We start from the raw sequence: 49,409 nt of genomic DNA on the forward strand, positions 1-49,409 counted from the left end.
CGTATCGCACGTGTCGCCGCCGTGTTCCTCGCTTCCGGGCATGAGCACGTCGATGCCTCCGCGCACGCGATACGCGCTATCGCGAAGGGCCGGGAAGTGGGGATCGTCGGCCATGCGCATCCACCAGTCGGTCACCACGAGGCCGTCGAAACCGAACTCGCCGCGCAGGATCGTCTCAACAAGGTCGTAGCTGTAGTGCCCCCACACCCCGTTGATCTTGTTATACGAGGTCATGATGGTGCGCGGCTTCGATTCCTCGATCATGATCTGGAAGCCCCGCACATAGATTTCGCGCAGGGCGCGCTCGCTCACGCGCGAATCGGAGTAGATGCGGTTGTGCTCCTGATTGTTCGCGGCGTAGTGCTTGGGGCACGCGGCAACGCCCTTGGACTGCACGCCATTTACGACGGCCGCGCCCATGAGGCCCGTGAGCAGCGGATCCTCCGAGAAATACTCGAAGTTGCGGCCACACAGCGGGTCGCGCTGGATGTTCATGCCGGGGCTTAGCAGAATGTCGGAGCCCTTCGCGAGCATTTCCTCGGCGTGGAGCGCGGCGAGTTCGCACACGCCCTCGGGATTCCACGTTGAGGCGAGCGCGGTGCCGCACGGCAGAAGCGACGCGAACGCGGAAATGCGCAGGCCAGAAGGGCCGTCTGTCGTGATCGCGGGCGCCACGCCACGCGCGCGCAGCGACTCGGTCACGCCGCCGAGCGCCCCGGCGTTGCCGCGCACACCGAGCGGGCTATCCATGGTGGTATCGCCGTAGGCGAGGGTAATGAGATCTTCCGTTCCGACGGTTGCCACGAACTCCTCGAGGCTCACCTTTCCGGCGCGCACGTCGTCAAACGAGGGTGCGCTGCCTGCTTCCGGCTCGGGGAACACCTCGGGGAGCCGCTCGAGAATGCGGCGCGCAAGATCCCGCTGCTCCTCTGGGGCCTTCTCATATCCGACGGTTGCCCGGCCATCATCGCCGCGCGTGAGGATCATGCGGTCGAACCCGCAGCCCTTCTGGATCGAGGAGGCCTCTTCAACCTCGCGCACGACAAGGAGTTCGCCGACCTCGATGTCGCCCGCGACCTCGGTGTCTTTCACGCTTTGCCCCACGTGAAGGCGATAGGTTCCGGGCTCGAGCACGTAGGCGCTGCGGTGGCCGGTCACACCGGAGTCGTCGTAGGAGGCGAAGTCGCGAAGGTCCACCTCGAGGCTCACCGCGGCACTTTCACCTGCCGCAACGCGGCCCGTGCGGGAGAAGGCCGCGAGGCGGCGCGAGGGCTGGGAAAGCTTCCCGTCTGGCGTTTCGAGGTAGGCCTGCACGACCGTATCGCCGTCGCGCTCGCCAGTGTTCTTTGCCGTGACCTCGATGCGGGCGCGGGTGGCGTCGGAACCGAACTCCCCGAGGCCGAGCGTGAACGACGTGTAGCCGAGGCCCTCGCCGAAGTGGAATTGGGCGGCCTCGGGCGCGAAGGTTTCGTAGTAGCGGTAGCCCACGAAGACGTCCTCGACGTAATTCGTGACATCGGGGTCGCCGAAGTGCTCGGCGGTCGGAGCGTCCTCGTAGCGGCGCGCAATCGAGGCGGTGAGGCGGCCGCCCGGCTCGCGCGCGCCCGTGAGAACCTCCGCGAGGGCGCTACCGGATTCCATGCCGCCCGCCCACGCGATGAGGAGCGCCGAAATGTCGTAGCGCTCGGCCCACGAGAGGTCCATGACATTGCCTGCGTCGACCACGACGACCGTGCGATCAAACGCCTTCGTGACGCACGCGAGGAGAGATTCCTCTTGCTCGGTGAGGTAGTACGAGCCGGCCGCGAGCTCAGCATCGCGGTCTTCGCCCGCGGCGCGACCAATCACGAGGATGGCCAGGTCGTTGCGGTCGGCGGCGGAGCTAATCTGCTCGTCAGTGAGCTCGAGCTCGGGATAATGCGTGGGCCACTTGCCCCACACCGTGCCCGGATCCGCGGGCTGCTCCTCGCTGAAGCGGTCGTACGCCGAGGCGAGCTCCTCGTCGACATCCACGGCATCCGATTCGCGCAGCGCGTCCGTGAGGTTCGTGATGTAGGGCGGGTTCACGTCGCCCCCCGAGCCATAGCCAACGGCGAGCCAGTTCTTCGCCGTTCGACCAAAGACTGCGACGCGACTGTGCGGGGCAAGAGGCAGCACGCCGTCATTGCGCAAGAGAACCGTGCCCTGCGCGGCAAGCTCACGGGCCTTCGCGGCGAGCCGCGGATCGAGGCGGCGATCCGCCGAATCATCGGCGGCGGTCGAATGCTGGGACATCGTTTCGTGACTCATAGTGCTCCTCATTGATGCTCTCATCGAGGCGCCGGCGCCCCGCGGTACCTCCAGCTTACTGGCCGCCCATGCCCGTCGTCGCGAAGCCGCGCACGATGTGGCGCTGGAAGAGCACGAACACGATGAGCAGTGGCAACGCACCGATCACGGCACTCGCCATGCCCTGCGCGTACTGCACGCCATAGGCGTTCTTCACGGTGCCGAGACCCACGGGGATCGTCATGAGCTCAGGCGAGTTCGTGATGATGAACGGCCACAGGAAGTTGTTCCACGAGCCGATGAACACAAAGATTCCCACGGCAACGATGATCGAACGTGAGAGCGGGAGGATCACCGAGGTGAGGGTACGCAGCATCGATGCGCCGTCGAGCTTCGCGGCTTCTTCGAGTTCGATTGGGAGCTGGTCGAAGAAGTTCTTGAGCACGATCACCATGAGCGGGGCAACGACCTGCGGGAGCACGACGCCGGCGAGGGTGTCGGAAAGCTGCAAGAATTTCATCTGCTCAAACAGCGGAACGATGAGGATCTGCGGCGGCACCATGATCGCGGCGATTGTGAGAGCGAAGCACAGCTTCTTGAAACGGAAGTTGTAGCGCGAGAACACGTACGCGGCGGGTACGGAGGTCACGAGGGTGATGATCGTGACGATCGCGGAGACGAGGATCGAGTTCCAGATCCACAGGGGGATGTCGCCCGCGGCGATCACGTTTGCGTAGTTCTCGAAAGTCCACCCCTCGGATGGCCAGAACGTGAGTGGCGCGGCGGAGGCATCGCTCTCGGTTTTGAGCGACAGCTGAAGGGCGAACAGAATCGGAATTGCCCAGCAGAGCGCGAGGATCGCGAGCGCGGCAAACGCCACTACGCGAGAGACTTTCGAGGAGCCGAGCGTGAGGGAGCGCTGGCGGGCGTTCTCCTCGCGCTTGTGGCTCGCGCGGCCCTTGAGGCCCGCGCGCTTGGGTCCTGCGGCGGTATCGAGGTCGGTCACTGCAGTGCTCATGTTTAACGCTCCTTTGCGTTACGGTTCGTGATCGCTACCTGGATGAGAGAGACGACAACGATCATCGCGAAGAAGATGTAGGAGACGGCCGAGGCGTAGCCAACTCGGTAGCCGGAGAAGCCCTGGTCGTAGATGTATTGAATGATCGAACGGGTCGCGCCATCGGGGCCGCCCGCCGTCATAAGGAAGATCTGGTCAAAGACCTTGAGCGAGGCCAGGATCTGCAGCAAAACGATCAGCACTGTCGTGGGGCGCATCATCGGGAGCGTGACCGACCTAAGCCTGCGCCACGCACCAGCGCCATCAACCTGAGCGGCCTCGTACACGGTGTCCGGAATGTTCTGGAGAGCCGAGAGGTACAGAAGGAAGTTGAAACCGATCGTCCACCACACGGTCGTGAGCGCAATCGACCACATGGCGATCTGCTTGTCACTCAGCCACCCGATCTGGTCAATCCCGAGGTGCGCAAGGATGCCGTTGAGGAACCCAAAATCGTTCGCAAACATCACGCCCCACATCGCGGTCACGACCGAAACGGGAAGCAGGTAAGGCCCGAAGAACGTGAGGCGCCACAACCACTGGCCGGGGAGACCCGTGACGACGAGGTAGGCAAGCACGAACGAGAGGATCACAAGTGGGATCGACGAGATGAGCGTGAAGAACAGAGTGTTGAGCAGGCTCGAGTACATGTCGGCGCTCGTGAAAGCCTCGAGGTAGTTATCGATTCCCACAAAGCCACTGTTCGTGGAGGCGAGCGACTGATCCGTAAAGCTCATCCACAGGCCCCACACGATGGGGACGATGAGGAAGAGGATGAAAAGGATCATGTAGGGAAGGGCGAACCATCCCGCACCGCGGGAGGTGAAGCGTGCGCGTTCATTCATGGCGTGACCTCCTTATTCGATGGGGTTGGGTTGCATGGCGATGCCGCTGATGACGTCGAGCATTCCCTCGATCGCCCGCTGCGGTTCGACGCTTCCGCGAAAGCCCTCGATAAGCCGCTGGCACACGCGGTTTTGGAAATCGGAACCAGCACCCGCGAACCACACCTTCGGGTCCACAACCACGGTTTCGGCGGCATCTTTGTACTGGTTTTGGACCTCGAGCTCTCGGTACGCGGGCTCATCCTGCGAGGGGAGATAGCCGGGGATGTGCCCTGCGGCGCCCCACTGATCGCCCTTTTTGAGCATGGACGACACAAACAGATACGTGTTGCGGCGGAGCTCATCGGTCATACGGCGGTTGTTCGGGAGCACGTACGTGTGGGAGTCGGCGTAGTTCGCGGGCGTTCCGAACATCGTGGGCATCGGCGCCCCTGCGAGCGCCTCGACGTTTTCTTTGAATCCGTTGAGCTCCCACACGCCCGAGAAGATCATGCCGTTGCGGCCACCGTTGAAGGCGGAAAGGGCGCCCGGGTAGTCCTGCGAAGAGGCCATACATTTGTCGTCCATCCACGAGTTCACCGCGGCGACGACGCGCGCGGCGGCATCGATGTCCATGTCGGCCTTCTCGCCTGGTTCAAAGCTGTACTCGCCGCCGGTCTGGTGGAAGAGGCCCCAAAAGAGTCGCCACGCTTGCGCGGTGTCGAGCTGATACCCGAAGGCAATTCCGGGTCCGCCGGTCACCTCACCAAGTTTTGTGCCGACTTCCTGAAGTGCTTCGGGCGAGTCGATTGCGAGGGTGCCATCGGATTCGAGAACCCCAGCCTTTTCCGCAACGACCCTGTCGAAGAAACTGATGAAGGGGTGGGTGTCGAGCGGGATCGCGTACTGCTTGCCGTCATATTGGCAGGCTTCAAGGAGCGCGTCGGTGAACGTATCGTTCGTGACGCCGAATTCTTCGAAGAGGCTCATGTCCCACGGTTCGATGAGGCCGCCCGGGGCGAAGCCGGCGACGCGGCTCACGTGCATGATCGCGGTGCTCGGCGGCGCACTCGACGCGGCGGCCATGGCGAGCTTGGTGTAGTAAGGGTTGCCCCAGCTAAGGGTCGTGGGCTCAACCTCGAGGCCGGAGTTCTCCTTGACGACCTCGGCAATCATGCCGCGGGTCTTTTCACCGTCAGCGCCGGAGAAGAGATCCCAGACGGCGACCTTGGAGGGATCCGCTTGCGCGGCTCCGCATCCGGCTAACCCTAGTCCGAGAGCCCCTGCACCAAAGCCCGCGAGGAGCGTCCGGCGACTGAGCCTCGACGGGGTGCGACTATTGTGCGCGCTCGGCATGGCGCTTCACCTTCCTCGTCATCGTTGACAGGTGTGCGGTGTCACTCACCTTTGATTCTCACGTGAGAGTTTTGCACTTTTCCTCTGGTTTCGTCAAGCGCACGCGCCCTTCACGCCCGCGGTTGGACGGAAAGGCGCGGGGGTCCGGCGGCTGCGCCCCCTACACTGAAACCACTTCTCACGTGATGAAAGGGGCAGCATGAACGGGCCTAGTCCACGCAAACGCGCAAGCATCAAGGACGTTGCGGCGCGGGCCGGCGTTTCGTGGAAAACCGTGTCGAACGTCGTCAACGATCGGCCGGTCGTGAAGCCCGCTACCCGCGACAAGGTTCTCGCTGCAATCGCAGATCTCGGCTACGTGCCAAACGAAGCAGCCCGCGAAATTCGCGGCAACGCCACGCGCACCGTTGCCCTCGTGATTCCGCACCTGCTCAACCCGTATTTTGCGCGGCTCGCGGAAACGTTCCACAACATCGCGGCGCGCGCCGGCCACAGCGTGAGTATCGAGCTCACTGGCGAGCATGCCGATATCGAGCGCCGCTACGCCCGCGGGCTCGCCAAGCGTTCGTTCGGGGCACTCATCATGGCGCCGCTCCTTCCCGAGACGGTGCGCGAGCTCGCCGAGCACTCGCCCGTTCCCACCGTCGTTCTCGGTGAAGCCGTTGCCGATCACGGAAGCATTCACCACGTGAGCATCGACAACACTGCGAGCGCGGTCGACGTCGTGCGCCACGTGATTGATCGCGGCGTTTCGCGCCCGCTGTTTCTCGGCGCCCAGGAAGGCGTGGCCTCAACCGGTACGGAACGCCTCACGGGCTTTCGCGCGGCGTGTCGCTTCGCGGGGATTCCCCCTGCCGATCAACTCCTGATTCACACGACGGAATGGACGCGATACGAGGGATATGCACAGGTGAGAGACCTTATTGGAGAAGCAGCAAACGCGAAGAGTTCCACGAGCACCAGTGGCACCAAGGCACTCCCGTTTGATGCGGTCGTCGCTGGCAACGACCTCCTCGCGCTCGGCGCATGCGAGGCGCTTCGCGACGCGGGCTACACGATCGGCACCGACGTGCTCGTGTGCGGCTGGGACGACATCCCCGAATCTGCGCATTGCACTCCCCCGCTCACCTCGGTCGCGCCCGATCTCGAGTGCCTCGTATCGGCGGCGCTGTTCGCCGCGCTTGGCGACGACTCCTTTGCACGAGGTGCACAAACCGCCGAGGTGACGTCGCTTGGCTCAGCATCGACGTTCCTCGTGCCGCACACGCTCGTGACGCGCACCTCGACACTTGGTCACTAAGCCACCCTTTATTCCCACGTTGCAATTTTGCTCGACGGCGTGATTGACTGGCCCCAACCAGTACACACAACGACGTGAGGACATCACCATGCCACTCGTTCCCGAATTCGCCGCAGTTCCCGAGCTGAAGGATCTCGCCGAGAAAGCTGAGCATCTCGCGGGCCTCCTCGACGCTCCCCTCTCGGCCGCAACCGACGTACCAAAGCCCGAACATCCGCGCCCCCAGTGCCATCGCGCCACGTGGCTCAACCTCAACGGCCAGTGGGAATTCGAGATCGACGCTGGAGACTCGGGCCGCGAACGCAGACTCCTCGAGCGCCCCCTTGAGGGCTCGATCCTCGTGCCGTTTGCTCCAGAATCCAAGGCCTCGGGCGTCGAGCACACCGACTTTATGGAAGCCGTGTGGTATCGCCGCGAGGTGGAGGTTCCCGCGGAGTGGAGCGAGGGCCCCGGCGGGCAGCCCCTCGTCCCGATCCTTCACTTCGGCGCCGTCGACCACGACACGACCGTGTGGGTCAACGGTGTGGAAGTCGCTCGCCACCGCGGCGGCTTCACTCCCTTCCAGGCAAACCTCAACGGCATCGTAAGCCCGGGCGAGACGACCACGATCGTCGTGCGCGCCCGCGATTCCCGCTGGGAACCTCAGGCACGCGGCAAGCAAGCCACGTGGCACGATTCCACGCACTGCCAATACACTCGCACCACCGGCATTTGGCAAACGGTGTGGCTCGAAGGCGTTCCCGCGCACGCCATTTGCGCCGTGCACACCACCCCATCGCTCGCCGACAACTCCTTCGACATCACGTTGCCTCTCACCCACAACACCAAGGACACGCGGGTCGAGGTCACCGTCGGAACCCCCGACGGCACCACCCTCGCCACCGCAAGCGCCCGCGCCGACCTTGACCTCGCACCCCGCGTGCGCGTCACTGTGCCGGACGAGCACGTGCGCGTGTGGGCGGCAGGTGAGCCCGAGCTGTACCGCCTCACCGCACGACTTCTCGATTCTGACGGCGGCCTGATCGACGAAGTGCATTCCTACGCAGGGCTTCGCTCGACCGCCCTCGAAGGCACGGAGTTCCGAATCAACGGTGAACGCGTATTCCAAAGACTCGTACTTGACCAGGGATATTGGGCCGAGACGCTCATGACCGCGCCCTCCGACGACGCGATGCTCACCGACATCCAGATTGCCCTCGCCGCGGGTTTCAATGGCGCTCGGCTGCACCAAAAGGTGTTCGAGGAGCGCATGCTGTTCTGGGCCGATCTGTTCGGCTATCTCGTGTGGGGCGAGTTCGGCGACTGGGGAGTTTCGGGGCGCGGCGGCCTTGGCTACAACCAAGAGCCGACGGCGAGCTTCATCTCGCAATGGATTGAGGCGCTCGAACGTGACTTTTCGCATCCGAGCATCGTGGGATGGTGCCCGCTCAACGAGACGCATCAGGTGCTTCACGACCGCATCACGGTGCTCGACGATGTGACTCACGGGATGTACAACGCGACGAAGCTTGCGGATCCGTCGCGCCCGGTGATCGATGCCTCGGGATACAGCCACCGCGTGCGCGGAGCTGACATCTACGACTCGCACTCCTACGAGCAGGATCCCGAGGCGTTTGCACGCGAACAAGCGCCACTTGCCGAAGGAAAACCTCAGGTCAACAGGCGTGAACTCGCTCCAAATGAGATGCCATTTGCGAACGGCGACTTCTCGATCCCCTACGCCGGCCAACCATTCTTTGTTTCCGAATACGGCGGCATCTGGTGGAACGAGGAAGAAGCGCGTGCTGCCGAATTCACGGGCCAGGACCAGGCCGAGTCCTGGGGCTATGGCAATCGCGTGCGCAGCGAAGAGGAACTGTACGAGCGCTTCGAGGCACTCACGAATGTCCTGCTGAATAATCCGCTCATGTTTGGCTATTGCTACACGCAGCTCACCGACGTGTTCCAGGAAAAGAACGGGGTTGTTGATTTCGAGCGCGGCATGAAGCTCGACCTTGCACGCTTGCGTGCGGTGCAAACAAAAAAGGCTGCCTACGAGGAGTAGTCCCGGCGTTTTGCCGGTCCGCATCATGAAGAAAGTGCGGCGTCCGAGGCCCCCAAACCTTCCAGGGCCGCACTTTCTTCATGATCTGAGCCAAGAGCAAGAGCAAGAAGGGCTCGGCCGCACCCCTCATTGATGCCGCGCTACTTTATGAAGAAAATCCCCCGGTAGCGGCGCCGCGACCCCGCCCCAGACCAATTTCTTCATAGTTTGTGCCGCCTCAGGGAGAGGATGGCACCGGGGAAAGGAAGGCACCGCGCTTCGGCGAAAGAAGGGCAGCGCGCCCAGGGACCGAAGAAGGCGCTGCACCGGCACTACCAACCCCGACATGAAAATCGCCCGCCCCAACATGGGGGCGGGCGACCGCGCTAGGCGCGCACTCTTATTGATGCGTCGCGATCAGTTGTCGGACTTCGTGAGCAGCCCGTACACGAACATGACCACGAGCGCACCGATCACCGACAGGAGGATCGTCCACAGCGACCACGGGTTATCGAGGAGCGAGCTCCAGCCGCCGTCGCCGAAGAGACCACCGATGAGACCACCGACGATTGCGCCGATGACACCGAGGATGATGGTCATCCCCATCCCCATCGACTGCTTGCCCGGCATGACTGCACGAGCGATGAGTCCGATGAGGCCGCCGATGATGATCCACGAAATGATTGCCCAAATAAGAGACATGGCGTGACTACTTTCTGTGTAAGTGAACCAGGTTCACAGCTGTCCCGGGCGGTGTTGGCGAACCTGGGTTTGCTAACGGTGCCCGGGAGGTTGAAAGATCGTCAACCACTCCCCATCCTACCCGGCGTCAAGTAGTGCGAAATTGCACGTCACTCGGATTTTCTGGCTCCTTTACCGAACGCACATCACACCTTTGCCTGAGCGCCACACGTTCGCCTCGCGTCAACGCCCCATCACATAAGGAGGGCGGCACGCCCCACGACGCGCCGCCCTCAGTCAACGATGAGGAGATCAGAAATCCCAGTCGTCGTCTTCCGTTTCAACGGCCTTGCCCATGACGTAGCTCGAGCCGGAGCCCGAGAAGAAGTCGTGGTTCTCGTCGGCGTTCGGCGAGAGCGATGCGAGGATCGCGGGATTCACCTCGGTTGCTTCCTGCGGGAACAGTGCCTCGTAGCCGAGGTTCATGAGTGCCTTGTTGGCGTTGTAGCGAAGGAACATCTTGACGTCTTCGGTCCAGCCGACCGGGTCGTAGAGGTCTTCGGTGTATTCCTCTTCGTTGTCGTAAAGGTCCATGAGCAGGCTCATCGTGTAGTCCTTGAGCTCTGCCTGGCGCTCGGGCGACTGCTTCTCCACGGCCTTCTGGTACTTGTAGCCGATGTAGTAGCCGTGCACGGCTTCATCGCGGATGATGAGGCGAATGATGTCGGCCGTGTTCGTGAGCTCGCCGCGGCTCGAGTAGTACATGGGCAGGTAGAAGCCCGAGTAGAACAGGAAGCTCTCGAGGAGGGTCGAGGCGACCTTGCGCTTTTCGGGGTCGTCGCCGGTGTAGTACTCGAGAACGATCTTGGCCTTCTTCTGGAGCGCATCGTTGTGCTCGCTCCAGCGGAACGCTTCATCGATTTGCTTCGTGTTGGAGAGCGTGGAGAAGATCTGCGAGTAGCTCTTCGCGTGCACGGATTCCATGAACGCGATGTTCGTGTACACGGCTTCCTCGTGGGGGGTCACGGCGTCGGGAATGAGGGAGATTGCGCCGACGGTTCCCTGCACCGTATCGAGCAGGGTCAGGCCCGTGAAGACGCGCATCACGAGCTCTTGCTCCTGTTCGTTGAGCTTGGACCAGCTCTGAATGTCGTTCGAGAGCGGCACCTTTTCGGGCAGCCAGAAGTTACCGGTGAGGCGGTCCCACACTTCCTGGTCTTTGGGGTCTTGGATGCGGTTCCAGTTGATGGCCTGCACGCTGTGTTTGATGTGATCGGTGTTCACGCTCGTCCTTTCGCAACGGTGGATCCCGGGTGGCGTCGGACTCTCGCGGCCTGCCGACCGCCCCTCCGTGCCAGCGTAAGCTCGGGGTTCCGACGCCTCCACGCGGCATACGGTGCCCATCCTAGCGAGCCGAGCCGGCGATTCGATGGGTTCGCGTGACTTGCTCTCAGCGAGGCGTTTTAGGGTGAGCCGTAGATCACTCCCGCAGTAGTCAGGAGCCCTGATGCCGTTCATGTCGCTCGTGTTTATCCTGCTCATCGTCTACGGAGCGGCGATGGCTGTCTTCCCCTTCCAGACGTGGGAAATCACCATGGGGTGGGCATATAAGGATCGTGAAGCAAAAACGAACCAAGCTCGGCGCGTCTCGCGCTCATGAGGGTGGGCGGCGCCATCATCGTCATGGGGGCGATCGCAATGTTTGGCTATTACCTTCAGGCCGCGGGGTAGGGGTAGAGCACGTGTCACTGCCGTCCATGATCCTCGCGTCTGTTTTCTTCTTTGCCTACATCGGCGTGTGCCTCTGGGCGGTGATTGCCCCGCGCGGCTTGTGGCGCACACTCAACGGTCGGTTCTATCGGCGCCAGCGAGATGCTGAGCCGAGCAGCGCCGTCTTTATGCGGATGCGGATCGTGGGAATCGTCGCGGCACTCGTGGGCGTGGTGGGTATCCCGCTCGCGGTCGTGTGGGCGATGGTCACGAACGCGATCGTGAACGGTTAGCAGCCAAGGGCCCGACCCGCCTTTACTCGCAGGTGAGGGCGTCCCATGACCGCGCGATCTCGGGTACGTTTGCCGCGCGAGTGGCTCAATTTGACATCCTTCTGGTGGCGCACGCTACAGTGACTGGGAGCGCTCCCACCGGGTGTGCGTCGCGTGGCTTTTCGGCCGCGAGGCGCGCGAGACTCTCGATCACGAGGGGCGCACTACTCAGCGAAGAGGAGGGCACGCGTGGCCACGATCAACGATGTCGCACGCGCCGCGGGCGTGTCCCGCAGCACGGTCTCGCGCGTGCTCAACGGTCAGATCTCCTCCCCAGAAGCCCGCGCGAAAGTGGAAACGGCCATCGCCGAAACCGGCTACAGCGCCAACGCTCACGCGCGCTCCCTCGCCTCGGGCAAGAGCAACGTCTACGCAGCAATCCTCACCGAGCCCTACGGCGAACTTTTCGACGACCCCACCTTCGGGCGGATGCTCCAGGGCATCAACTCCGCGCTCGTGGGCGGCGACATCGCGCTCAATCTTCTTTTTGCCACAACCGATGAGGAGCGAGAGCGAACGCTGCGCCAGCTCGCCCCGAACCGGGTCGACGGCGCGCTCGTGCTCTCGCCCCACATCGAAGATCCGCTGCTCGAAGCAATGAGCACCGAGATCCCCACGATCGTTCTCGGCCCCCTCATTGAAGGCCGAGAAAACACGTGGACCGTGACGATCGATGACCACCAGGGAGGCGAGCTCGGCGCGCGCCACCTGGTTGAGCGCGGTGCCCATCGCATCGCGATCATTGCGGGCCCGGAAACGGCGCAGGGCGCTCACGACCGCGTCGAGGGCCAACTCTCGGCACTCGAAACCGCCCCGCTCGAGGTCATCCACGCACCTTATTCAACAGGCGGAGGCGCCTCGGCCACGCGCGAGCTGCTCTCGCGCCACACCGACATCGATGGGATCCTGTGCGGCTCGGATCGCCAGGCCCTCGGCGTTCTCGCCACGCTCCGCGAAGCAAGCCGAAACATCCCGGGCGACGTCAAGGTCGTGGGATTTGACGACCACGCCTTCGCCGCCGAAACGACCCCGGCACTCACGACCATCGCGCAGCCCATCTTCGACGTCGGTGCAAGCGGGGCGCGCTTGCTCAACGCCCTCGGCGAGGGCCAACCACTCCAGTCGCTCACGCTTCCCACGACCCTCGTGGTGCGCAAAACGACCTGAAACTTCCACGCACGAAAGATTCAAAGGAGAACCTCATGAACGACAGTTGGATCCACGAGATCCCCGCGTCGGTCCGCGCGATCCGCGAGGCCACCGCGAGCCGTCGCGCCGTGCTCGGCGCAGGAGCCGGCGTGAGTGCGCTCGCCCTGCTCGCAGGCTGCGGCGCCAACAACGACCCGAACACGGTCACCGTCGGATCCCACCAGAGCGACGCAATCCCGAAACAAGCCGTGTTGGACATGCTCGAGTCGTGGAAGGGCGGAAAGGTCGAGATCAACACGGTCGACCACGAGACCTTCAAGGAAAGCATCAACAACTACCTCCAGGGCAACCCCGACGACGTGTTCACGTGGTTCGCTGGCTACCGCGCTCGCTTCTTTGCCGAACGCGGCCTCGTGAGCGACCTGAGCGACGTGTGGGAGAACATCGACGGGATGCCCGAGTCGATGAAGGTCGCTTCTTCCGCCGACGATGGGCGCCTCGTGTTCATCCCGTGGAACTACTACCCGTGGGCCGTGTTCTACAAGCCGAGCGTGTTCGAGAAGCACGGCTGGAGCGAACCGGCGACGTTCGACGAGTGGCTCGCTCTTAACGAGGACATCAAAGCCGCGGGAATGACCCCGATCGCGTTCAGCGACAAGGACGGCTGGGAAGCGATGGGCACGTTCGACATGCTCGACCTGCGCGTCAACGGCTACGACTTCCACGTCTCGCTCATGGCCGGCAAAGAATCGTGGGAAAGCGAAGAGGTCAAAAACATCTTCGCCGCCTGGCGCGAGCTCCTCCCCTATCAGCAGGCCGATCCGCTAGGGCGCACGTGGCAGGAAGCCGCGCAGTCGATGCTCAAGGAGCAAACGGCGATGTACACGATGGGCATGTTCATCGACCAGCAGTGGGCTGAGAGCAAAGACCCTGACGACCTCGACTTCTTCACGTTCCCCGAGTTCGACCCGTCAATCGGCGCGGACGTCGTCGAAGCTCCGATCGACGGCTGGATGATGGCGGCAAAACCCCACAACGAGAAGAAGGCGAAGGAGCTGCTCACCTACCTCGCAACGGCCGACGCCATCCAGTACAAGCTCGACGCCGACCCGTCAGTGATTTCGCCACGCACGGATCAGGATCAGAGCAACTATTCGAAGCTCCAGAAGAAGGCCGTTGAGCTCATTACCAACGCGAGCGCGATTTCGCAGTTCCTCGACCGCGACACGCGGCCCGACTTCGCCTCGACGGTCATCAGCCCGTCGCTGCAGAACTTCCTGAAGAACCCCGACTCGATCGACTCGATCCTGCGCGATATCGAGAAGCAGAAGAAGTCCATCTTCCCTGCCGAGTCCTGACCCCTATTTTCGACCTCTATCCAAGGAGCGAGTCGTGTCCAAAAAGATCGGACCGCTAGCCAAGCTGCACGGTAAAGATAAATTCACCGTGATCGCCATGAGCGCCATCCCGCTCGCGATCGTCGGCGTTTTCGTGTGGATTCCCGCCCTGTGCACCGTGATCCTGTCCTTCAGCAATTGGGACGGCATCGGCGGCCTCAGCGACATTCATTTCGTTGGCATCCAGAACTACATCGACATGTTCACTATTTACCCGCCGTTCTGGCCCGCGCTGTGGCACAACGTCATATGGCTTCTCGTGCTGTTCTTCATCTTCACTCCGCTCGGGATGTTCCTTGCGGTGCTGCTCGATAAGGAACTCAAGCTCACGAAGTTCTACCAGACCTCCCTTTATCTGCCGGTCGTGCTTTCGGCCGCGCTCATCGGCTTCATCTGGCAGCTCATGTACAGCCGCGACCAGGGTTTCATCAACGCCATTCTTGGCACCCAGATTGATTGGTACGGCGACCCAAACATCAACCTGTACGCGGCGATCATCGCGAACGGTTGGCGTCACGTTGGCTACATCATGCTGCTCTATTTAGCGGGCCTCAAGGGCGTGGACCCGGCCCTCAAGGAAGCGGCCGCTCTCGACGGCGCAAGCCCCACCCGCACGTTCTTCCAGATCATCTTCCCGGTGCTACGGCCCGTGAATATCCTCTTGCTCGTCATCACGTTCATCGAGGGGCTTCGCGCGTTCGACATCGTGTGGATCATCAACAAGGGCCGCAACGGCCTCGAGCTCATCTCGACCCTCGTGACCTCGAACGTCGTGGGCGAGGCAAGCCGCATCGGCTTCGGTAGTGCGCTCGCCACGATCATGCTCATCATGAGCTCAATCTTCATCGTGATTCAGCTGCGCATCATGCTCAAGGGAGAGAACTGACATGACCCCGAAGAAAAAGAACCTCACCGTCTCACGGGCGTTCCTCAACGTCTTCCTTATGATCGTCGCGCTCGCGTGGCTGTTCCCCCTCCTGTGGGCGCTGTTCAACTCGTTCCGTGACTACAGCTACACGAGCCAGCACGGCTATTTCAGCTTCGGCGGCTTCACGCTCGACAACTTCGTGAACGCGTGGGAGCAGGGCGGCTTCACCCAGTCGTTCCTCAACTCCCTCATCATTACCTTCTTCGCGGTGCTCTTCACGCTCGCGTTGAGCTCGTGCATGGCGTTCGTTCTCGCGCGCTTCTCGTTCAAGTTCAACCTCGCGATGCTCGCCTTCTTCGTGGCCGCGAACCTACTCCCGCCGCAGTCGCTTCTCGTGCCGATCTACCGCATGTTCATGTGGATCCCGATCCCCGAGTTCCTCTCGGCCTCCGGTTCGCTTCTCGACACGCATCTCGGCGTCATCATCGTCAACACGGCGTTCCAGACGGGCTTTTGCACGTTCGTTCTCGCGAACTACATGAAGGCGATCCCGGCAGAAATCTACGAAGCTGCCGACGTGGACGGCGCCTCGGTGTGGTCGCAGTTCTGGACACTCACGATCCCGCTGTGCCGAACCCCGCTCGCTGCACTCGCGACGCTGCAAACGGCCTGGATTTACAACGAATTCTTCTGGGCTACGGTGTTGTTGCAAAAGGGCGACAAGTTCCCCGTGACGAGCTCCCTGAATAACCTCAAGGGCTCGTTCTTCACCGACTACAACCTGCTCTCGGCGGGCTCGATCCTCGCAGCCCTGCCCATCCTGATTCTGTTCTTCGTTCTGCAGCGTCAATTCGTTTCGGGACTCACGATGGGCTCGACCAAGGGCTAGGACCACCCACTCAACCGGACAAGGATGACCCCATGAGTACACTTCACGAAATCACCTCCTTCTCCCCCGGCTCGGGCACTCGGATCGCGCCCCGCAGCCACCTCTCGACGAACGCTGAAGCGGTGAGCCTCGCGGGCACCTGGAAGTTCGCGTACTCGCGCAACGCCGAGGGTGCGGGCGAATCAGCTCCGACGGTGGACTTCGACGACTCGAGCTGGGACGACATCACCGTTCCCTCGCACTGGGTTCTTACCGGTGGCGGCGAGTACGGCGACTTCGGGAAGTATGGCGCTCCCGCCTACCAGAACGTCCAGTTCCCCTTCCCCGTGGATGCCCCGAACGTTCCCGACGACAACCCGACTGGCGACTACCGCACGCGCTTCACGCTGAGCGCTGAGAAGATCGCGGAGCTCGAGAGTGGCGCGCGCGTGTACCTGCGCACCCTCGGCATCGAGTCCCTCGCGATCATCAACCTGAACGGTGAACAGGCGGGCGTCGTGCGCGGCTCGCGCCTCACGCAGGAGCTTGACGTCACGGACCTTGTCGTCGAGGGCGAGAACGTGCTGCACGTACGCGTGCACCAGTGGTCCTCGAATACCTACCTCGAGGACCAGGACCAGTGGTGGCTGCCCGGTATCTACCGCGACGTCGAGCTGCTGTTCCGACCCGCCGCGGGCATCGAAGACGCGTGGCTACGCGCCGATTTCAACCCGAAGAACGGCCCCGCCGCTCCCGGCCCCGGCACGCTCATCCCGGAAATCCGCGCGGAGGAAGCAGCCTTCCCCATCACGGTCGCGATCGACGAGCTTGGAATCTCAGCAACGTTCGAGAGCCCGGCAACCGTCGGACCTATCCCCGTTCCCGAAGTGGAGCCGTGGAGCGCGGACTGCCCGCGCCTGTACACCGCGACCGTATCGAACGAGGCCGAGACTCTGACGATCCGCACGGGCTTTAGGCGCGTCGAGATCGTGGGCCACGAGTGGCGCGTGAACGGCAAGAAACTGCGCATTCGCGGCGTGAATCGTCACGAGTACGATCCGAAACTCGGCCGCGTATGGGACCGCGAGAAAGCACGCGAGGGGCTGCTACTCATGAAGCGCCACAACGTGAACGCCATCCGCACCGCACACTACCCGCCGCACCCCGAACTCTTCGACCTCGCCGATGAACTGGGCTTTTGGGTCATGGACGAGTGCGACTACGAGGCGCACGGCTTCCTCGGTGAGAACTGGCGCGACGTTCCCGCGAACGATCCGCGCTGGCGCGCGGCGCTTGTTGATCGCGTCGAGCGCTTCTTCGAGCGCGACAAGAACCACCCGTCGATCATCTCGTGGTCACTCGGCAACGAGGGCCACACGGGCGCGAACATGGCGCAGATGGCGAACTGGCTTCGCCGCCGCGACCCGGAGCGCCCCGTGCACTACGAGCAGGATTACGACGGCCAATACACCGACCTAGTTTCGCGCATGTACCCGCCTCTCGAGGCGATGAAGGAGATGTCGCTCGGTCGAGGTGGGTTCGCAAGCACCATGCCCGGCCGTAACGCCGAGCTCGCGAAGCGCCCCATGATCCTGTGCGAGTACGTGCACGCGATGGGCAACGGCGCGGGTGGCGTGAGCGATTACGAGGAAATCTTCGAAAACTACCCGCAATGGCACGGCGGCTTCGTGTGGGAGTGGCGCGATCACGGCATCGCCGCCCGCACGGAAGACGGCACCGAGTTCTACGGCTACGGTGGCGACTTCGGCGAGCAGGTTCACGACTCGTCGTTTGTGTGCGATGGTCTCGTGCTCTCCTCGGGTGAAGCGACTCCCGCTCTCGCCGAGTTTGGCGCGGTCGTGAGCCCCATCAGGATCGACTTTGAGATCGCGGTGGAAGGCGACGCAGAGACGGCATTCGATCGCGACTTTGGCGACGTCAACATCACCGCGGCATACATCCAGGACTATCGCCACGCCGGTTCGTTGAGCGACTTCATCTTCGAGGTCATCGACGAGGTCGACGGCCACGAGGTTCTGCGTCAGGAGTGCACGGTCGAGAAAGCCTCGGCCCACGGTTGGAGCAGCGACGCCGGGGAGATCACGCTTCCCCCGTTTGCGGAGGGCCACGAGGGCGAGAAGTTCCGCACGGTCCGCGCGGTTCTGCGCGAGGGCACCGAGTGGGCCGACGCCGGCCACGAAGTCGCGTTTATTCAGGCCCAGGTCGTGGACTCGAGCCAGACCGTCTCCCCCTCCTTCCCCGCTCCGCTTCCCTTGACGGCAGGAGATGCCGGGGAGACTGAGGGTCAGGTTGCAGAGCAGGCCGGTCAGGTTCCGGATTCCGACGGTTCCTTCGCCCTCGGCGAGGCCCAGTTCGATCCGCGCACGGGCGACCTCGTGAAGCTCGGAAGCCTCGATCTCGAGGGCCCGCAGCTTCGCCTGTTCCGCGCCCCCACCGAGAACGATTCGCTCGGCGACTTCGGCTCATACATCCTCGCCGACCCCGCCGAAACGACCGGCTCGGGCACACAAGCTCCGCCCACGGCGGCCCTGTGGCGCGAGATCGGCATCGACAAGCTCGAGCGCCGCGTGATCGGCGTGTGGCTCGACGAGCACGAGGTGCGCGCCCTTCACCGTTACAGCACTCCCGCGGGCCGCGCCTACGTTGACCTCGAAATCACGTGGCGCCTCGAGGATGCTGCGGGTGACGCAAAGGGTGGCGCTTCGCGCGCGCTGCGTTTGTATGCCGATGCCGCGCCTTCGGCGAACTGGGAGCACGTGTGGGGTCGCCTCGGCCTTGAATTCACGGCGCCGCTCGGCGCGAAGGAGGCCTCGTGGTTTGGCTCGGGGCCGCTCGAGAACTACGTCGATTCGTGCCGAGCAGCGCGCATTGGCCGCTTCTCGATGCCGGTCTCGGATCTGAACGTCGAGTACGCGGTTCCGCAGGAATCGGGCCATCGTCCGGGATTGCGCGAGCTGCAGCTTTCGGGACTTGGCCTCACGGTGCGCGCAGATGCCGTCGGATCCAACCGCGAACGCCCTGGTTTCCAGGTGCGTGAGCACTCAATTGAGCAGATCACGAAGGCCCGCCACCCGCACGAACTGGGTGAACCGGAGCGCACGCACCTCATTTTCGATGTGGCGCAGCACGGCCTTGGGTCACGCTCGTGCGGCCCGGACGTGAGGCCTGAGTACCAGTTGCGCCCGCGCTCAGGCTCGTGGTCGCTCGCGTTCGAGGTGTAGACGCCCACTAACCGAGGGCCCCTGAGGGCGCACCCCAATGAGGGTGTAGAAAAACGACATTACGGGCCAATTTTCGGCGTCCCTGGTCACTTTTCTACACCCGCGCTCCATGCCCGCCTTGCTCATCCCCGCCGTCCGCTCGCTCCCCCATCTGGTTCCCCCGTCTGGTTCCCCTGCCTCGCTGGTGTCCCCTCCCTTCCCTTTCCTTCCCCACTCCTTTCTGCCTATTCGCCACAAAGTGGTGAAAAATCGCCACCTCGCGTCGAGAATCGGCCCCCTGACGCGGGTTTTCACCACTTTCGTGAGATGCCGAAGGGAAAAGAGAAGGTGAGGGAAAAAAGGGAAGGTAGAGAGGGAGGAAAGAAGGGGGGAGGTAGAGAGGGAGGAAAGAAGGGGAAGAGAAGAAGGTGGGGGCCAGAAAAGTCTGCTGCAACTGGATTCCGACGGTAGCTCGGCCTCAACTGCACCCCTGCTCGCACATAGCAAAGCGCCCCGCCCACCTCAGTGGTGAACGGGACGCCGTGCTTAGGTGTAGAAAACGGACCGGGCAAACCCGCGACGGGGTCACAACGTCGTTTTTCTACACCCTGGAATGAGTAGTGGGGCGGGCTGCGAAGAGCTCCGCACGCAGCCCTTCGCTTAGAGCATGCAGCTCACGCAGCCCTCGACCTCGGTTCCGGTGAGCGCCATCTGACGCAGGCGGATGTAGTAGAGGGTCTTGATGCCCTTACGCCACGCGTAGATCTGCGCCTTGTTGACGTCGCGGGTCGTCGCCGTGTCGGGGAAGAACAGCGTGAGCGAGAGGCCCTGGTCGACATGCTGGGTAGCCTCGGCGTACGTGTCGATGATCTTCTCGTAGCCGATCTCGTAGGCATCCTGGTAGTACTCCAGGTTGTCGTTCGTCATGTACGGCGCCGGGTAGTAGACGCGGCCGATCTTGCCTTCCTTGCGGATCTCGATCTTGGAGACGATCGGGTGGATCGAGCTCGTCGAGTGGTTGATGTAGGAAATCGAACCGGTGGGCGGAACGGCCTGCAGGTACGCGTTGTACATGCCGTGTTCCTTCACCTCCGCCGCGAGAGCCTTCCAGTCCTCCTGCGTGGGCAGGTGAATGCTCGAGTTCTCGAAGATCTCACGCACGCGCGCTGTCTTCGGTTCCCACACGCCGTTGATGTACTTCTCGAAGTACTCGCCGCTCGCGTACTTTGAATCTTCAAAGCCAAGGAAGGTTTCGCCGCGTTCCTGGGCGATCTTCGTGGAGGCCTTGATGCACTGGTACACGACCGAGTAGAAGTACATGTTCGTGAAGTCGAGGCCTTCCTCGCTTCCGTAGTGAATCGACTCGCGCGCGAGGAACCCGTGGAGGTTCATCTGGCCGAGGCCGATCGCGTGGGAAGCCTTGTTGCCGTTGGCGATGGTCGGCACCGAGGAGATGTCGGAAGAATCCGAGACCGCCGTGAGGGCGCGGATCGCCGTCTCAATGGTCTTTTCGAAGTCGGGCGAATCCACGGCCTTCGCAATGTTGAGCGAGCCGAGGTTGCACGAAATGTCCCGGCCGAGCGTTTCGTAGGAAAGATCCGCGTTCATGGTCGACGGGGTCGAGATCTGGAGGATCTCCGAACACAGGTTCGAGTGGGTCACCTTCGCACCGCCGATGGGGTTCGCGCGGTTCACCGTGTCCTCGAACATAATGTACGGGTAGCCCGATTCGAACTGGATCTCGGCGAGAACCTGGAAGAAGTCGCGGGCGCGGATCTTCTTCTTCGCGATGCGGTGATCGTCCACCATTTCGCGGTACTTCTCGCTCACGTTCACGTCAGCGAACGGCTTGCCGTACACACGCTCGACGTCATACGGCGAGAACAGGTACATCGGCTCGTTGTTCTTCGCGAGCTCGAACGTGATGTCCGGGATCACGACGCCGAGGGAGAGGGTCTTGATGCGGATCTTTTCGTCGGCGTTCTCGCGCTTCGTGTCGAGGAAGCGGAGGATATCGGGGTGGTGCGCGTGGAGGTACACGGCGCCGGCACCCTGACGTGCGCCTAACTGGTTCGCGTAGCTGAAGGAATCCTCGAGGAGCTTCATGACGGGGATGACGCCCGAGGACTGGTTCTCGATCTGCTTGATGGGCGCGCCGTGCTCACGGAGATTCGAAAGCAGAAGGGCCACGCCGCCGCCGCGCTTGGAAAGCTGAAGCGCGGAGTTGATCGAGCGGCCGATCGACTCCATGTTGTCTTCGATGCGCAGAAGGAAGCACGAAACGAGCTCGCCGCGCTGCGCCTTGCCCGCGTTGAGGAAGGTCGGGGTCGCGGGCTGGAAGCGACCATCGAGAGCCTCGTCAACAATGTGCTCGGCAAGCTCCTGATCGCCAGCGGCGAGGGTCAGGGCAACCATGCACACGCGATCTTCGAAACGTTCGAGGTAGCGCTTGCCGTCGAACGTCTTGAGCGTGTACGAGGTGTAGTACTTGAACGCGCCAAGGAAGGTCGGGAAGCGGAACTTCTTCGCGTACGCGCGCTTGTAGAGCGACTTGATGAACTCGAAGGTGTACTGATCGAGAACGTGCTTCTCGTAGTACTCCTTCTCCACGAGGTAGTCGAGCTTCTCCTGCAGCGTGTGGAAGAAAACCGTGTTCTGGTTGACGTGCTGGAGGAAGTACTCGCGGGCCGCCTCGCGGTCCTTGTCGAACTGGATCTTGCCGTCCGCGTCGTAGAGGTTCAACATGGCGTTGAGCGCGTGGTAATCCATCGCCTTGTTGTGCTCGTAGCCCGGCATCTCGGTTAGCTCTGCCAAAACCGTTCCAACCCTTCTTTGACTTTGGTGACATCCCTCGATGTCCCAAGGAGCTCAAACTTGTAGAGGTGCGGCACGTTGCATTTGCGAGCGATGATGTCGCCAGCGATGCAGTATGCCTCGCCAAAGTTCGTGTTCCCTCCCGAGATCACGCCTTTGATGTGTGCGCGGTTGCGCTTGTCGTTGAGGAAGTGAATGACCTGCTTGGGGACTGCTCCCCCGGTGTTGCCGCCGCCGTAGGTGGGCACCATGAGCACGAAGTCTTCGTCCATGACGAGCGGCTCGTCGTTCCGCCTGAGCGGGATCCGTTCGACCGTGTTTTCGGGCAGCTCAAGCTTCTCGATGAAGCGTTTCGTGTTCTCCGAAACGGACGAAAAATAGACGAGCTTACTCATGGCGGGCTTTAACGACGCTTATATGCTCAGAAGCTTGCGGCCTGGCGCAGCTCGCTCGCCTGGGCGGTGAGGGCCTTGATCTTGTCGGGACGGAAGCCCGACCACGAGTCGTTCGCGGTGGTCACGACGGGCGCCTGCATGAAGCCGAGCGACTTGATGTGCGAGAGGGCGGCGGAATCCTCGGTGATGTCCACGAGGGTGTACTCGAGGCCAGCCTTGTTGAGGGCGCGCTTGGTGGCATCGCACTGGACGCACATGGGCTTGGTGTAGACGGTGATCTCCATGAGGGGCCTTTCAAAGTTCGCGGTGTTCTTCGTGTTCGCGGGGACGTGAAACCCCACTGCGGGGGCTGCGCGAACCAACGGACTCAACACTACACCTAGTGGCAGATCGATGGGAGCACCACAAGATGTACTGAATTACACGACTGTCATGTGGATGGTGTGTGGACACCCTGTGGCCTCATGTGAACGCACGGTGAACGGCGATCGTGTTATCCACGAACGGTGCACGTCGTAGGCGCGGGAGGTGGTGGACAGCATTGTGGACAGGGTGTGATCGATGGTGAATTTTCGGTGTTATCCACGAAGAAATGGGGACGGCAATCGGTACTGCCGCCCCCAAAAATTTCTTGTGTGATTCTCGCCCTTCGGCGTGTCGCACAGCGATGCGAGGGCTACGCCTCACTTCGCTCGCTTTCCTTGTCACCTTCCGGTTCCTCCCGCGAGCCCTCCGCCGCGTGAACGTCCCCGTTTTCCTCGCTGCCCGGACGAGCGTCAAACCCCTTTTCCTGTTCGGGCGCCGTCACGATCGGTGTCTCCGTGAGGGGGTTTTCGACGACGACGGTTGAGCCTTCACGTGCCTCTGCCCCGTGACCGCGGCTCTCGTGCTCTTCTCCTTCGCCCTCAACCTCGGGCTCGGCGTTGATGTCGCGGCCCTCCGCGAGGGCGAGCTCGCCAAGAACGGCCCTCGCCACCTCGAGGTCCTCGAGCGCCTCGGTGAGCCCATAAGCAGGCTGTTCTCCCTTCGCGGCGAACGCATAGAACGCCTCGTGGAGACCGTAGGCGGGCGAATGCTCGGAGAGGCGCTCGCTCGTCACGATCGCGCCATCCGATTTCTGCGTGAACGTGAACGAACCACGCGTATCGAGATCCGCCGCAGCGGGAAGTTCCACGCGACCCTGCCGCCGATTCGTCACGAACCGAACGGCATCGTGGTACTCGGGTGCGAAAGGAAGATAGTGCCACACAAGTCGCACGTGCACACCCTTGTCGAGAGCACCGAGCACCTCGATCGAGCCGGGAATCACCTGCTCCGGCCAGTGACGCACCCCGTGCAGCTCCTCGAGCGGGCCGTAGGTCGAGCGCAAGAGCGCAAGCTGCGCGAGCACACCCGTGAGCAGGCCCTTGACGTAGATGTCGCGATCTCGCTGATTCGCGCCGGGACCCGCGCCCTTCTCGACCGCTTCTTTAAGGCTTTCGCGGCGCGCGATACGCTGCTCGGAAGGAAGATCGTAGGCGGCGGAGGTCACGTGGTGTTTGCCGTGCATCACGGAGCTCGCCGGCATGAGTGTCTCAAACTCGAGGCTCCGAAGGTCACGCGCCTGGTTCTCGCCTACGAGGAGCTTGATGGACGAGTCATAGAGCGCACCGTAGGCAAGCATCACGAGCGGCCTGCCGGCCATGCGTTCAAACTCGGCGATCGCCTGAAGCTCCTCAGTTCCGTATGCGACGGGCGGCTCCACGAGCACGGGAATACCGCGCTTGATGATCTGGAGGATATCTTCACCCTTCACACCGTCGGCACTGAACACCACCGCATCGAGTTCAATATCCTTGCTGCGCACGGCCGCCATGAGCTCCTTGACGCTTCCGTAGCGCCGCTCCTCCTCGAGGCCCCACTTCTCGCTCGCCTCACGTAGCCTTCGCGGCGAAATATCAACGACCGCACTCACATGGAATCGATCGTGGCGACGTAGCAGCATCGGCAGGTGCACAGCCTGCGCGCTCGTCCCGAGCCCCACAACGGCAACGTTAATCTTCGAGGGCATGAGCGAAATCCTTCCGGTCGTGGCGGGCAGCGCCGTGCGAAAAAGTTCCGACGCCTGCCAGGCAACCGTCGGACCTCCCATCCATTAAACACGCGGGCCAGCATTAGGAACTAAACCACCAAGCGATTACGCTGAGAATTATGCGCGATGCGCACGTGCGAGAGAACGAGCCGAAGGAGCAGGCCGGTGTTTTACGAAACCGCCCACAAGTTCGTCGCGCCCATGATTAAGGCGTGGTGGCGGCCGAAGGTTACGGGACTTGAGAACGTGCCCGAAACGGGTCCCGTGATCATCGCAGCGAATCACCGCGCGAATGTAGATTCGTTCCTCGTGCCCGTCGTGTTCAACCGCAAGGTGCGCTACATCATCAAAGCCGATTTCTGGCACAAGAGCGGCCTTACGGCCCGCATTAAGCAGCGTTTCTTTGAGACTGTGGGCTCGATCCCCGTGGAACGCGGAACCCTGAAGTCCGCTCACGGCTCGCTCGAAAAGGCCCGAGACGTGCTCAAAGAAGGCGGCGTGTTCGCGATCTACCCCGAGGGCACGCGTTCGAAATCCGGCAAGCTCGGTCGGGGCCGCACGGGCGTCGCCTGGCTCGAAGAAAAAACGGGCGCACCCGTCATTCCCGTGGGCCTCATCGGTACCGAGAGGCTTTTCGTACCCGGCAAGACCCTCCCACGGCCGCGCCGCGCGAAACTCGAGGTGCGCATCGGCGCCCCCATCGACTTCAGCGATATCGATCGTTCTCTTCCCGAAAACCGCAGGCGCCGCGCCGTTACGGATCGTGTGATGGAAGAAATTCAGAAGCTCAGCGGGCAAGAGTACGAACCCCCCGAACAGAAAACGGAACGCTAAAGGAGATCAACGGTGAGCATCCTCGTCGCCTACATTCCCACGCCGAAAGGCGAGGTCGCGCTCGACGCCGCCATTGAGAGGGCCGTGCAGTTCGATGTTGCCCTCCATCTCGTCAACGTCGTGCGTGACTCTGTCGAGTCGGACCCGCGCCACGCGAGCGCGGAGCAGCTGGCGTACGCGGAGCAAACGGCGCGCCGCGCAGGGGTGCGCGATGTCAGCTCGCGCACCCGCCACATCGAGGAGGGCGACGAGGTCGCCGACGCGATCATCACCGAGGTCGAACAGACCGGTGCCGACACGCTCGTGCTCGGCGCCCGTTACGGCGGCGCGAACGACCCGCGCTACCTTGGCAACACCATTCAGACGGTTATCGCGGATTCGCCCGCCGACGTCCTCGTCGTCTAACCCCAGCCAAGCTCGTGGAGGCGGCCCTCCTCGATTCCAAAGAGATGGCCGATCTCGTGAAGCACTGTCACGCGGATCTGCTCTTCGAGATCCTCGCGGCTTTCCGCCATGCGGATAAGTGGCCCGCGGAAAATGATGATTCGGCCCGGTTCAAGGAGGCCGTCGTCGTGGCCCCGCTCCGTGAGGGGCACCCCATCGAACACCCCGAGCACATCCTCGCTGCCCTCCGGCTCCTCGTCCACGAGGATCACCGTGTTCGAATCGGCAACCTGGTTGACAACCTCGAGAGGCAGTGAATCGAGCGCATCGTCAACTGCGGCTTCGAAGTCTTCGCGGCTCATGGGGTGCATGCCATAAGAATCCCAAAACGCCTTTGTGGAGGCAAGCGTCGGCCCCGCCCCCGCCGAACCCGGCAGGAACGGGGCCACGTCTCAGATTCCTTCGTTACTGGATGCTGCCGGGAACCTCGTCGGCTCCCGTTTTGGCCTTCGCGGCCTTCTCGATGCGCTCGCCGATCTCCTGATCGACCCTCTTCCAGTACTCGAACACGCGCGAGAGAACGGGCTCAACGACCGAGTCGAGGGTACCCGCGACGGTTTTCACGAACTCCTCGCGTTCCTCATCGCTAAACACCTCGCGCACGAGGGTGCCGGCCTGACCGAAATCGTCATCTTCAGCGTGGAGCGTGTACGCGGCGCGCACCATCTCACCGTCGGACTCCCAACCGTTGTCGACCGGGCCCTGCTCATCCTGGTAGGCGCGACCGAAAGAGTTCGGGGCATAAACGGGAGCATCGCCCGAATGGAAGAACTCCATCGCCCCTTCCTTCGAGTAGGTGTTGACGTCGTTCACCGGACGGTTCACGGGAAGCTGATTGTAGTTCGTGCCGAGGCGGTTGCGCTGCGCATCCGGGTAGGAGAACACGCGGCCGAGCAGCATCTTGTCGGGCGAGAAGCCAATGCCGGGAACAAGGTTCGAGGGGCTGAAGGCCGCCTGCTCGATCTGAGCGAAGTGATTCACCGGGTTCTGGTTGAGCTCGAACTCGCCGACCCTGATGAGCGGGTAATCCTTCTTTGACCAGGTCTTCGTGAGATCAAACGGATTGAAGCGGTAGGTCTTCGCATCCTCGTAAGGCATGATCTGCACCGAAACGTCCCACTTCGGGAACTCGCCGTTCTTGATCGCGTCGAAGAGGTCCTTGCGGTGCGCATCGGCGTCCTCACCAGCGATGCGGGTCGCCTCTTCGTTCGAGAGGTACTCGACGCCCTGCTGGGTGTGGAAGTGGTACTTGACCCACGACTTCTCGCCAGCCTCATTCACCCACATGTAGGTGTGCGAGCTGTAGCCGTTCATATGGCGCCAGGTCTTCGGAAGGCCACGCGGACCCATGAGGTAGGCGACCTGGTGGGCGCTCTCAGGCGAAAGGGTCCAGAAGTCCCACTGCATAGTGGCATCGCGCAGGCCCGAATCGGGAAGGCGCTTTTGCGAGTGAATGAAGTCGGGGAACTTCATGGGGTCGCGGAGGAAGAAGATCGGCGTGTTGTTGCCAACGATGTCGTAGTTGCCCTCCTCCGTGTAGAACTTGAGGGCAAAGCCGCGCACGTCGCGCCACGTGTCGGGCGAACCGAGCTCACCGGCGACGGTTGAGAAGCGCGCAAGCATCGGGGTCTTCGCGCCCTTCTGGAAGAGCTTCGCCTTCGTGTACTTCGAGACGTCCTCGGTCACTCGAAGCTCGCCGAACGCGCCGGAGCCCTTCGCGTGAGGGCTGCGCTCCGGAATGCGCTCGCGGTCGAAGCGCGCAAGCTTCTCAACAAGGTTGACGTCGTGGAGAAGGAGGGGGCCGTTCGCGCCGACGCTCAGCGAGTGAGCATCGGATTCACGCGGTGCACCGGCTTCGCCAGTGCTCGGAAGGTTGGGATCAAAGGTGCTCATTCTGCTTCCTGTCCTTTTCTCGTGGGTAGGAATGGGGCGATCGATCGCCTCGGCTTCATCGAGGAGGGATCACGTTTTCTAACTCTACCTGCGCTCCTTGAGCGCACTCGCAAAGTCAGCGGCCTTGAGAAGCGGGTGGCGTCGGACCCTTTGCGCGCGAGGCGCGCGCAACAAAAACAAAACCGCCCACCAAAACTGGCGGGCGGTTCTAGCTGTACCCCGTACGGGATTCGAACCCGTGTTGCCGGCGTGAAAGGCAGGTGTCCTAGGCCGCTAGACGAACGGGGCGGGCGGAAACACTCTACCCATCTCCATCCTCGAACGCCAACTGGGCAAGCCTGACGGTGATGCACTCCACCGCATGGTTGAATGAGGTGCAGCTCATTCACCCCAACAACGATCCGCGAGGTTCCTTCGTGACACCGATTCACACGTCCCGCACCGGCGTACTCACGCGCGCCGCCGCGACTCTCAGCGCCCTGGCACTCGCCGCGTTATCCCTCAGCGGTTGTGGGATGTTCACTCAGTCAACCCCCAAGGCCTCCCCGAGCTCAAACGGCGCTACCGCCGAGGGCAGCGGCACCTTCGACAAGGATGCTAAAGCTGCCCTCAAGAAGATCGAAGGGTCCACGAGTAAGGCCTTCGGAACCGAGGGCATGGAGCCCCTCGGCCAGCTCTCCCCCGTGATCGAATCCGCCGCGTACGATCTCGGCGCTGACCCGGCGCAGGATAAGCGCTGGTCGAAGTTCTACGACCAAAAAGCCCAATGGGGCGAATGCGAACGCGCAGATTACAAGGCCGCCGAATGCGCCACGATCGACGTGCCCCTCAAATGGAATGAGCCCGAAGGCGCAACGCTTTCGCTCCTGCTCACACGCCTCCCCGCCAAAGCTGACAAACCCAAGGGTTCGCTCCTCGTCAACCCCGGCGGCCCCGGCGGCTCGGGCGCTGAACACGTCGCCGCCTACGGCTCCATGCAGATCAGCCCCACCGTGCTCGAGCAGTACAACGTGATCGGCTTCGACCCGCGCGGCGTGAAGGATTCCGACGGTATCCAGTGCCTCAGTGATGCCGAGACCGACGAGATGCTTTCCACCGACCTCCCCGACACCGCGGAAGGTGCACAAAAGACGAAGGAATGGGCCGACAAGGTCGCGAAGGCCTGCGGCGAGAAATCCGGCGACCGACTCCAATACATCGACACGTACTCTGCGGCACGCGACATGGACGTAATCCGCGCCGCCGTCGAATCAGAAAAGCTCGACTACCTCGGCTTCTCCTACGGCACATATCTTGGTGCGACCTACGCCGAGATGTACCCGGATCGCACGGGGCACCTCATTCTTGACGGCGCGCTCGACCCATCTCTCACCACGAACGAGATCGTGGCCGGCCAGGCCGAAGGCTTCGAAGGTGCCGTGAAAGACTTCGTGACATGGTGCCAGAGCGAGCGCGACAGCTGCCCCCTCACGGGTAGCGTCGAGGAAGGCGTCCAGCAGCTTCGCGACTTCATGAAAGACGCCGGGAAGAACCCCATTCCCACGTCGGGCGACCGCAAACTTACCGAAGCTCTCGCGTCGACTGCGATCCTTATGGCGCTTTACGGCAACGAAACGTGGGAGTACGTAGCTCTGGGGCTTGAGAACGTCAAGAAGAACAACTCCGCCGACATTCTCCTCATGCTCGCCGACCTCGCGAACGAGCGAGAAAACGACGGCACGTTCAAGTCGAATAGCACATTCGCGAATGCTGCGGTGAACTGCCTTGACCACATCGGTGTGACCGACGGGGAGTGGCTCAAGAAGGAAGGCGAACGCCTCTCTACGAAGTACCCGACTTTCGGCCCGTCCCTCGGCAGCGGCGAAGAAGATGGCTGCGCCAACTGGCCCGCGAAGCCCGTGCGCTACCCGGAGAAAATCAAGGCGGAGGGCTCGAGCACGATTGTCGTGATCGGCACGACTCACGATCCCGCGACTCCGTACGCATGGGCCGAATCCCTCAATGAGCAGCTCGATAACTCCGTGCTCCTCACGTACGACGGTTACGGGCACACCGCCTACGGCCGCACGGGAGGCTGCATCGAGGAAATGGTCGACGCCTATCTCCTCGAAGACAAGGTCCCCGACGATGGAGCGAAGTGCGAGTAATAGGCGCTGCCTAAGCCGCGCGGCGATGGGCCGGATGCAAGCGGCCTCGATGTGACCGGTCCATCACTCGCACGGTTTGGCACGCGGCGAGTTTCTCCCGTAAAGTTGTGGTTCGTGCGCGATGCGCGTGCGAAGCACACGCCTCCTTAGCTCAGTCGGTAGAGCGATTCACTCGTAATGAATAGGTCGCCGGTTCGATTCCGGCAGGAGGCTCACCGCAAAAAGCGGCCCCCACCAGGGAAAACATCAGGTGGGGGCTGCTCTTGTCTTCGGTTACCGAGGCAGTTTGTTGCCCTTCTTGTCACCCTTCTTGTTACACATTCAGTTAGCCATTCGGTTAGCCATTCACCAAAATCCACATCCCCGACCTATTCATTTTCAAGCCGCACTCCCCTGCCGTGTGGCGCAGCTCTGCGTGGCACCTCGCCCCCCTTGCCATGCGAGCGCCAGCAAACCTGCGGGGCACCCCTCACTCCTCACCCCTCACCACAAAAGTGGTGAACAACCGCCACCTCGCGCAAGAATTCAGCGGTTTCGAGCCAAATTTCACCACTTTCGTCACGGCGAGCGAGGCTCGGGCCCGGCCACGCCCCCTCGCCAAGGAGCGAGGAGCCAGCAGGCTATTACCTTGGGCCGGCAGGCCTGCCAGGCTAATTGCGGGGCCGCACCTTACTTACACGGCAGGTCAATAGCGAGGCCGCGCCTCACATGCAACACCGTCGTCATCCCCATCAAGCTTCGATGCGTAGCCGGCATCGCCCCTGTAGAGTGGGGCTGCCCCGGCCTCCCATGCGGCCTTACAGTTGCGGAATCCGCCGCCAGAAGACTCCTTCTTCGGAGCTTTCTTCTTGGGCGACTCCTTCTTGCGCACCTCTTTCCTCGGTGCTTCCTTTTGCACGTCCCGCACGAGCGGCGCTGGAGTCTCGGAAGGCTTCGCCTTCTTATCGGTCGAGGAGTCGGTCGCGGTCGGCTCGACATTGTCATCGAACGCCGGCATTTCGGGGCAGGCCCCGAGCACACGCTCGATGGCCTCGGCTTCGGCGGGCTTCACCCAAAGCCCGTAATTCGCCTTCACGGCCACCTGGCGTGCAACGTACTCGCAGCGATACGCCTTGTTCGGCGGGAGCCACGTCGCGGCATCGCCGTCACCTTTTTGCCTGTTCAGAGTCGATTCGACGGCGAGCAGGTTGAGCGGGTCGTTCGCGAATGCCACTTTCTTTTGCGCGTCCCAGCTTGCGGCACCGCTTTGCCATGCGTCCGAGAGCGCCACGACGTGGTCGATATCGGTATTGGTGGGGTTCCGCTTGAAGTCGTAGCTCGAGCCGCTGTAGGGCGAATTGACCGTGCCCGAGATGACGACGCAGCCGTGAGTGCCCGCTTTCGTGACGAAGTTTGTGACATCGCGGCGAAGGATGTCGTTGCGCGTATCGCAACCGTTGTGGTCAACGTCGTCGCGCCAGCCGAAGGAGTCGCGGTCGTATTCCGACTTGGGCGCGCGCCCCTTCACTTCGAGGGTGCGGAGCTGGGCGAGGGCTGTTCCGGCAGGGGCCGGCTTTTCGCCCGGAGCCGAGTCGGTTGCGGAAGTCGACGATAGCGACTCAGGTGCGGATGCATCGGGAGCGCTTACCGGCTTGAGCTCGGGGGTCGCGCTCGGTTTCGCCTTTGACGAGCCATTTTCACGAGCGGTCTCTGCCGCCGTCGGCTCCGAAGAACCAGGAGCTGTGGCATCCCCCTTTGGAGTTTCGGCCTCAACCGTTGCCGTCGCAGAGGTGCTCTCGGCGGGGCGCGATTCCACGCCGTCAGGCGCGGCGATAGCCCCGACGGCCACGAGGAAGAAGACCACGATGGACGCGAGGCCGATGCAACCGCAGCACGAGACTCCGGTGATACCCGCTGCGGTTCCTGATTTTTGATCGCCGGTCGGCCTCGCCATGTGCGCTTTCTCCGTGCTCCAAGAGTGCTGTTGTGCCAACGGCGTTGGCCACTAGATACCTAACTCTATGAAGTCATCAATTTTTTCGCGGGGACCTTGGTACCCTGGCCGTACGAGCCACGCTATGAGCCTCGGCACTCTCACCCGGAGACCGCACGCACCCGGTCGCGGGGTCGCACCAAAGCTGACTAGTCCTCCGTGTGCACTTGAGATGCGGGAGATGGCGTGTGCGCGGCAGGCAAGGCCTCAGAAACAGAAGCTTCCGGCTTCGGCTCTTCGCCAGACGTCGTCGCAAGCACAACGACGATGCCAATGGCGAAGGCGGCAAAGAGGTCCACACACGCGCAACCACAATCTCGCCACGTCGCGGGGCCCTTGGTCTTCTTGAGCTTGGGGCCATCTTCAGGTTTCGCCATCGCACTTTCTCCTTGTACGAAACGGGCGCTTCCCATCATTATTGGCGACAGGGCAACTTCCTGTCAGGAACCGTGCCTTCTCCAGCGACCTTCCACAGCTCCCCACCGCGCTTTCACACGCGACCGCGCAGACCTCCCTACTGATCGTGGTGCGGGAAGCGACCGAAGGCACGCTCGATGTCACGCTGAGCCGCGGCTGTCATCTCGCCGAAGGGTTCAGCTTCGAGCACCCGGCCGCTCTTCTTTTTTGTGGCCCTCCACAGGCCAATCGCGCGGCCGCCGCGCAGGATCGCCCTGCGGAACACACCGTTGTTCCCCGGCACGAGCAGTTCGTGCTCATTTGCGCTCATGAGATCGAGGCGGTTCGGATAGCCGAGCACGAGTTCGTCGAACCCGGGCAACAGGAATGCTCCCCGAACTTGGGAGCCGGCAGCCTCGACCTCATCCGTGAGTCCCGCACGGCAATACCTCATCTCGCCAGCGGCGTCGCTCCCCCACTCCTCAATCTCATCGCTTACTTGGGCGAATGCTGCACGGACCTCCCCCAGCGGAAGCTTCGTCCACCACGCGAAATCGCGCAGTGTCGCGGGACCATGGCTCAGCAGGTACCGCTCGAGCAGCGCCGCCGTCGCAGCGACCCGGTCTCCGCCGAAACGCGCCTCGAGACCGGAGCCCTCAGGCAACCACGTCTCGGTCGAGGCGATTCGATGCTCATTCCCCTCAATCGGCCCGTAGATCAGCTGCCCCGATGCCATGAAATACGTGATGAGGTGGTAGCCGCGCCCACCACTCGTGGAAATGCCGGCGCTCTCCCACGCATCTAGCAGTTCCGCGCGCGCAAGTGATCGAGGCTTCCCTGCAAACGTCTCGAGCGCAACGCCAAGCGCCCTCTCAACCTCGACTTCAGAAAGATTCCGCGAGCGCCTCCGCCGCGCTTCCCACTCTCCCTTTTTCGCACACAGCTCGGTCATCCACCGCGCATCGCTCGCGGCCATCGCAAAAACGGTCCCGCGCATCGGGTAGCCACGCACGATTTCGCGAGCGTCAAAGGCGCGCAACACCTCCCGCATGCGCGGGTCACTCGGGAGAGGTTTTTGGTCCGACGCTTGCCCAGCAACCGTCGGAACCCGCTCCTCACCTGGTTCTTCGCTCACCTTTGTCGCCTCAAGCCGAAGGGCGATCGAGGAGAGCAAACCGGGCAGATCTTGCCCCTGCATGGCCCCCATCGCGTGCACCACGTCACGGGCGCTACCGTACGTTGAAGCGGCGAGCCCTTGCGCTACAAGGCGTGCGTGAATGAGGCCGGCGCGCGCGGCGCGAGATACGGCAGCGGTGGTGGATCGTGACGCCATGCCTCAACCTTATCCACCAGCGCGGGCCGAAGGAGCCTAGTATTGGTGCGGTTCCTTTCCACGAGATCAAGGAGATTCATGACCACCGCACCCGTTGCCGACACCCGCCCCGTGCTCGCCGATTCGCTCGTCAAGCACCGCACACTTCTCACCGATCTTTCGCTCATCGCGGCGGGCGTCGTTGTGGTGGGGATCCTTGCGCAAGTGACGATCCCCCTCCCGTACGTGCCGATTACCGGTCAAACGCTCGGTGTGATCCTCGTGGGCGCAGCTCTCGGTTCGAAGCGCGGTGCGGCCTCACTTGCGACGTACCTCGTCGCAGGTCTCGCGGGGGCCCCGATCTTCGCGGAGTTCGGCGGCGGCCCCGGCATGGTTCTCGAGCCGAGTTTCGGCTTCATCATTGGTTTTATTCCCTCGGCGTTTGTGGCCGGCTGGATGGCGGAGCGCGCGTGGGATCGCAAGTTCACGCTCGCGCTTCTCGGCTTCGCTGCGGCGAGCGCGTTGCCGTTCATCGTGGGCGTGCCCTACATGGCGTGGATTCTCAATTCGGTCATGGGCCTCGGCATGGACTTCGCGGGCATCATGAACGCGGGCCTTATCCCGTTTATCCCCGGCGGCATCGTCAAGGCGGCGATCGCGGCGGGCCTCATTCCGCTCGCGTGGAAGGGTGTGCGCGCGCTCGAGAAGTAAGCGCCTCCTTATTTCGCGCCGCGCCTGAGCGCGCGGTTCGTTTTCGCGGTCGCCTCGAATGTCATCGGGTCTTCGGGCCAGGGATGTTTCGGGTAGCGGCCGCGCATTTCTTTACGCACCTCCACATAGGGTCCAGCCCAAAATGAGCGCAGATCTTTCGTGAGGGCAAGTGGTTTACCGCCGGGCGAAAGTAGCTCGATGAGCACGCTTACTCTTCCGTCCACGATGCTCGGTGTCTCCTCGAGCCCGAACATCTCCTGGAGCTTCACCTTGAGGCGCACGGACGCCTCATCCGCGCCACCACCGGCGTTCTCGATCTGCTCGGCGTTTGGGTAGTCAAGGCGAATTTTGGAGTCCGACGGCACCTGGATTCTCTCGGGCGTGAGTTCTTCGAGTCGCGCGGCTTCGGGCCACGGGAAGGCGCGCTCGAGGATTGGGCGCATGTCGATTTTTGAGGGGGGAAGCGGGTTTTTTCTGCCGATGCCGGCGAGCGCGTCGATTTCGGGACCCGCGAGTTCTTCGAGGCGTGACAGTAGCGCCGCGTCGCTCACGTCAGGCCAGGGATCACCGAGTTCGCGGTGGAGGAGGGCGAGGCGCGCGCGGAGGTTCGCGGCGCTCGCGCTCCACGTGAAGAGATCGAGTCCTGCGCGGCGGATGCCGGCGAGGACGGCCTCACGCACTCCGGGGCCTTCGACTTTGGTGGGGGTTGAGGAGAGCACGATGCTTCCAACGGTTTTGATGCGCCGTGCTTTAGCGCCGTTTTCACCGAAGTCGATCTCGATGTTTTCGCGCACGAGCGGCCCCGCGCACGCGAGGGCTTCGTCCTCTGTGAGGGGCGCCGCCTGGCGGATGATGGCGCCCGTACCGCGCGCGGCCTTGGCGTTCGAGCGCTGCACCTCTGCGATCGCGATCCACTCTCCGAGTGCGGTGTCGCTCGTGCCGGCGCGTGTGCCGCTCGCGCTTTCGTAGATTCCTGGCTCCACTTCGCGCGCGAGGCGTTCGGGGTAGGCAAGGGCAACGACTATGCCAACCTCGTGAGCGGGGTCGTTCGGCGGCTCGATCGCTCGTGTGAGCTTGGGGGTGCGTTCCGCGTGGCGGCGTGCGAGGCGGGCGAAGCGGTGGGCTTCTTTGTGGAGGCGGTCGCGCTGTGCACGCGGACCTGCCACGAGATGTCCGTCGAGCGGGAGTGGCGCCTCGAGGGAGAGAGCGGCGACGGTGCGCGAGGCGGCGTCGGAACCCACGATAGGTGCGGAAGTGAGCAGCGCGCGGGCGAGCCGCGGATCGGTGGGGATGGAAGCAAGCGTGCGGCCGAGCGGTGTGATCGCCCCTTCGCTATCGAGGGCGCCGAGTGCGGCGAGGCTTTCGTGCGCGTCAGAAAGTGCCTGTGCGGGTGGCGCATCCGGGAGTCGAAGGCCCGCACCGCCCGGGGTGCCCCACGCAGCCATGAGGAGGGCCGCATCCGTGAGGTCGGCGCTCGCGATCTCGGGGAGGGTGAAGTCTCGCGCACCGGCGTAAGCGAGGTCATCGAAGAGACGAATCGCGAGACCCGGGCCGAGGCGGCCCGCTCGGCCGGCGCGCTGGGTCATGCTCGCGCGCGAGGCGGTCACGGTCACGAGGCCACTCATTTTCCTTGCGGTATCGCGGCGTAGTTCGCGACTCAATCCCGAATCGACGACGATGCGTACGCCCGGAACCGTGAGAGAGGATTCCGCGAGGTTCGTCGAAAATATGAGGCGTCTGGGCTCGCCCTCGTTGCGCCCGCGCACGATGCGGTCCTGTTCACGCGCGTCGATACGGCCGTGAAGCTCGCACACGTCGGCGCGCATACCGCGGCCGGCGAGGAGCTCACGCGCCGCCGATGCCGCCTTCTCGACCTCCCACGCGCCGGGCAGGAAGATGAGGACGTCGGAATCGGCGAGCTCTCCTTCTTCGCCGAGCGCCTCGACCGCAACTCGCGCCGCGTGTGCGAGAAAGTCGCGCGTGACCCCGCGCTCATTCATCCGCGCGGCAAAGGGCGCACGTCGCGTCTCGACGGGGAAGAGCGCCGTGGGCGAATCGATCACCGGCACCGGCTCGTCGACTCCTTCGCCGAGGAGCCCCGCGAATCTTTTCGCGTCAAGGGTCGCCGAGAGCGCAAGAAGCCTGAGGTCTCCGCGAAGATCGCGCACGTCGAGCGCGAAGGCGAGAGCAAGATCGGAATCGAGGGAGCGCTCGTGCACTTCATCGAGCACGATCGCCGAGACGCCCGAAAGTTCGGGGTCGGCGAGGAGCCGGCGCACGAGCACGCCGGGCGTCACGAGTTCCACGAGGGTGTCTGGTGTGAGTGTCGAGTCGCCGCGCACCGTATATGCCACACGCTTCGCGAGTGCCGGAGACGATTCGGCGGCGAGAGATCGAAGCCTTGAGGCGCCCGCACGGGCGGCCACGCGCCTCGGCTGCGTCACGATGACGCGGCCCGCGCCAGGCTCACCCGCGAGTGCGTTCGCGACGATCGGCGGGACGAGCGTCGTTTTGCCAGACCCCGGAGGGGCCTGTACGACCGCGCTCGCACCGGGTGAAGCGAGCGCCTGTGCGAGGTGCGGTGCCACGTCAGCGAAGGCGAGGCTCGTCCCGATCACCTCGAGATCGAAAGTGGCGGGGGTACCGTCGGACTGCGCTTTGCTGCTCACCTGACCCATTGTGCCAAGCCGCCGAAGACCAGCAGAATCGCGGGTGTGACGAGCCTCTCAGCATCAACACTAGTACGGCCACCTGAAGCTGCCCCCTCTTTCCAGGAGCATGAGAGCAATCATCCTTTGGTGTCGGGAACCCCCTTGGGTACCGGTCCGCCATTGACGCTCACCAGAACCCATTTCTTATAACGCCCCAACTCCACGGGACTGTGGTGGTGCGCTTTAAATTTCCCGCCCTCATAAACACGAGCAGTCAGCACATTATCAAGAGCCTCACCGTCCTCCGTATAGAGCACGAAGCTGACAGAGGTTACAGATTCATCAGAGACCTTACCCTCTACTGTGATGTTCGCATACGATGGGCCGAAGGGATCCTCGACAATCTTCACCTCGGAGAAGATCGATTCCGCGGACTGATCTCCAGTCGCTCCAGATTGGGCGTCGCTATCTCCTTTAAAGCCGGGGGAAGCCCATGCCTCCGCAGTTGATTCATCGTAAGCTCCACGCGTTCCAGCAATAGTCGGACCTACCTCTACACCGTCTACCTCCCAGAGAATCCACTCCCTTGGTGGTTCATCCTGCGAGATTTCACCGGTTTGGAAGATCCCGTCGACAGGATCCTCGGCCTGCACCGACTCGACCGTCCCATCGGCAAGAACCATGAGGAATTTCAGTCTCGAGACTTCAGACCCAGCCACCCCAGTGATGCCGTAGTTGTAACGCGAGGAAAAATCAGGAAGACGGTAGATCTTCACATCGGTTACAAAATCCTCAACCTCAACTGTCTCGGCAAGCCCTTCATCTGCGGCCGGTGCCAGTGCGGGCGCTCCGTCAACGATCGACTCCACCCTGGGGCGTGGATCAATAGCCGACACAAGTGGTGATCGCACGTAGTCTTCCTGTGCTATCTCAGAACGTGAATCGAGATCGTAATGAAGCCCTTGCACCCTGAGGGTCGCATCGATGCATTCGCTGTACTCGTGTCGCTCCATGACGATGCTCGTGTCCTGTCCTGGAGCCAAATATTCGACTTCAACCGGAAGCGTCTCACATGAATTTCCGTCAGCATCGACGAAGTCAACTTCGAACTCTGCAGACTGCCAAGGAACCCCTGACGAGTTACGAATCTGGAGTCGCGCAATCTGAGGGCTAGTCGTCTGATCCCAAACCTCGGAGGCCAACACCTCAACATCACTTTCCTGCATCTGCCGCTGATCCAGGTCGTGGAACAGCACCCCTGTACCCGAAATGAAAAGCGGCACGAAAGTCGACACTTTCAAGAATGACAACCCGAACGTAAGCAGAATGCCCCCGAAAGCGGTGAGGCTGAGACCAGTGATTAGACGACGGCGCGGAAGGGCAAAAAGGATGACAGCTTGCACGATAACCGCGGCGAGAACACATAAAAGCAATGAAACATCCACGGGCAGGAGGAACCCGAGAACAGAGCCTTCTATCGCTTCGTCGAGGATGAGTTGGGCGTCATCGTGGCTTTTCGCTGTCGTCGTTGCAACGAGGTCTCCGACCCCCAAAGATGACCAAATACTCCAAACCAACAGCATCGCCATGATCAACAGCGCTCCTCGGCGCAGCCATAACTTACCGTTGGAGGTTTCAATCCGCTCCTGCTTTGGATCGGAGTAAGGACCCATCGGAGGGCGGGACCGCCAAGTGTTCACCGAAATCGCTCGCCTTCAGTTGCAGCCACGCAAAAAGCTGCAGTCCATGATCCTTTCACAGCCCGATGAATCGAGAGAATGCCACCATCGATCTGCACTCCACAGACTACTGGCCGTTCAGCAACCGGCGAGGACAATTCGAGAGTGACACGTCCCACCCTCGCGCGCTCCATTTCGAGGATATCCACGTCTCGAACTACACGCTGGCACTCACCCCGCCTATTGTGCCAAGCCGCCGAAGACCAGCAGAATCGCGGGTGTGACGAGCCTCTCCGCTTTCAGGTGGCATTCGGGCGGAAGGCTGTGTAGAGTAATTCGAGTCAAAGCGAGAGCACGACGAAAAAGGCCCTGTAGCTCAGTTGGTTAGAGTGCCGCCCTGTCACGGCGGAGGTCGCCGGTTCAAGCCCGGTCAGGGTCGCAAATGCGACAAACCCCCTCGAAAATTGAGGGGGTTTTTCCATACCCCGACACCGCCCCAACACGACGGCCTGGCTTACCCTCGCCGGCGCTCGAGTGAACGTGTCTTACCTCTCCCCCACCGACATTGATTTCGCGCGCACTCACGGGCACTGGTAGGCTGTTCGCTGTTCCTTCTGGAACTTCAGGCTCTGTAGCTCAGTTGGTAGAGCGTTCGACTGAAAATCGAGAGGTCACGGGATCGACGCCCGTCGGAGCCACAGCAATCCCCCGCCGAGTCGCCCCGGGCGGGGGATTTTTGTATGCACCTACGCCTCCCGTTCCGCTCGCGGTGGGCACATCCGGGCCAGCAGCACGGGCGCCGCTTACCCTCGTTCAATTCTTCGCACGTGCGGCGAATGCGGCGCGCCCTCGTCTCGGGTTTTTTTGCGTCCTCAACCCAGCAGATGAATTCGTTGCGCGCAAGGGCTGTGATGTCGAGCCAGGCCTCTCGTGCAACCTGATCGGATTCGAGGGCCCCGGCGAGATCGACGGGCAACTCGTGAACGGCGCCGCCAGGAAGAGAGGTAGTCATGGTGCGAGCCTACGCCTCCCCTGCACAGTCACCAGATTTCCGGAATTTCGGTCACAGGAGGGAGCGGGGATGCCGCGCGAGGCGGCAAAGCGCTGGCACGCTCAGAGAATTTCACGTTTGCTAGGTCACAGTGAGGGACGAACGCCCCGCAGCAACCGAGAAGAATCAAAGGAGATTTGCCCCATGGCATCCGAAAACCCTGATCTCAAGATCGCTCAGGCCCACACTCTCAAGCCGATCACCGAGATCGCCGAGGCCGCCGGAATTCCGAACGAGGCCCTCATCCCCTACGGCTGGACCAAGGCCAAGGTCGACATGAAGAAGATCGACCAGAGCAGCGACAAGCCGAAGGCGAAGCTCGTGCTCGTCTCGGCTCTCTCGCCGACCCCCGCCGGCGAGGGTAAGTCGACGACGACTGTCGGCCTCTCCGACGCGTTTTCCCTCAAGGGCAAGAAAACCGTCGTGGCGCTCCGCGAGCCCTCGCTCGGCCCGGTCATGGGCGTTAAGGGCGGCGCGACCGGCGGTGGCTACGCCCAGGTCGTCCCCATGGAAGACATCAACCTCCATTTCACGGGCGACTTCCACGCAATCCAGATCGCGAACAACACCCTCGCGGCACTCATCGACAACTCGATCCAGCAGGGTAACCCGCTGAACATCGATCCGCGCCGCATCCAGTGGAAGCGCGTTCTCGACGTCAACGACCGCGAGCTTCGCTCGATCGTCGTGGGCCTCGGCGGCCCGGCACAGGGCATGCCGCGCGAAGACGGCTTTGACATCGTTGTGGCTTCGGAGATCATGGCGATCCTCTGCCTCGCGACCGACCTCAAGGACCTCCAGAAGCGCATCGCGAGCATCGTCGTGGGTTACACGTTTGATCGCAAGCCCGTGACCGTCGCCGATCTCAAAGTCGAAGGCGCCATCACGATGCTCCTCAAGGACGCCCTCAACCCGAATCTCGTGCAGACCCTCGGCGGCACCCCCGCCCTCGTGCACGGCGGCCCGTTCGCGAACATCGCTCACGGCTGCAACTCGATCATCGCGACCAACCTCGCGCGCGAGCTCGGTGAAATCGCCGTGACCGAAGCCGGCTTCGGTTCGGATCTCGGCGGCGAAAAGTTCCTCGACATCAAGTCGCGCTTCGGCGGTTTCTCGCCCGACGCGGTCGTGCTCGTCGCGACTGTGCGCGCCCTCAAGATGCATGGCGGCGTCAAGAAAGACGAGCTCGAGACCGAGAACGTCGACGCGGCTCTCGAGGGCACCGCGAACCTGCGCAAGCACCTCGAGAACATTCGCAAGTTTGGCCTCGAGCCCGTGATCGCCCTCAACCGCTTCCCGTCCGACACCGAGACCGAGCTCAAGGCCGTTCTCGACTGGGCGAAGGAGAACGGCTACAAGGCCGCGCTCTCCGAAGTGTGGGCGAAGGGCGGCGAGGGCGCCCTCGACCTCGCCGATCAGGTGCTCGCCGCGATCGATGAGGCCGGCGACTTCCACCACCTCTACGAGCCTGAAGACGGCGTCGAGAACGCTATCGAGACCATCGCCAAGGAGGTCTACGGCGCATCCGAGGTCCAGTACGTTGACAGCGCCCCCGCGGCGCTTCGTCGACTCAAGAAGAACGGCTGGGACAAGCTCCCCGTGTGCATGGCGAAGACCCAATACTCGTTCAGCGACGACCCGACGAAACTCGGCGCGCCCGAGGGCCACGTGCTCCACGTTCGCGACCTCATCCCCCGCCTCGGTGCAGGGTTCGTCGTCGCCCTCACTGGGTCGGTCATGACCATGCCGGGCCTCCCGAAGGAACCCGCGGCGCTTCGCATGGGCGTCGATGAGGACGGCAACGCGATCGGCCTCTTCTAAGAGTTCCATTCTCCGCATTAAGCAAGGAGCGTGGGTGGCATCCGTGCCACCCGCGCTCCTTCGTTAACCGGCAAGCGTCGGAACATCGCTCACTCCCGGCTGTGGGACTCCCCCGTTTCTGAGCGCGAATCTTCGCTTTCTTCGAGCTCGTCCTCGTCGAAATGTTCCTTGAGGTCGGCGAGCTCAAGCCCCATCGTGTGCGTGAGGACGTTCGTGGGCAGGGCCTCTTCGCTCTCGGTATCGGGGTGCGCCCCCGCCTCCGGATCGATGAAGCCATCATCGTCGTCATCGCCTTCGCCTCCAATGGACAGGCGCGGCGTGAGTTCATCGAACGCGTAATCACTTCCGAGCAGGAAGCCACGGCGGAACGCCGCACGGCCAAGCATCGCGCTCGAGGCCGTCATCGTGAGGAATTGCGCGAAGAGCACAAGTGCAAGCATGCCCGCGAGCGCCCACGACCTCGAGGCAATCCCAGCGCCAGCGAGCACGAGGACGAGCCCGAGCGTTTGCGGCTTCGATGCAGCGTGCATGCGCGAGAGAACGTCATTGAAGCGGATGAGACCCACGACGGCAATCGCCGCGATGATCACGCCGAGGATTATGAGGGTCGAGCCGATGATCTCCGGAATGTTCACTCCTCACCGCCTTTCCGTTCGGGCACGTCGGCACGGGCAACGAACCTTGCGAGCGCGAGCGTGCCGATGAAGGCGGTCGCGGTGAGGGCAAGCGCCGGGATGATCGCGAAGCTCGTGCCAGTCCATGCCGCATAAAGGGCGAGCCCCATGACGGCTTGAACGACGAGCATGTCAAGCGCAACGGCACGGTCGATGATCGTGGGGCCCACGATCATGCGGTACACGATCGGAAGAGAAATGAGGCCCAGCGCGATCGCCGCGCCAAGAAGAATCGCGTCAAACATCAGCCACGCCCCCTTTTTGCGCTGTACCCGGCGCTTTCAAGGATGTCGCGTGAGGCAAATGCCCGCAAAAGCCGCTTTTCCTGCCGCAGAATGCTCGCGCGCTGCGCCTCGATTTGCTTTTTTGTGGTCACGCCAATCGCGTGAAAGAAGAGGGTTCCGGTGGCGCGCTGCGCCTCAACCACGACAGAGCCGGGGATAAGGGTCGCGAGGATACCCGTGAAGGAGAGGAACAGGTCGCTTCGCGAACGTAATTGGACGGCAATCACGCTCGAACCGGGACTCCCAGAGGGACGCAGGGCGTAGCGGGCAACTTGGATGCTTCCCGCGACGAGGTCCTTCGCGAAGACGACGAGAAACACGAGGGCACTCACGGGGCGAAGCGTGACCTCACGGCTGAGCGGGGGCGCGGGGAACATGACGTAGACCGCGGCACCGAGAAGGAGCCCGCCGAGGATGCTCAGCACGCTGAATTCGCCCCAGAGGAGGCACCACGCGAGAGCACCCCCAATGATGCCGAGGATGTGGGAGGGGAGGTCGCGTAAGCGATGTGCGAAACGTGTCATTCGGGCGTCACCTGCCCTCCGCCACCGTGATCGATGTTGAACACAAGGCGATCTGCGGCGTCATCGCCGAGCACGGCATTCACGTAGGGTGCGCGCTCGAGAAGTGAGGAGGCCGCCCCTTCGCTATAGCCGATGAGCGGGCCCGCGAAGACCGTAAGAGCGAGCGAGAACGCCACAAGAATCGCGGTCGATCCGCTCATGAGCAGCGGAGTCGCCGGTTTATTCTTCGCGATCTGTTCGGGCGTCTCCTGCCAGAACGCGCGGTTCCACACCTTCGCAATCGCGTGCATCGTGAGAAGCGACGTGAGAACGCTCAACGCCACGAGGATCCAGGCGAGCACGCCACCGCTGTGGATACCGCCAATCACAAGCCCCACCTTGCCGATGAAGCCGCTCATGGGCGGCACGCCGGCGAGGTTCATTGCGGGAATGAAGAAGAGGATCGCGAGCCACGGCGCAGCTTTCGCGAGTCCGCCGAGCTTCGCGAGGTTCGTGGTGCCACCGACGTGCTCGATGAGGCCGGCCGTGAGGAAGAGCGTGGTCTGCACCGTAATGTGGTGGGCCACGTAGAACACGGTCGCCGTCATCGAAATCTGCGAGGAAATGCCAATACCGAACATCATGTAGCCCATGTGGCTCACGAGCGTAAAGGACAGCACGCGCTTGAGGTCCGTCTGCGCGATCGCCCCGAGAATACCGATCACGAGGCTGAATCCGGCTGCGACAAGCAGCACGATCGAGATCTCGGATTCCGGGAACAAGAGAGTCTCGAGACGAATGATCGCGTAAATCCCGACCTTCGTGAGAAGTCCCGCGAACACCGCGGTCACGGGCGCGGGCGCGGTGGGATAGGAGTCGGGCAGCCACGCGGAAAGCGGGAAGATGGCCGCCTTCAGGCCGAACGCGATGAGCAGCACGAACTCGATCAGAAGGCGCACGTGGTGGTCAACGTGGTCCATGCGCACGGCAATCTCGGCAAGGTTCACGGTTCCGACGGCTGCGTAGCAACTCGCGATTCCCACAAGGAACAGCATTGAGCTCACCATCGACACGATCACGTAGGTCGTCGCGGCACGAACCCTGCTTGCGGACCCGCCGAGCGTGAGCAGCACGAACGAGGCGGCGAGGAGAATCTCGAAGCCCACGTACATGTTGAACAAATCCCCAGCGAGGAACGCGTTCGAGACGCCCGCAACGAGCAGGAGGTACGAGGGGTGGAAGATCGCAATCGGCGTGGATTCGATGTGTTCGGAGATCGTCTGCGCACTTGCGTACACGAGCACGGCGAGCGTCACGAACGAGGACACGAAAAGCATGAGGCCCGTGAGCCGGTCGGCGACGAGCACGATGCCGAGGGTGGGCGTCCATTTGCCAATCTGGAGCACGAGGATGTTGTTCTCGTTGATCCAGTACATGAGCAGCGCCGCAATCACGAGATTCACGCTGAGCGTGCCGATCGACACGGCGAGCTGGAGGTGGGTGCGGTGACGCGTGAGGAGCGCAAAGGCAGCCCCGAGAAGTGGAAGCATCACGGGGGCGGCGAGGAGGATCTCGGGGCTCACGGGGTCTCCTCCTCGTCAGGGTCGCTTTCGGTCAGGCTCTGCTCAACGTCCTCGTCGGAGGTGAAGTCGTCGGAAATGTCGTCGCTCTGGTCGTCGTTCGCATTCGCGCGGGCCTTCTCGGCTTCTTCTTCCATGCGCGCCTGTTCGCGCTCCTTGCGCTGCTCGTCGGCCTCGAAGCCCACCTTTTCGATGACTTCGTTGCGGTGCCGCTCCACGAGCCGGCGCGAGCGATCGGCGACGCGAAGGTCCTCGACGTCGTCGGGGACCTCGTCGTGGCCAAACAGCTGCCACGAGCGATAGGAGAGCGCCATTCCGAAGCCCGTGAGGGCGAGCGAGATGACGATCGCGGTGAGCACCATTGCCATGGGAAGGGGGTCGCTCATGTTGTCGACCGCGCCTTCACCTTCGAACGGTGGCGTTCCGGGAGTGCCGATCGCGAGGAGGAACAGCAGGTTGATGCCGTTACCCGCGAGGACCGCGCCCATGATGATGCGCGAGAGCGTGCGCTCGAGAAGCATGTAGATGCCGCTCGCGATGAGCACCGCGGCGAGGAGCAGAATGAGGAGGCTAACGTGCATCGAGCTCAGCCTCCTGGTGCCTGTCGATCTGCTCGCCGAGCGTGCGCAGAACGTCGAGGGCGAGACCCACGACGATGAGGTACACGCCGATGTCGAACACGAGTGCGCTCGCGAGTTCGATTTCGCCGAGAACGGGCAGGTGCCCGATCCACACGTAGCTTTGGAACACGGTTCCGCCGAGGAGGAGCGGCGTGAGACCCGTGAAGAGCGCGAGCACCATTCCTACGCCGAGGAGCGCCCCGGCCTGCACGGGAGCGGCCTCGTTGAGCTCGTATCGACCACCCGCCAGGTAGCGCAGGGTGATCGCGAGACCCGCGACGAGGCCACCGGCGAAACCACCACCGGGAAGGTTGTGGCCCGCGAACAGCAGGTAGATGCTGAGCACCATGAGCATGGGGAACGTGAGGCGCGTGATCACTTCGAGGACGACCATGCGCCGCTCGGGCGCGAGGGTGCGACTCGCGAGCAGCCACGTAGCGCCGCGATTGCCCTCGAGGTCCTCGGCTTCATCGTGGAACCGCAGGGTGTTCTCGGGGATGGAAGCGTCGGAGGTCCTTCGCCAAATCGAAAGGTCTTCTTCGAGATCTCCCACGCGCACAATCTGTTGCTCGCGCTTTTGCACGAAGATGAGGGAGGCAATGCCGGAGGCGACGACGAGGACCACGGCGATCTCGCCCATCGTGTCCCACACGCGCGCATCCACGAGCGCGACGTTGACGGCGTTGTGGCCCTTGCCAATCTCGTAGCCCGCCACGATGAGTTCGGGGCCGATTGGCGCGGTGATGCGCGCGCCCGCGGCGTACGCAAAAACGGTCACGATCACGACGGCCGCGAGAATCGCGATCGACCAGCGCGTGACCTGATCGAAACGCCGCGGTCGGATCGAGAAGTGCGCGGGGAGGCGCCGAAGCACCAGCACGAGAACGACGGTCATCATCGACTCGACGAAAAGCTGCGTCGCGGCGACATCGGGCGCGCCGTACGTCATGAACAGGAGTGCGACGCCGAAGCCCGTGCCGGAGATCAACAGTGCCGCCCTGAGCCTGCGGCGTGCGCGCGCGGCACCGAGCGCGGCGAGAGCTGCAAAGCCCACCACGGCGATTTCGGCCGGGTGTGCGAACAGCACGAGATTATCGGGGGCCTTCCCGGTGAAGGCGATGCCGCCCGCGAGCATCACGACGAACACAAGGAAGATCGTGCCGAGGTGAACGGGGAGCGAGCCTCGCTGGAAGAGGGCGGTCGTGCGCACGGCGAGCGAATCGGCCTCGCGCATCGAGGCGCGGAAAAGCCTTTCGGCATCGCACCAGCGCCCGAGGGCAGTGCGCTGCGGGCTCACCGCTTTCTGGAAGCGTTCAAACGGCGCGTGCACGAAGGCAAGCAACGCTCCAAAGAGGAGCGCCGCGAGCGAGCACAGGAGCGGAAGCGATACGTGATCGGGGATGACGGCGAGGTGGCCGAGCTCTCCCACCGTGGCGCTCGACCCTCCCGCAATGAGGGTCGCGAGCACTTCAAGCTGGGGCGCGAGAACGACCGCGGCGAGGCTCGCGGCCGCCACAATTGCGGGAATGAGCTGGAAGCGCAGCGTGGGCTGCTTGTGTTTGACGCCCTTCGCGCCGGGGAACACGTGGAAGAAGAAACGGCACGAGTAGGCGACGGTGAGCACGGATCCCGCGACGGTTGCCGCGAGGATCCCAAGACCCCACGGCTCCCCCTCGGCGAAGGTGTAGAACACGGCTTCCTTGGCGACGAACCCGAAGAGTGGCGGAAAGGCCGCCATGGATGCGGCACTCACGAGGGCGACGACGCCAACGATCGGAAGGTCCTTGAACACGCCGTGAAGTTCACGCAGGTCACGCGTGCCGTAGCACTTATCGATGATGCCCACGCTCATGAAGAGCGGCGCCTTGAAGAGTGCATGGGCAAGGGTGAGCATGGCGCCGGCGAAGACCGCTTCGGGAGTCGCGATTCCGGCAATCGCCGCCATGAAACCGAGCTGGGACACTGTTCCGTACGCAAGCAGGAGCTTGATGTCGGTTTGCCTGAGTGCGCGCCACCCGCCAAGGAGCATGGTCACGGCTCCCACGGCGGAAACGACAATCGTGAGAGGTCCGACGGTTGCCAGGAGCGGGGCGAACCTCAAAAGCACGTAGATGCCGCCCTTCACCATGGCCGCGGCGTGCAAGTACGCCGAAACCGGAGTGGGCGCGGCCATTGCACCGGGCAGCCAAAAATGCCCCGGCGCGAGCGCTGACTTTGTCGCGGCACCGATAAGCACGAGAACGAGCGCGACAACGAGGTATGGCGAAACCGCGGCAAAGGCGGGCGAAGCGAGGATCTCGGAGATCCGCATGCTTCCCGCTTCAACTCCAAGCATGATGAGCCCGACCATGAGAGCGAGGCCACCCGCGGTCGTCGAGATGAGCGCGTTAATCGCGGCGCGGCGTGAGGCCTGCTTCGTGACGTAATGGCCGATAAGCAGGTAGGAGAACACGGTCGTAAGCTCCCAGAACACGAACAGCATCATCGCGTCGTCGGCAAGCACAAGGCCGAGCATGGCCCCTGCGAACGCCGTGAACACACCCGCGAAGCGCGCGAGTGAGGGCTCGGTTTCTTTGAAGTACCGCGAGCAGTACAGCATGATCACGGTGCCGATGCCCGAAACGATGAGCACGAACAGCCACGACAGGGGGTCGAGCATAAAGCTCAGCGTGATACCGAATTGCGGGATCCACGGAATGGACTCTACGACGGGAGTGTCAGCCAGTGCCGCCGGCGAGTGCGAGAGAAGAGAGGCCGCGGTAAGCGCGGGAACGAGGGCAATGAGCACGAAGGCTTTCTGGCGCCACCATTTCACGAGGAAGGGCACAAGAAGTGCCATCGCAAAATGCGCAGCGATGGCAATGATCATGCGGGAGTTTCCGTCCTCGTAGTTGCGGTGCGGGGACGCTTAACCCTATCAAAACAGCAACGAATTACCGCGCACGTCCCATTCATTGGGACGAGCCGCGCGCCGCGTTAGAACAGCTCGTTCGGCTCCACGAGGTAGTTCTCGTGATCAAGAATGAACCCTCCAGTTTCATCCCAGATCGCGCGCGCCACGGCGCTACAACCGAGGTATGCTTCGCGCCATTCACGCACTTGCGACGGCTCGGGCTTCTCGCTCACGAGAGTCGAGAGATCGTCCGGTCGATACACGACCGTGTAGAGGGCTGCACCTTCCTTGACCCATTCGACGTGCTCGATCGCGGGGATGTCTTCCTCAAGCGTCGATGCTTCCACCACGAGATCGGCGTGCGCAAAAATCGGCGCCGAGAGTTCATACGGGAACCCTTGGGGCTCGCCCACAATCTCCGCTTCCTTCACGATCGTGTGGACGATTTCGAGTAGGTCCTTGGGCGCAAGCTCGTAGCCTGCAACGACCTTGAGGCCGGGCTGCATGAACTGATGCGGGGAAAGCTCGTGGCCCGTATCGGTCACAAGCTTGCCGCCGAGGCGACGAACGGCGTTGAGCGCGAATTCGAGAATCTCGCGCTCCTCCCCTGCCGGCACGCCATTCGGAAAAGCAGAATCGAATCCGTAGCCATCGGGAATTTCAGCGGGCCCGCTCTCGCGATGCATGGGGACCTCGATGCTCGCCTCGTTTTTCGAGGGGTGCCACACGAGCGTGGTCGTGTCGCTCACGCGAATCGTTTTCTTCTTTTTGCGCGCAAGCGGGTAACGATTGAGAGCGAGCGCGAAGAGATCATCAAGGCCGTAGCTTTGGTCGAGAACAAGGGTGTGCGTCACTGGGCATCCTCCATTGGTGTCGCGGGGATTTGCGTGCGATGAAAGTTCATGTACGAGCGAGATGCCGTCGGACCCCTTTGGCCCCGGTACCTATTAAGGTTCCCTTCCGCACCATACGGTTTTTCCGCCGAGCTGCTGAGCCGGAAGAAGCACAGCTGGCCGATCTTCATACCTGGCCACAGCGCCACGGGGAGGGTTGCCATATTCGAAAGTTCGAGAGTGATGTGCCCTTCGAAACCCGGGTCGATGAAGCCCGCCGTCGAGTGCGTGAGAAGCCCGAGGCGGCCGAGGCTCGACTTGCCCTCAAGGCGCGCGGCGATGTCATCCGGGAGGCTCACGGTCTCATAGGTCGAAGCGAGCACGAATTCGCCAGGGTGCAGCACGTAGGGCTGGTCCGGATCGACCTCGACGAGGCGCGTCAGCTCGGCCTGTTCCTTCGCGGGGTCGATCATCGCGTACTTGTGATTGTCGAAAAGCCGAAAGAAGCGGTCGATGCGCACATCCACCGAAGCGGGCTGAATAAATTCGTCGCCGAAGGGGGCGATGCCGATGCGGCCCGCCTCGATTTCCGCGCGAATATCACGATCACTGAGAAGCACGCATCTATCTTAACGTGAGGTCTTCTCCCCCACATGAGTTTGGAGGTGCACTAACAGACGGCTACACTGGTGAGGCACATTCGCGGATGTAGTTCAATGGTAGAACTTCAGCTTCCCAAGCTGACAGCGCGGGTTCGATTCCCGTCATCCGCTCCAA

The 49,409-nt window shown here is 62.7% G+C and carries 39 protein-coding genes, 5 tRNA genes and 1 pseudogene (1 of these 45 running past the window's edge); 18 read left to right on the plus strand and 27 right to left on the minus strand.

Features of this window, described 5'->3' with window-relative positions; all coding sequences use genetic code 11:
* The 4 genes in view from M3B90_RS01975 to M3B90_RS01990 are tightly spaced (at most 55 nt apart) and all read right to left on the minus strand, a layout consistent with a single transcriptional unit that may run on beyond the window.
* Positions 1-2,289 carry the 5' portion of a glycoside hydrolase family 3 C-terminal domain-containing protein gene (locus M3B90_RS01975; RefSeq protein WP_259888381.1) on the minus strand. Its footprint begins 147 nt before the window's first position, so the window shows 2,289 of its 2,436 coding nt (coding positions 1-2,289); its start codon is at positions 2,287-2,289; the stop codon falls past the left edge of the window.
* 55 nt (positions 2,290-2,344) lie between these two features.
* Positions 2,345-3,286 carry a carbohydrate ABC transporter permease gene (locus M3B90_RS01980; RefSeq protein WP_259888382.1) on the minus strand — a complete coding sequence of 314 codons (942 nt, stop codon included), beginning with the start codon at positions 3,284-3,286 and terminating at the stop codon, positions 2,345-2,347.
* Positions 3,287-3,288: 2 nt separating this feature from the next.
* Positions 3,289-4,170, minus strand: a complete 882-nt coding sequence (locus M3B90_RS01985) for a carbohydrate ABC transporter permease (protein ID WP_259888383.1) — start codon at positions 4,168-4,170, stop codon at positions 3,289-3,291.
* 12 nt (positions 4,171-4,182) lie between these two features.
* Complete coding sequence (locus M3B90_RS01990; protein ID WP_259888384.1) at positions 4,183-5,505, minus strand: extracellular solute-binding protein; 1,323 nt, start codon at positions 5,503-5,505, stop codon at positions 4,183-4,185.
* A 199-nt stretch (positions 5,506-5,704) separates the two neighbouring features.
* Between M3B90_RS01990 and M3B90_RS01995 the strand changes: the two genes are divergently transcribed.
* Positions 5,705-6,805 (plus strand): LacI family DNA-binding transcriptional regulator, encoded by a 1,101-nt coding sequence (locus M3B90_RS01995; protein WP_259888385.1) that lies wholly within the window; start codon positions 5,705-5,707, stop codon positions 6,803-6,805.
* 88 nt (positions 6,806-6,893) lie between these two features.
* Complete coding sequence (locus tag M3B90_RS02000) at positions 6,894-8,849, plus strand: glycoside hydrolase family 2 protein (protein ID WP_259888386.1); 1,956 nt, start codon at positions 6,894-6,896, stop codon at positions 8,847-8,849.
* A 396-nt stretch (positions 8,850-9,245) separates the two neighbouring features.
* Here the strand turns inward: M3B90_RS02000 and M3B90_RS02005 are convergent, their stop codons facing one another.
* Positions 9,246-9,530, minus strand: coding sequence for a GlsB/YeaQ/YmgE family stress response membrane protein (locus M3B90_RS02005; protein WP_096882564.1), 285 nt, complete (start codon positions 9,528-9,530; stop codon positions 9,246-9,248).
* Positions 9,531-9,821: 291 nt separating this feature from the next.
* Complete coding sequence (gene nrdF / locus M3B90_RS02010) at positions 9,822-10,793, minus strand: class 1b ribonucleoside-diphosphate reductase subunit beta (RefSeq protein WP_259888387.1); 972 nt, start codon at positions 10,791-10,793, stop codon at positions 9,822-9,824.
* A 223-nt stretch (positions 10,794-11,016) separates the two neighbouring features.
* Here nrdF and M3B90_RS02015 point away from each other — a divergent pair, with 223 nt between their 5' ends.
* The 7 genes from M3B90_RS02015 to M3B90_RS02045 all read left to right on the plus strand — a co-directional run bounded on the left by M3B90_RS02015 (position 11,017) and on the right by M3B90_RS02045 (position 19,075).
* The gene (locus M3B90_RS02015; protein ID WP_259888388.1) at positions 11,017-11,169 is read left to right on the plus strand and encodes a hypothetical protein; all 153 of its coding nucleotides are present in this window, start codon (positions 11,017-11,019) and stop codon (positions 11,167-11,169) included.
* An 82-nt stretch (positions 11,170-11,251) separates the two neighbouring features.
* Positions 11,252-11,512, plus strand: a complete 261-nt coding sequence (locus tag M3B90_RS02020) for a hypothetical protein (protein WP_259888389.1) — start codon at positions 11,252-11,254, stop codon at positions 11,510-11,512.
* Positions 11,513-11,740: 228 nt separating this feature from the next.
* The gene (locus M3B90_RS02025) at positions 11,741-12,718 is read left to right on the plus strand and encodes a LacI family DNA-binding transcriptional regulator (protein ID WP_259888390.1); all 978 of its coding nucleotides are present in this window, start codon (positions 11,741-11,743) and stop codon (positions 12,716-12,718) included.
* A 35-nt stretch (positions 12,719-12,753) separates the two neighbouring features.
* Positions 12,754-14,058 (plus strand): ABC transporter substrate-binding protein, encoded by a 1,305-nt coding sequence (locus tag M3B90_RS02030; RefSeq protein WP_259888391.1) that lies wholly within the window; start codon positions 12,754-12,756, stop codon positions 14,056-14,058.
* A gap of 34 nt (positions 14,059-14,092) precedes the next feature.
* Positions 14,093-14,983, plus strand: coding sequence for a carbohydrate ABC transporter permease (locus tag M3B90_RS02035; RefSeq protein ID WP_259888392.1), 891 nt, complete (start codon positions 14,093-14,095; stop codon positions 14,981-14,983).
* Between the two features lies 1 nt (position 14,984).
* On the plus strand, positions 14,985-15,854 hold the full coding sequence (locus tag M3B90_RS02040; RefSeq protein ID WP_259888393.1) for a carbohydrate ABC transporter permease: 870 nt from the start codon (positions 14,985-14,987) through the stop codon (positions 15,852-15,854).
* Between the two features lie 32 nt (positions 15,855-15,886).
* Positions 15,887-19,075: a glycoside hydrolase family 2 TIM barrel-domain containing protein gene (locus tag M3B90_RS02045; RefSeq protein WP_259888394.1), complete on the plus strand. Its 3,189-nt coding sequence runs from the start codon at positions 15,887-15,889 to the stop codon at positions 19,073-19,075.
* A gap of 639 nt (positions 19,076-19,714) precedes the next feature.
* Here M3B90_RS02045 and nrdE read toward each other — a convergent pair.
* The 4 genes from nrdE to M3B90_RS02065 all read right to left on the minus strand — a co-directional run bounded on the left by nrdE (position 19,715) and on the right by M3B90_RS02065 (position 24,313).
* The gene (gene nrdE, locus M3B90_RS02050; RefSeq protein ID WP_259888421.1) at positions 19,715-21,850 is read right to left on the minus strand and encodes a class 1b ribonucleoside-diphosphate reductase subunit alpha; all 2,136 of its coding nucleotides are present in this window, start codon (positions 21,848-21,850) and stop codon (positions 19,715-19,717) included.
* Between the two features lie 5 nt (positions 21,851-21,855).
* On the minus strand, positions 21,856-22,263 hold the full coding sequence (gene nrdI, locus M3B90_RS02055; RefSeq protein WP_259888395.1) for a class Ib ribonucleoside-diphosphate reductase assembly flavoprotein NrdI: 408 nt from the start codon (positions 22,261-22,263) through the stop codon (positions 21,856-21,858).
* Between the two features lie 26 nt (positions 22,264-22,289).
* Positions 22,290-22,547 (minus strand): glutaredoxin-like protein NrdH, encoded by a 258-nt coding sequence (gene nrdH / locus M3B90_RS02060; RefSeq protein WP_259888396.1) that lies wholly within the window; start codon positions 22,545-22,547, stop codon positions 22,290-22,292.
* A 392-nt stretch (positions 22,548-22,939) separates the two neighbouring features.
* The gene (locus M3B90_RS02065) at positions 22,940-24,313 is read right to left on the minus strand and encodes a Gfo/Idh/MocA family oxidoreductase (RefSeq protein ID WP_259888397.1); all 1,374 of its coding nucleotides are present in this window, start codon (positions 24,311-24,313) and stop codon (positions 22,940-22,942) included.
* A 186-nt stretch (positions 24,314-24,499) separates the two neighbouring features.
* On the opposite strand from M3B90_RS02065, the gene M3B90_RS02070 reads away from it, so the two are divergent.
* On the plus strand, positions 24,500-25,168 hold the full coding sequence (locus M3B90_RS02070; RefSeq protein WP_259888398.1) for a 1-acyl-sn-glycerol-3-phosphate acyltransferase: 669 nt from the start codon (positions 24,500-24,502) through the stop codon (positions 25,166-25,168).
* A 12-nt stretch (positions 25,169-25,180) separates the two neighbouring features.
* Positions 25,181-25,573, plus strand: coding sequence for a universal stress protein (locus M3B90_RS02075; RefSeq protein WP_259888399.1), 393 nt, complete (start codon positions 25,181-25,183; stop codon positions 25,571-25,573).
* Here the strand turns inward: M3B90_RS02075 and M3B90_RS02080 are convergent.
* The 3 genes from M3B90_RS02080 to M3B90_RS02090 all read right to left on the minus strand — a co-directional run bounded on the left by M3B90_RS02080 (position 25,570) and on the right by M3B90_RS02090 (position 27,793).
* Positions 25,570-26,001: a metallopeptidase family protein gene (locus M3B90_RS02080; protein ID WP_311199925.1), complete on the minus strand. Its 432-nt coding sequence runs from the start codon at positions 25,999-26,001 to the stop codon at positions 25,570-25,572. The genes M3B90_RS02075 and M3B90_RS02080 overlap by 4 nt on opposite strands.
* A 16-nt stretch (positions 26,002-26,017) precedes the next feature.
* Positions 26,018-27,505: a catalase gene (locus M3B90_RS02085; protein WP_259888400.1), complete on the minus strand. Its 1,488-nt coding sequence runs from the start codon at positions 27,503-27,505 to the stop codon at positions 26,018-26,020.
* Between the two features lie 215 nt (positions 27,506-27,720).
* Positions 27,721-27,793 (minus strand) — tRNA-Glu (locus tag M3B90_RS02090).
* Between the two features lie 59 nt (positions 27,794-27,852).
* On the opposite strand from M3B90_RS02090, the gene M3B90_RS02095 reads away from it, so the two are divergent.
* Together M3B90_RS02095 and M3B90_RS02100 are read left to right on the plus strand one after the other, a co-directional pair.
* Entirely contained in the window at positions 27,853-29,652 is a 1,800-nt protein-coding gene (locus M3B90_RS02095; RefSeq protein ID WP_259888401.1) for an alpha/beta hydrolase, read from the plus strand.
* Positions 29,653-29,792: 140 nt separating this feature from the next.
* Positions 29,793-29,865, plus strand: a tRNA-Thr gene (locus M3B90_RS02100).
* Positions 29,866-30,337: 472 nt separating this feature from the next.
* Here M3B90_RS02100 and M3B90_RS02105 read toward each other — a convergent pair.
* The 3 genes from M3B90_RS02105 to M3B90_RS02115 form a co-directional block, all read right to left on the minus strand.
* Positions 30,338-31,585 (minus strand): DUF1524 domain-containing protein, encoded by a 1,248-nt coding sequence (locus M3B90_RS02105; protein ID WP_259888402.1) that lies wholly within the window; start codon positions 31,583-31,585, stop codon positions 30,338-30,340.
* A gap of 188 nt (positions 31,586-31,773) precedes the next feature.
* Positions 31,774-32,001 (minus strand): hypothetical protein, encoded by a 228-nt coding sequence (locus tag M3B90_RS02110; RefSeq protein WP_259888403.1) that lies wholly within the window; start codon positions 31,999-32,001, stop codon positions 31,774-31,776.
* Positions 32,002-32,138: 137 nt separating this feature from the next.
* Positions 32,139-33,353 carry a winged helix DNA-binding domain-containing protein gene (locus M3B90_RS02115; protein ID WP_259888404.1) on the minus strand — a complete coding sequence of 405 codons (1,215 nt, stop codon included), beginning with the start codon at positions 33,351-33,353 and terminating at the stop codon, positions 32,139-32,141.
* Positions 33,354-33,431: 78 nt separating this feature from the next.
* Here M3B90_RS02115 and M3B90_RS02120 point away from each other — a divergent pair, with 78 nt between their 5' ends.
* A complete protein-coding gene (locus M3B90_RS02120) occupies positions 33,432-34,043 on the plus strand; it encodes a biotin transporter BioY (RefSeq protein ID WP_259888405.1) in 612 nt (203 codons plus the stop codon).
* Between the two features lie 8 nt (positions 34,044-34,051).
* Here M3B90_RS02120 and hrpB read toward each other — a convergent pair whose 3' ends face one another.
* Both hrpB and M3B90_RS02130 read right to left on the minus strand, forming a co-directional pair.
* Positions 34,052-36,712 (minus strand): ATP-dependent helicase HrpB, encoded by a 2,661-nt coding sequence (gene hrpB, locus M3B90_RS02125; protein WP_259888406.1) that lies wholly within the window; start codon positions 36,710-36,712, stop codon positions 34,052-34,054.
* A gap of 119 nt (positions 36,713-36,831) precedes the next feature.
* The gene (locus M3B90_RS02130) at positions 36,832-38,367 is read right to left on the minus strand and encodes a hypothetical protein (protein ID WP_259888407.1); all 1,536 of its coding nucleotides are present in this window, start codon (positions 38,365-38,367) and stop codon (positions 36,832-36,834) included.
* Positions 38,368-38,738: 371 nt separating this feature from the next.
* Here M3B90_RS02130 and M3B90_RS02135 point away from each other — a divergent pair.
* Both M3B90_RS02135 and M3B90_RS02140 read left to right on the plus strand, forming a co-directional pair.
* Positions 38,739-38,812 (plus strand) — tRNA-Asp (locus M3B90_RS02135).
* 186 nt (positions 38,813-38,998) lie between these two features.
* Positions 38,999-39,071: transfer RNA gene (locus M3B90_RS02140), tRNA-Phe, on the plus strand.
* Between the two features lie 119 nt (positions 39,072-39,190).
* Here M3B90_RS02140 and M3B90_RS02145 read toward each other — a convergent pair.
* Positions 39,191-39,385 (minus strand): annotated as a pseudogene (locus tag M3B90_RS02145) (YdeI/OmpD-associated family protein); the annotation flags it as partial.
* A gap of 183 nt (positions 39,386-39,568) precedes the next feature.
* On the opposite strand from M3B90_RS02145, the gene M3B90_RS02150 reads away from it, so the two are divergent.
* Positions 39,569-41,245 carry a formate--tetrahydrofolate ligase gene (locus tag M3B90_RS02150; protein WP_259888408.1) on the plus strand — a complete coding sequence of 559 codons (1,677 nt, stop codon included), beginning with the start codon at positions 39,569-39,571 and terminating at the stop codon, positions 41,243-41,245.
* A gap of 89 nt (positions 41,246-41,334) precedes the next feature.
* Here the strand turns inward: M3B90_RS02150 and M3B90_RS02155 are convergent, their stop codons facing one another.
* The 8 genes from M3B90_RS02155 to dcd form a co-directional block, all read right to left on the minus strand.
* Positions 41,335-41,880: a monovalent cation/H(+) antiporter subunit G gene (locus tag M3B90_RS02155; protein ID WP_259888409.1), complete on the minus strand. Its 546-nt coding sequence runs from the start codon at positions 41,878-41,880 to the stop codon at positions 41,335-41,337.
* On the minus strand, positions 41,877-42,164 hold the full coding sequence (locus M3B90_RS02160) for a monovalent cation/H+ antiporter complex subunit F (RefSeq protein WP_259888410.1): 288 nt from the start codon (positions 42,162-42,164) through the stop codon (positions 41,877-41,879). The genes M3B90_RS02155 and M3B90_RS02160 overlap by 4 nt, the downstream gene beginning before the upstream one ends.
* Complete coding sequence (locus tag M3B90_RS02165; RefSeq protein ID WP_259888411.1) at positions 42,164-42,727, minus strand: Na+/H+ antiporter subunit E; 564 nt, start codon at positions 42,725-42,727, stop codon at positions 42,164-42,166. The genes M3B90_RS02160 and M3B90_RS02165 overlap by 1 nt, the downstream gene beginning before the upstream one ends.
* The gene (locus M3B90_RS02170) at positions 42,724-44,289 is read right to left on the minus strand and encodes a Na+/H+ antiporter subunit D (protein WP_259888412.1); all 1,566 of its coding nucleotides are present in this window, start codon (positions 44,287-44,289) and stop codon (positions 42,724-42,726) included. The genes M3B90_RS02165 and M3B90_RS02170 overlap by 4 nt, the downstream gene beginning before the upstream one ends.
* Positions 44,286-44,867 carry a Na(+)/H(+) antiporter subunit C gene (locus M3B90_RS02175; protein WP_259888413.1) on the minus strand — a complete coding sequence of 194 codons (582 nt, stop codon included), beginning with the start codon at positions 44,865-44,867 and terminating at the stop codon, positions 44,286-44,288. The genes M3B90_RS02170 and M3B90_RS02175 overlap by 4 nt, the downstream gene beginning before the upstream one ends.
* A complete protein-coding gene (locus M3B90_RS02180) occupies positions 44,857-47,775 on the minus strand; it encodes a Na+/H+ antiporter subunit A (RefSeq protein ID WP_259888414.1) in 2,919 nt (972 codons plus the stop codon). The genes M3B90_RS02175 and M3B90_RS02180 overlap by 11 nt, the downstream gene beginning before the upstream one ends.
* Before the next feature lie 107 nt (positions 47,776-47,882).
* A complete protein-coding gene (locus M3B90_RS02185) occupies positions 47,883-48,653 on the minus strand; it encodes a hypothetical protein (protein WP_259888415.1) in 771 nt (256 codons plus the stop codon).
* Positions 48,650-49,252 (minus strand): dCTP deaminase, encoded by a 603-nt coding sequence (dcd, locus tag M3B90_RS02190; RefSeq protein ID WP_259888416.1) that lies wholly within the window; start codon positions 49,250-49,252, stop codon positions 48,650-48,652. Before dcd ends, M3B90_RS02185 begins: the two co-directional genes overlap by 4 nt.
* 82 nt (positions 49,253-49,334) lie before the next feature.
* Between dcd and M3B90_RS02195 the strand changes: the two genes are divergently transcribed.
* Positions 49,335-49,408, plus strand: a tRNA-Gly gene (locus tag M3B90_RS02195).
* Position 49,409: the final 1 nt, after the last annotated feature.

Origin of the sequence: Dermabacter sp. p3-SID358 (genome assembly GCF_025147465.1) — a bacterium.
Lineage (GTDB): Bacteria > Actinomycetota > Actinomycetes > Actinomycetales > Dermabacteraceae > Dermabacter.

Excerpts from the sequence above, each read along its gene's own strand:
- M3B90_RS01980 (WP_259888382.1), bottom strand. The coding sequence starts at position 3,286 with ATGAGCACTGCAGTGACCGACCTCGATACCGCCGCAGGACCCAAGCGC.
- M3B90_RS01985 (WP_259888383.1), bottom strand. The coding sequence starts at position 4,170 with ATGAATGAACGCGCACGCTTCACCTCCCGCGGTGCGGGATGGTTCGCC.
- M3B90_RS01990 (WP_259888384.1), bottom strand. The coding sequence starts at position 5,505 with ATGCCGAGCGCGCACAATAGTCGCACCCCGTCGAGGCTCAGTCGCCGG.
- M3B90_RS01995 (WP_259888385.1), top strand. The coding sequence starts at position 5,705 with ATGAACGGGCCTAGTCCACGCAAACGCGCAAGCATCAAGGACGTTGCG.
- M3B90_RS02000 (WP_259888386.1), top strand. The coding sequence starts at position 6,894 with ATGCCACTCGTTCCCGAATTCGCCGCAGTTCCCGAGCTGAAGGATCTC.
- M3B90_RS02005 (WP_096882564.1), bottom strand. The coding sequence starts at position 9,530 with ATGTCTCTTATTTGGGCAATCATTTCGTGGATCATCATCGGCGGCCTC.
- M3B90_RS02015 (WP_259888388.1), top strand. The coding sequence starts at position 11,017 with ATGCCGTTCATGTCGCTCGTGTTTATCCTGCTCATCGTCTACGGAGCG.
- M3B90_RS02030 (WP_259888391.1), top strand. The coding sequence starts at position 12,754 with ATGAACGACAGTTGGATCCACGAGATCCCCGCGTCGGTCCGCGCGATC.
- M3B90_RS02040 (WP_259888393.1), top strand. The coding sequence starts at position 14,985 with ATGACCCCGAAGAAAAAGAACCTCACCGTCTCACGGGCGTTCCTCAAC.
- M3B90_RS02045 (WP_259888394.1), top strand. The coding sequence starts at position 15,887 with ATGAGTACACTTCACGAAATCACCTCCTTCTCCCCCGGCTCGGGCACT.
- nrdE (WP_259888421.1), bottom strand. The coding sequence starts at position 21,850 with ATGCCGGGCTACGAGCACAACAAGGCGATGGATTACCACGCGCTCAAC.
- nrdI (WP_259888395.1), bottom strand. The coding sequence starts at position 22,263 with ATGAGTAAGCTCGTCTATTTTTCGTCCGTTTCGGAGAACACGAAACGC.
- nrdH (WP_259888396.1), bottom strand. The coding sequence starts at position 22,547 with ATGGAGATCACCGTCTACACCAAGCCCATGTGCGTCCAGTGCGATGCC.
- M3B90_RS02065 (WP_259888397.1), bottom strand. The coding sequence starts at position 24,313 with ATGCCCTCGAAGATTAACGTTGCCGTTGTGGGGCTCGGGACGAGCGCG.
- M3B90_RS02085 (WP_259888400.1), bottom strand. The coding sequence starts at position 27,505 with ATGAGCACCTTTGATCCCAACCTTCCGAGCACTGGCGAAGCCGGTGCA.
- M3B90_RS02095 (WP_259888401.1), top strand. The coding sequence starts at position 27,853 with ATGCACTCCACCGCATGGTTGAATGAGGTGCAGCTCATTCACCCCAAC.
- M3B90_RS02105 (WP_259888402.1), bottom strand. The coding sequence starts at position 31,585 with ATGGCGAGGCCGACCGGCGATCAAAAATCAGGAACCGCAGCGGGTATC.
- M3B90_RS02110 (WP_259888403.1), bottom strand. The coding sequence starts at position 32,001 with ATGGCGAAACCTGAAGATGGCCCCAAGCTCAAGAAGACCAAGGGCCCC.
- M3B90_RS02115 (WP_259888404.1), bottom strand. The coding sequence starts at position 33,353 with ATGGCGTCACGATCCACCACCGCTGCCGTATCTCGCGCCGCGCGCGCC.
- M3B90_RS02120 (WP_259888405.1), top strand. The coding sequence starts at position 33,432 with ATGACCACCGCACCCGTTGCCGACACCCGCCCCGTGCTCGCCGATTCG.
- M3B90_RS02130 (WP_259888407.1), bottom strand. The coding sequence starts at position 38,367 with ATGGGTCCTTACTCCGATCCAAAGCAGGAGCGGATTGAAACCTCCAAC.
- M3B90_RS02150 (WP_259888408.1), top strand. The coding sequence starts at position 39,569 with ATGGCATCCGAAAACCCTGATCTCAAGATCGCTCAGGCCCACACTCTC.
- M3B90_RS02160 (WP_259888410.1), bottom strand. The coding sequence starts at position 42,164 with ATGTTTGACGCGATTCTTCTTGGCGCGGCGATCGCGCTGGGCCTCATT.
- M3B90_RS02165 (WP_259888411.1), bottom strand. The coding sequence starts at position 42,727 with ATGACACGTTTCGCACATCGCTTACGCGACCTCCCCTCCCACATCCTC.
- M3B90_RS02175 (WP_259888413.1), bottom strand. The coding sequence starts at position 44,867 with ATGCACGTTAGCCTCCTCATTCTGCTCCTCGCCGCGGTGCTCATCGCG.
- M3B90_RS02180 (WP_259888414.1), bottom strand. The coding sequence starts at position 47,775 with ATGATCATTGCCATCGCTGCGCATTTTGCGATGGCACTTCTTGTGCCC.